Source organism: Bacillus xiamenensis, from assembly GCF_000300535.1.
In the GTDB taxonomy this organism is placed as follows: domain Bacteria; phylum Bacillota; class Bacilli; order Bacillales; family Bacillaceae; genus Bacillus; species Bacillus xiamenensis.
Genome location: NZ_AMSH01000008.1, coordinates 1 through 57,671 on the forward strand (window position 1 = coordinate 1; position 57,671 = coordinate 57,671).

At 42.1% G+C, this 57,671-nt stretch carries 55 protein-coding genes, 2 pseudogenes and 1 other annotated feature (1 of these 58 running past the window's edge); of the genes and pseudogenes, 21 read left to right on the top strand and 36 right to left on the bottom strand.

Going from position 1 to position 57,671, the window contains the following annotated elements:
* Window positions 1–113: 113 nt before the first annotated feature.
* The 6 genes and pseudogenes from BA1_RS04795 to BA1_RS19375 form a co-directional block, all read left to right on the top strand.
* A complete protein-coding gene (locus BA1_RS04795; RefSeq protein WP_008356310.1) occupies window positions 114–1,556 on the top strand; it encodes a DEAD/DEAH box helicase in 1,443 nt (480 codons plus the stop codon).
* Window positions 1,557–1,744: 188 nt separating this feature from the next.
* Window positions 1,745–2,794, top strand: coding sequence for a Delta(5) desaturase DesA (gene desA / locus BA1_RS04800; protein ID WP_008356312.1), 1,050 nt, complete (start codon window positions 1,745–1,747; stop codon window positions 2,792–2,794).
* Window positions 2,795–2,911: 117 nt separating this feature from the next.
* Entirely contained in the window at window positions 2,912–4,048 is a 1,137-nt protein-coding gene (locus tag BA1_RS04805) for a sensor histidine kinase (RefSeq protein ID WP_008356313.1), read from the top strand.
* Window positions 4,045–4,644, top strand: a complete 600-nt coding sequence (locus BA1_RS04810) for a response regulator transcription factor (protein WP_008356314.1) — start codon at window positions 4,045–4,047, stop codon at window positions 4,642–4,644. Before BA1_RS04805 ends, BA1_RS04810 begins: the two co-directional genes overlap by 4 nt.
* Before the next feature lie 204 nt (window positions 4,645–4,848).
* On the top strand, window positions 4,849–5,769 hold the full coding sequence (locus BA1_RS04815) for an iron-hydroxamate ABC transporter substrate-binding protein (protein ID WP_008356315.1): 921 nt from the start codon (window positions 4,849–4,851) through the stop codon (window positions 5,767–5,769).
* 154 nt (window positions 5,770–5,923) lie between these two features.
* Window positions 5,924–6,119: pseudogene (locus BA1_RS19375) on the top strand (bacitracin ABC transporter permease); the annotation flags it as partial.
* An 85-nt stretch (window positions 6,120–6,204) separates the two neighbouring features.
* Here BA1_RS19375 and BA1_RS04825 read toward each other — a convergent pair.
* Together BA1_RS04825 and BA1_RS04830 are read right to left on the bottom strand one after the other, a co-directional pair.
* Window positions 6,205–7,554: an amidohydrolase family protein gene (locus BA1_RS04825; protein ID WP_008356317.1), complete on the bottom strand. Its 1,350-nt coding sequence runs from the start codon at window positions 7,552–7,554 to the stop codon at window positions 6,205–6,207.
* Window positions 7,555–7,656: 102 nt separating this feature from the next.
* Complete coding sequence (locus BA1_RS04830; RefSeq protein WP_008356318.1) at window positions 7,657–8,244, bottom strand: NAD(P)H-dependent oxidoreductase; 588 nt, start codon at window positions 8,242–8,244, stop codon at window positions 7,657–7,659.
* 119 nt (window positions 8,245–8,363) lie between these two features.
* Between BA1_RS04830 and BA1_RS04835 the strand changes: the two genes are divergently transcribed.
* Window positions 8,364–8,795, top strand: a complete 432-nt coding sequence (locus tag BA1_RS04835) for a MarR family winged helix-turn-helix transcriptional regulator (RefSeq protein WP_008356319.1) — start codon at window positions 8,364–8,366, stop codon at window positions 8,793–8,795.
* Window positions 8,796–8,847: 52 nt separating this feature from the next.
* Here the strand turns inward: BA1_RS04835 and BA1_RS19265 are convergent, their stop codons facing one another.
* From BA1_RS19265 to BA1_RS04865, 7 genes are all read right to left on the bottom strand, one after another.
* Window positions 8,848–9,024 carry a hypothetical protein gene (locus BA1_RS19265; protein ID WP_008356320.1) on the bottom strand — a complete coding sequence of 59 codons (177 nt, stop codon included), beginning with the start codon at window positions 9,022–9,024 and terminating at the stop codon, window positions 8,848–8,850.
* 15 nt (window positions 9,025–9,039) lie between these two features.
* Window positions 9,040–9,375 (bottom strand): hypothetical protein, encoded by a 336-nt coding sequence (locus tag BA1_RS04840; protein ID WP_008356321.1) that lies wholly within the window; start codon window positions 9,373–9,375, stop codon window positions 9,040–9,042.
* 278 nt (window positions 9,376–9,653) lie between these two features.
* The gene (locus BA1_RS04845; protein WP_008356324.1) at window positions 9,654–10,268 is read right to left on the bottom strand and encodes a LysE/ArgO family amino acid transporter; all 615 of its coding nucleotides are present in this window, start codon (window positions 10,266–10,268) and stop codon (window positions 9,654–9,656) included.
* Between the two features lie 136 nt (window positions 10,269–10,404).
* Window positions 10,405–11,985: an acyl-CoA synthetase MbcS gene (gene mbcS, locus BA1_RS04850; RefSeq protein ID WP_008356327.1), complete on the bottom strand. Its 1,581-nt coding sequence runs from the start codon at window positions 11,983–11,985 to the stop codon at window positions 10,405–10,407.
* Window positions 11,986–12,210: 225 nt separating this feature from the next.
* Entirely contained in the window at window positions 12,211–12,423 is a 213-nt protein-coding gene (locus BA1_RS04855) for an alpha/beta-type small acid-soluble spore protein (protein WP_003216385.1), read from the bottom strand.
* Between the two features lie 88 nt (window positions 12,424–12,511).
* A complete protein-coding gene (gene thiI / locus BA1_RS04860; RefSeq protein WP_008356329.1) occupies window positions 12,512–13,717 on the bottom strand; it encodes a tRNA uracil 4-sulfurtransferase ThiI in 1,206 nt (401 codons plus the stop codon).
* Window positions 13,718–13,721: 4 nt separating this feature from the next.
* Window positions 13,722–14,864: a cysteine desulfurase family protein gene (locus BA1_RS04865; RefSeq protein ID WP_008356332.1), complete on the bottom strand. Its 1,143-nt coding sequence runs from the start codon at window positions 14,862–14,864 to the stop codon at window positions 13,722–13,724.
* 186 nt (window positions 14,865–15,050) lie between these two features.
* Here BA1_RS04865 and brnQ (BA1_RS04870) point away from each other — a divergent pair, with 186 nt between their 5' ends.
* Window positions 15,051–16,391: a branched-chain amino acid transport system II carrier protein gene (brnQ, locus tag BA1_RS04870; protein ID WP_008356333.1), complete on the top strand. Its 1,341-nt coding sequence runs from the start codon at window positions 15,051–15,053 to the stop codon at window positions 16,389–16,391.
* Window positions 16,392–16,602: 211 nt separating this feature from the next.
* Window positions 16,603–17,946: a branched-chain amino acid transport system II carrier protein gene (gene brnQ, locus BA1_RS04875; RefSeq protein WP_008356335.1), complete on the top strand. Its 1,344-nt coding sequence runs from the start codon at window positions 16,603–16,605 to the stop codon at window positions 17,944–17,946.
* Window positions 17,947–17,987: 41 nt separating this feature from the next.
* Here brnQ (BA1_RS04875) and ezrA read toward each other — a convergent pair whose 3' ends face one another.
* Entirely contained in the window at window positions 17,988–19,691 is a 1,704-nt protein-coding gene (gene ezrA / locus BA1_RS04880) for a septation ring formation regulator EzrA (RefSeq protein WP_008356337.1), read from the bottom strand.
* Window positions 19,692–20,031: 340 nt separating this feature from the next.
* Here ezrA and hisJ point away from each other — a divergent pair, with 340 nt between their 5' ends.
* Window positions 20,032–20,847, top strand: coding sequence for a histidinol-phosphatase HisJ (gene hisJ / locus BA1_RS04885; protein WP_008356339.1), 816 nt, complete (start codon window positions 20,032–20,034; stop codon window positions 20,845–20,847).
* Here the strand turns inward: hisJ and refZ are convergent.
* Window positions 20,817–21,482, bottom strand: coding sequence for a forespore capture DNA-binding protein RefZ (gene refZ / locus BA1_RS04890; RefSeq protein WP_008356341.1), 666 nt, complete (start codon window positions 21,480–21,482; stop codon window positions 20,817–20,819). The two genes, hisJ and refZ, sit on opposite strands and share 31 nt — an antisense overlap.
* Window positions 21,483–21,608: 126 nt before the next feature.
* Here refZ and BA1_RS04895 point away from each other — a divergent pair, with 126 nt between their 5' ends.
* Window positions 21,609–22,109, top strand: coding sequence for a GAF domain-containing protein (locus BA1_RS04895; RefSeq protein ID WP_008356342.1), 501 nt, complete (start codon window positions 21,609–21,611; stop codon window positions 22,107–22,109).
* Between the two features lie 310 nt (window positions 22,110–22,419).
* Entirely contained in the window at window positions 22,420–23,022 is a 603-nt protein-coding gene (gene rpsD / locus BA1_RS04900) for a 30S ribosomal protein S4 (RefSeq protein WP_008356344.1), read from the top strand.
* A 906-nt stretch (window positions 23,023–23,928) separates the two neighbouring features.
* Here the strand turns inward: rpsD and BA1_RS04910 are convergent.
* Entirely contained in the window at window positions 23,929–24,498 is a 570-nt protein-coding gene (locus BA1_RS04910; RefSeq protein WP_008356348.1) for a cysteine hydrolase family protein, read from the bottom strand.
* 252 nt (window positions 24,499–24,750) lie between these two features.
* The gene (locus BA1_RS04915) at window positions 24,751–25,329 is read right to left on the bottom strand and encodes an esterase/lipase family protein (RefSeq protein WP_420196184.1); all 579 of its coding nucleotides are present in this window, start codon (window positions 25,327–25,329) and stop codon (window positions 24,751–24,753) included.
* A 267-nt stretch (window positions 25,330–25,596) separates the two neighbouring features.
* On the opposite strand from BA1_RS04915, the pseudogene BA1_RS04920 reads away from it, so the two are divergent.
* Window positions 25,597–25,953, top strand: a pseudogene (locus tag BA1_RS04920) (antibiotic biosynthesis monooxygenase family protein).
* 134 nt (window positions 25,954–26,087) lie between these two features.
* Here the strand turns inward: BA1_RS04920 and tyrS are convergent.
* Both tyrS and acsA read right to left on the bottom strand, forming a co-directional pair.
* The gene (gene tyrS / locus BA1_RS04925; RefSeq protein WP_008356358.1) at window positions 26,088–27,356 is read right to left on the bottom strand and encodes a tyrosine--tRNA ligase; all 1,269 of its coding nucleotides are present in this window, start codon (window positions 27,354–27,356) and stop codon (window positions 26,088–26,090) included.
* 53 nt (window positions 27,357–27,409) lie between these two features.
* Window positions 27,410–27,646: a binding site (T-box leader), on the bottom strand.
* A gap of 59 nt (window positions 27,647–27,705) precedes the next feature.
* Window positions 27,706–29,430, bottom strand: coding sequence for an acetate--CoA ligase (gene acsA, locus BA1_RS04930; RefSeq protein ID WP_008356360.1), 1,725 nt, complete (start codon window positions 29,428–29,430; stop codon window positions 27,706–27,708).
* A 155-nt stretch (window positions 29,431–29,585) separates the two neighbouring features.
* Between acsA and BA1_RS04935 the strand changes: the two genes are divergently transcribed.
* The 3 genes from BA1_RS04935 to BA1_RS04945 are packed head-to-tail and all read left to right on the top strand — an operon-like array spanning window position 29,586 to window position 32,056.
* Entirely contained in the window at window positions 29,586–30,218 is a 633-nt protein-coding gene (locus BA1_RS04935) for a GNAT family N-acetyltransferase (RefSeq protein ID WP_008356362.1), read from the top strand.
* A 39-nt stretch (window positions 30,219–30,257) separates the two neighbouring features.
* The gene (locus BA1_RS04940; RefSeq protein ID WP_008356364.1) at window positions 30,258–30,899 is read left to right on the top strand and encodes a CBS and ACT domain-containing protein; all 642 of its coding nucleotides are present in this window, start codon (window positions 30,258–30,260) and stop codon (window positions 30,897–30,899) included.
* Window positions 30,896–32,056 (top strand): acetoin utilization protein AcuC, encoded by a 1,161-nt coding sequence (locus BA1_RS04945; protein WP_008356365.1) that lies wholly within the window; start codon window positions 30,896–30,898, stop codon window positions 32,054–32,056. The genes BA1_RS04940 and BA1_RS04945 overlap by 4 nt, the downstream gene beginning before the upstream one ends.
* A gap of 44 nt (window positions 32,057–32,100) precedes the next feature.
* On the opposite strand, the gene ccpA is transcribed toward BA1_RS04945, so the two are convergent.
* The 11 genes from ccpA to BA1_RS05000 form a co-directional block, all read right to left on the bottom strand.
* Entirely contained in the window at window positions 32,101–33,102 is a 1,002-nt protein-coding gene (gene ccpA / locus BA1_RS04950; protein ID WP_008356367.1) for a catabolite control protein A, read from the bottom strand.
* 451 nt (window positions 33,103–33,553) lie between these two features.
* The gene (locus BA1_RS04955) at window positions 33,554–34,630 is read right to left on the bottom strand and encodes a bifunctional 3-deoxy-7-phosphoheptulonate synthase/chorismate mutase (RefSeq protein WP_008356369.1); all 1,077 of its coding nucleotides are present in this window, start codon (window positions 34,628–34,630) and stop codon (window positions 33,554–33,556) included.
* A 534-nt stretch (window positions 34,631–35,164) separates the two neighbouring features.
* Window positions 35,165–35,488, bottom strand: a complete 324-nt coding sequence (gene ytxJ, locus BA1_RS04960; protein ID WP_008356371.1) for a bacillithiol system redox-active protein YtxJ — start codon at window positions 35,486–35,488, stop codon at window positions 35,165–35,167.
* 31 nt (window positions 35,489–35,519) lie between these two features.
* Complete coding sequence (locus tag BA1_RS04965; RefSeq protein ID WP_008356374.1) at window positions 35,520–35,990, bottom strand: YtxH domain-containing protein; 471 nt, start codon at window positions 35,988–35,990, stop codon at window positions 35,520–35,522.
* A 26-nt stretch (window positions 35,991–36,016) separates the two neighbouring features.
* Window positions 36,017–36,436: a DUF948 domain-containing protein gene (locus tag BA1_RS04970; protein ID WP_008356376.1), complete on the bottom strand. Its 420-nt coding sequence runs from the start codon at window positions 36,434–36,436 to the stop codon at window positions 36,017–36,019.
* A gap of 226 nt (window positions 36,437–36,662) precedes the next feature.
* Window positions 36,663–37,961, bottom strand: a complete 1,299-nt coding sequence (gene murC / locus BA1_RS04975) for a UDP-N-acetylmuramate--L-alanine ligase (RefSeq protein ID WP_008356378.1) — start codon at window positions 37,959–37,961, stop codon at window positions 36,663–36,665.
* Between the two features lie 301 nt (window positions 37,962–38,262).
* Window positions 38,263–41,001: a DNA translocase FtsK gene (locus BA1_RS04980; RefSeq protein WP_008356380.1), complete on the bottom strand. Its 2,739-nt coding sequence runs from the start codon at window positions 40,999–41,001 to the stop codon at window positions 38,263–38,265.
* 195 nt (window positions 41,002–41,196) lie between these two features.
* Entirely contained in the window at window positions 41,197–41,802 is a 606-nt protein-coding gene (ytpR, locus tag BA1_RS04985) for a YtpR family tRNA-binding protein (protein WP_008356382.1), read from the bottom strand.
* 16 nt (window positions 41,803–41,818) lie between these two features.
* Complete coding sequence (locus BA1_RS04990) at window positions 41,819–42,631, bottom strand: DUF1444 domain-containing protein (protein WP_034738405.1); 813 nt, start codon at window positions 42,629–42,631, stop codon at window positions 41,819–41,821.
* 18 nt (window positions 42,632–42,649) lie between these two features.
* On the bottom strand, window positions 42,650–42,970 hold the full coding sequence (locus BA1_RS04995; RefSeq protein ID WP_008356386.1) for a thioredoxin family protein: 321 nt from the start codon (window positions 42,968–42,970) through the stop codon (window positions 42,650–42,652).
* A complete protein-coding gene (locus BA1_RS05000) occupies window positions 42,957–43,985 on the bottom strand; it encodes a PTS sugar transporter subunit IIC (RefSeq protein WP_008356388.1) in 1,029 nt (342 codons plus the stop codon). The genes BA1_RS04995 and BA1_RS05000 overlap by 14 nt, the downstream gene beginning before the upstream one ends.
* A 200-nt stretch (window positions 43,986–44,185) precedes the next feature.
* Between BA1_RS05000 and BA1_RS05005 the strand changes: the two genes are divergently transcribed.
* Entirely contained in the window at window positions 44,186–44,632 is a 447-nt protein-coding gene (locus BA1_RS05005; RefSeq protein ID WP_008356391.1) for a YtoQ family protein, read from the top strand.
* Window positions 44,633–44,676: 44 nt separating this feature from the next.
* On the opposite strand, the gene BA1_RS05010 is transcribed toward BA1_RS05005, so the two are convergent.
* Complete coding sequence (locus BA1_RS05010; RefSeq protein ID WP_008356392.1) at window positions 44,677–45,750, bottom strand: M42 family metallopeptidase; 1,074 nt, start codon at window positions 45,748–45,750, stop codon at window positions 44,677–44,679.
* A 198-nt stretch (window positions 45,751–45,948) separates the two neighbouring features.
* Between BA1_RS05010 and BA1_RS05015 the strand changes: the two genes are divergently transcribed.
* On the top strand, window positions 45,949–46,263 hold the full coding sequence (locus BA1_RS05015) for a PepSY domain-containing protein (protein ID WP_008356395.1): 315 nt from the start codon (window positions 45,949–45,951) through the stop codon (window positions 46,261–46,263).
* Window positions 46,264–46,304: 41 nt separating this feature from the next.
* Here BA1_RS05015 and BA1_RS05020 read toward each other — a convergent pair whose 3' ends face one another.
* The 3 genes from BA1_RS05020 to trmB form a co-directional block, all read right to left on the bottom strand.
* The gene (locus BA1_RS05020; RefSeq protein WP_008356396.1) at window positions 46,305–48,002 is read right to left on the bottom strand and encodes an NAD-dependent malic enzyme; all 1,698 of its coding nucleotides are present in this window, start codon (window positions 48,000–48,002) and stop codon (window positions 46,305–46,307) included.
* 62 nt (window positions 48,003–48,064) lie between these two features.
* Window positions 48,065–48,913, bottom strand: a complete 849-nt coding sequence (locus BA1_RS05025; protein WP_008356398.1) for a YtnP family quorum-quenching lactonase — start codon at window positions 48,911–48,913, stop codon at window positions 48,065–48,067.
* Between the two features lie 117 nt (window positions 48,914–49,030).
* On the bottom strand, window positions 49,031–49,672 hold the full coding sequence (trmB, locus tag BA1_RS05030; RefSeq protein ID WP_008356399.1) for a tRNA (guanosine(46)-N7)-methyltransferase TrmB: 642 nt from the start codon (window positions 49,670–49,672) through the stop codon (window positions 49,031–49,033).
* A 188-nt stretch (window positions 49,673–49,860) separates the two neighbouring features.
* Between trmB and BA1_RS05035 the strand changes: the two genes are divergently transcribed.
* On the top strand, window positions 49,861–50,136 hold the full coding sequence (locus tag BA1_RS05035; protein WP_008356401.1) for a YtzH-like family protein: 276 nt from the start codon (window positions 49,861–49,863) through the stop codon (window positions 50,134–50,136).
* Here the strand turns inward: BA1_RS05035 and BA1_RS05040 are convergent.
* The 4 genes from BA1_RS05040 to thpR form a co-directional block, all read right to left on the bottom strand.
* Window positions 50,133–50,933, bottom strand: a complete 801-nt coding sequence (locus BA1_RS05040) for a phosphotransferase family protein (RefSeq protein ID WP_008356403.1) — start codon at window positions 50,931–50,933, stop codon at window positions 50,133–50,135. The two genes, BA1_RS05035 and BA1_RS05040, sit on opposite strands and share 4 nt — an antisense overlap.
* 283 nt (window positions 50,934–51,216) lie before the next feature.
* On the bottom strand, window positions 51,217–52,146 hold the full coding sequence (locus BA1_RS05045; RefSeq protein WP_008356405.1) for a YegS/Rv2252/BmrU family lipid kinase: 930 nt from the start codon (window positions 52,144–52,146) through the stop codon (window positions 51,217–51,219).
* Window positions 52,147–52,192: 46 nt separating this feature from the next.
* On the bottom strand, window positions 52,193–53,128 hold the full coding sequence (locus BA1_RS05050; protein WP_008356407.1) for a hypothetical protein: 936 nt from the start codon (window positions 53,126–53,128) through the stop codon (window positions 52,193–52,195).
* A 25-nt stretch (window positions 53,129–53,153) separates the two neighbouring features.
* Window positions 53,154–53,705, bottom strand: a complete 552-nt coding sequence (gene thpR / locus BA1_RS05055) for an RNA 2',3'-cyclic phosphodiesterase (protein WP_008356408.1) — start codon at window positions 53,703–53,705, stop codon at window positions 53,154–53,156.
* A 94-nt stretch (window positions 53,706–53,799) separates the two neighbouring features.
* Between thpR and cysK the strand changes: the two genes are divergently transcribed.
* A complete protein-coding gene (gene cysK / locus BA1_RS05060) occupies window positions 53,800–54,729 on the top strand; it encodes a cysteine synthase A (protein ID WP_008356410.1) in 930 nt (309 codons plus the stop codon).
* A gap of 67 nt (window positions 54,730–54,796) precedes the next feature.
* Here the strand turns inward: cysK and BA1_RS05065 are convergent, their stop codons facing one another.
* Window positions 54,797–55,414, bottom strand: a complete 618-nt coding sequence (locus tag BA1_RS05065; RefSeq protein WP_008356412.1) for a Type 1 glutamine amidotransferase-like domain-containing protein — start codon at window positions 55,412–55,414, stop codon at window positions 54,797–54,799.
* 29 nt (window positions 55,415–55,443) lie between these two features.
* Window positions 55,444–56,844 (bottom strand): dipeptidase PepV, encoded by a 1,401-nt coding sequence (gene pepV, locus BA1_RS05070; RefSeq protein WP_008356415.1) that lies wholly within the window; start codon window positions 56,842–56,844, stop codon window positions 55,444–55,446.
* 93 nt (window positions 56,845–56,937) lie between these two features.
* On the opposite strand from pepV, the gene BA1_RS05075 reads away from it, so the two are divergent.
* On the top strand, window positions 56,938–57,671 hold the 5' portion of the coding sequence (locus tag BA1_RS05075; RefSeq protein ID WP_008356417.1) for an NCS2 family permease. It continues 565 nt past the right edge of the window; the window shows 734 of its 1,299 coding nt (coding positions 1–734); the start codon lies at window positions 56,938–56,940; the stop codon falls past the right edge of the window.

Below are 57,671 nucleotides of genomic sequence, written 5' to 3' on the forward strand. Positions count from 1 at the left end.
GTTTGTCTACACGCTGAAAGCTCCTATATGGGGCTTTTTTTCATGTGGGCATGGTGTCTTTGAAAAGATATGGTATGATGTCACAAGTATGAATGTACGAAAAGGAGAACACGATGCCATTACAACAATTTGATCAATATCCATTAAGTGATGAATTAAAACAAGCGCTAGAAGCGCTTCACTTCCATACACCTACACCCGTTCAGCATGAGACGTTGTCCGTTGCTTTTTCCAAGCAGGATTTAATCGTCAAATCTCAGACAGGCAGCGGCAAGACAGCGGCCTATGGTCTGCCCATTTGTGAAATGGTGGATTGGGCTGAAAATAAACCTCAAGCCCTTATTCTCGTCCCAACGAGAGAACTTGCGATGCAGGTCAAACAGGACCTTACCAGCATTGGACGATTTAAACGAATCAAAGCCGCAGCCATTTATGGAAAATCTTCTTTTCAAGCACAAAAAGTAGAGCTTGCACAAAAAAATCATATTGTATGCGGAACACCAGGGCGCATATTGGATCACCTTGAAAAAGGGACACTTTCTTTAGAAAATCTCAAATTCTTCGTGTTAGATGAAGCAGATGAAATGCTGAACATGGGGTTTATTGAGCAAGTTTCTTCTATTATTCAGCATCTGCCGGCAAAGCGTATGTCGATGCTGTTTTCAGCGACAATGTCTGATGAAATGAAGGATTTGAGCGAGCAGTTTTTACAATCGCCAAAAGTGATTGAGATTGCACGGGAGGAAACGACTGTACAGCACATCACCCACACGTTGATTGAAACAGAGGAAGAAGCCAAATTTTCATTGCTTCAACGAACGATCGTCATGGAAAATCCAGATAGCTGCATCATTTTCTGCAATACGCAGGAACGAGTGAATGAACTGACGATGAAGCTGGACGAGTGGGATGTTCCTTGCGACAAAATTCACGGCGGAATGAAGCAGGAAGACCGTTTTGCCGTCATGGATGAATTTAAAAACGGGGAGTTCCGTTATTTGATCGCAACAGATATTGCAGCCCGAGGAATTGATGTAAGTGATATGACACACGTCATTCATTACGACCTGCCTTATGAAAAAGAACGCTATATTCACCGAACTGGAAGAACCGGCAGAGCGGGCAAAAGCGGGAAAACGATTGCGTTTATGACAAGGCATGCGCAGCCGCTCATTGAAGAATTAAAGCAGGATGCCGGCATTGACTTTCAGACTCAGCCTTATCCTACAAAAGAAGAAGCAGAGCAGCATGTAGAAGCCTTTGAAGAGAAGATTGAAACGCCTATTCAAAAGGAAAATAAGCAGGCCGGTGTAGAGAAGGATATCATGAAGCTTTATTTTAACGGCGGGAAGAAAAAGAAACTCAGGGCCGTCGATTTCGTTGGGACCATTGCCAAAATAGAAGGCGTTGCATTTGATGACATTGGGATTATTACCATTCAGGAAACGAAAACGTATGTAGATATTTTAAATGGCAAAGGCCCTCTTGTGCTAAATGCGATGAGGCATACTACCATTAAAGGCAAGCAGTTAAAAGTACATGAAGCACGCTCATAACAAGTGAGGGCCTGGCGCCTTCACTTTTTTTTAATCAATATCACCACTTACAAACCCTTATACCGCAAGCTTTTTTCATGACCAACATGACAAATGTCATGTTGTATACATGATGGGTACTACTATGAGCATCACACCTTTCCTTCTATACTTTGAAGTAGAAAGAAACGGAAAGGACTTGAACCTTCATGACAAATTCAACAAACACACAGCAGCAAGCCACTTTAAGAAAACAAGTAGGTCAATTTTCTGGTGCTGACTCTAAAAAAAGTATCATGCAGCTTTTCAATACATTTATCCCATTTTTCGGACTTTGGTTTCTAGCCTATTATAGTCTGAACATCTCCTATGTTCTCACCCTCTTCATTGCGGTTATTGCAGCTGGATTTTTAGTGCGCGTCTTTATCATTTTTCACGACTGCTGCCACCAATCTTTTTTTAAACAGAAGCCGCTGAATCACCTGTTTGGTTTCTTAACGGGTGTCCTCACCCTTTTCCCTTATCTTCAATGGCAAAGAGATCATTCGATTCACCATGCCACAAGCAGTAATTTAGATAAACGAGGTACTGGTGACATTTGGCTTCTGACAGTCAAAGAATATCAAGAAGCATCTGTATGGACGAAAATTCGTTACAGAATTTATCGTAATCCCTTTGTGATGTTTATTTTAGGACCGATCTTTGTGTTTCTCATTCAAAACCGTTTCAATGTGAAAAGTGCTCGTAAAAAAGAGCGCTGGAATACGTATTTGACAAACGTGACGATTGTTTTATTAGCAGCAGCCACATGTCTACTCTTTGGCTGGCAGGGCTTCCTACTTGTTCAAGGTCCGATTTTCCTCATTTCTGGATCAATCGGTGTATGGTTATTTTATGTGCAGCATACATTTGAAGATTCTTACTTTGAAGCAGATGAACATTGGAATTATGTGCAGGCAGCTGTAGAAGGCAGTTCCTTTTACAAATTGCCAAAGCTCCTTCAATGGTTAACAGGTAATATCGGGTACCACCATGTCCATCATTTAAGCCCGAGGGTACCAAATTATCATTTAGAGCATGCCCATGAGCATAGTGAGCCGCTTCAAAATGTTCCAACCATCACGTTGAAAACTAGCATTGAGTCAATGAAGTTCAGGCTATGGGATGAAGATACGAAAGCATTTGTTACCTTTAAAGAAGCACGTCAGATTAGAAACACCCCTGTGATAAAAGGAGACATACTCAAGAAGAATGCATAATTGGCGCAAGCTCTTTCTTACAATAGAAGGAGCTTGTTGTATTTGCAGGATGCGGTAACGTGTTCAATTTGATAAAGTAGTGAAAAAGACTGAAAAAATGGAAAAGGTGAATCACGGATGAAAAAACAACTAAAAATTCAAAAACTGCATGGGATTTCCCCATATATATGGGCGATTTTTTTCATCCTGCCCTTTTACTTTATCTTTAAGACCCCTTCCACTTTAGGCATTGTGATCGGCATTATTTTAAACGTCGTCTTTTTTGCTGTCTACCGTTTCGCCTTTGTCGCAAAAGGGTGGTCTTTATATGTATTCGGCCTTCTATTAATCGCCATTTCGACTGGCTATGTGATGCTTTACAGCTACATTTATTTTGCTTTTTGTATCGCCTATTTCAATGGACATATCAAAAAAAAGGTTCCTTTCTATATCCTATACTATATTCATCTAGCGAGCGCCGCCGTGGCGGTGAACTTTAGTTTGATCTTAAAAAAAGGCTGGTTTCTCACACAAATTCCGTTTGTTGTGATCACACTTATTAGCGCCATCCTCCTCCCTCTGAGTATTCGAAGCAGGAAGGAACGTGAACGGCTCGAGGAGAAATTAGAATATGCAAACGAACGGATCGCCGATCTTGTGAAGCTTGAAGAAAGACAGCGCATTGCACGCGACCTGCATGACACACTTGGACAAAAGCTCTCTCTCATCGGTTTAAAGAGTGATCTTGCCCGTAAACTTGTGTATAAAGATCCTGAACAGGCCCGTGCCGAACTAAAAAGCGTGCAGCAGACAGCTAGAACGTCTCTTAATGAAGTGCGAAAAATTGTTTCCTCCATGAAAGGTATTCGGATCAAAGATGAAATATTGAACATTCGGCAAATTCTTGAAGCGGCCGATATTGAATTGATTTATGATGAAAAGGAAGCACCAAAACAGATCACTCTCCTCAACGAAAACATTGTGAGCATGTGCATCAAAGAAGCTGTAACGAATGTCGTCAAACATAGTGATGCCACTGTCTGTAAGCTCACCATTCATCAAAAATCAAAAGAAGCCGTCATTACCGTTGAGGATAATGGAACATTTAAAGGTGATCATCCATCCTCGCAAACGAAGGGACATGGCCTTTTAGGCATTAGAGAAAGATTGGAATTTGCAAATGGACGCCTGCGCATTGAGACAAAGGACGGGACAAAGCTGATCATGAGCATTCCAAATGATTCAGCAGCAAAACATAAGGAGGCAATAAAATGATTAATATCTTTATCGCAGAAGATCAGCAAATGCTGCTTGGTGCTCTTGGGTCGCTTCTCGATTTAGAAGACGATATGACCGTTGTTGGAAAAGGGACAAACGGCCAGGACGCCATTGATTTTGCTAAAAAACACCCCGTTGATATTTGTTTAATGGATATTGAAATGCCAGGAAAATCTGGGCTAGAGGCAGCTGAAGAACTCAAAGAATCTGATGTGAAAATCATTATTTTAACGACCTTTGCCCGCTCTGGATATTTCCAAAGAGCACTGAAAGCTGGCGTTAGCGGCTACATGCTGAAAGACAGTCCAAGTGAAGATCTGGCAAGTGCCATCCGCAGCGTGATGAAAGGGAAAAAGGTGTACGCCCCTGAATTAATGGAAGACTTATACAGTGACGAAAACCCTTTAACCGAACGAGAAAGATCTGTTCTTGAACTCGTCGCAGACGGCAAAAACACAAAAGAGATCGCAAAGGAACTAAGCATTAAAAGCGGCACTGTCCGAAACTATATATCCATTATTTTAGATAAACTAGAAGTCAAAAATCGAATTGAAGCCATCACACGCTCAAAAGAAAAAGGCTGGTTTAAATAAGAAAAAAGATCAGGTCACATGCTGCCTTGATCTTTTTTTCTTTCTATGAGAAATTCTCTGTTTTTTTTTTATCACCAACTATCAAAATGTAATTGACAACAGACCGCAATTCTGTGATATGATAATTTAGTGATAATAATTATCATTATCACTAATACAACCAAATATCCGGCTCATGTGCCGATTTCAAAGGAGTCTACATTCATGAAGAAAATATTGTTCCCTCTGATGCTCATTTTCGTACTTGCGTTGAGCGCATGTGGCAATAGCAGCAACTCTTCCTCAAATAAAGGAAATCAATCAACGTCATCTGACACGATTACATATCAATCTGAAAATGGACCTGTGAAGCTACCAGCGAATCCAAAACGTGTCGTGGTTCTCGGCTCTTATTCAGGAAATGTCATGTCACTTGGTGTGAACCTTGTAGGCGTTGACTCTTGGTCAAAAAAGAATCCACGTTTCCAAAAGAAATTAAAAAATGTAGCAGAAGTTTCGGATGAAAATGTAGAAAAAATCATGAAGCTAAAGCCTGATGTCATCATCGGTTTGAGCAATGCAAAAAATGTAGAAAAACTTAAAAAAATCGCCCCGACAGTCTTGTTCACGTACAACAAAGTCGATTACCTTCAGCAGCATATTGAAATTGGAAAAGTCTTAAACAAAGAAAAAGAAGCGAGAGCTTGGGTAAAAGATTTCAAAAAACGTGCAACTGAAGCTGGAAAAGAAATCAAAGCAAAAATTGGTAAAGATGCGACAGTATCTGTCTTTGAAAGCGGCACAAAAGATCTCTATGTATTTGGAGATGCATGGGGTCGTGGAACCGAAATTCTCTATCAAGCAATGAAACTGAAAATGCCTGAAAAAGTAAAAGAAAAAGCATTAAAAGCCGGTTATTATGCGGTGTCACAAGAGGTTATCCCTGAATTTGCCGGAGACTACATGATCATTAGTAAAAACAATGAAATGGACAATTCCTATCAAAACAGTGAAATCTATAAGTCCATCCCTGCTGTGAAAAAACATCGTGTGTACGTAGCAAATGCTGAAGAATTTTACTTTAATGACCCACTCACACTTGAATATCAACTATCATTCTTTAAAAAGCATTTTTTAGGTAAATAAGCTGAAGCAAGGGATCTTCTTCCCTTGCTTTTTTTGTCTGCTTCTAGCGGGAGTACTGGCCCTATGATGTGTATGAGATCAACGATTTTCATCAGGCGATATACAGCTGTCAAAGTACGACCACTGTCATTGGTGCCGGATGATTTCACATTTATTCAAACAAATGAATGAAAGCGAAGAAAAACAAAGCTTGTACACGATCCTGCGTAGGTTTCATTTTACGGAAAAAGATCTCTTAAAAGGTGTTCGGCTAAAGCAGCTATTTAACTTTGACATTCCGTTTCTCGCCGGGCTGCTGCACAGCTGCTTTGCTGTACAATCTGGCTGTTTTTTTATTCGGCGGTGAGCTGTGAATACAAATGCGGATGGTCGTATCAATTGATACCGTTTTTGTCATGTACTTCCCATAGGCAAAGGCCTATGGGGGATTGTGCTTTATTTTGTTGATTCAAACTGATGCGATAAGATGTGATCTCTTGCTGCATAAGCTTTTTGTTTGATCTCGTCTAGGTTCACTCCAACTAGCTTCCCATTTTGCTTCACTGCCTTTCCGGCAACATAGACGGAATCAACATTTGAAGGGTGTGCCGTTTGGACAACCGCTCCAGCTGGATCTGTCATTGGAAGTAGATTCATGCTTGTCCGATCAATCAAGATGAAATCAGCTTCTTTTCCAGGTGTGAGTGATCCAATTTTGTCATCAAGCTTCAATGCACGGGCTCCATTTATCGTTGCTGCTTCCAGCATTTGATGAGCAGACAGGCCAAGCTCAGGTCCTGGCATCGTCCCCTCCATCAATAAAGCTTGATTTTGGATCGCCCGCTCTGCCTGAAGTCCGAATTTCATTTGGGTAAACAAATCCCCTCCTGTGGCTGTCACCACATCTACACCGAGCGTTGGAAGAACTCCATTCTCAATGGCGAGCCCCGTTACAGGATAACCGTGCCCCATCATCATTTCAATCTCCGGTGTAATGGATATTGAGCTTCCACTGTCGGCGAGCATTTTCATTTGTTCTGCATCAATTGCATTGATATGCACCATATTCAGATCAGGCCCCAGCAGCCCTGCTTGATGAAGCCGCTCAATCGAACGATCCGCTGCCCCCCAATTTCCAAAGCCAATGTGCATACTACATAATGCATCTAGGGATCTTGCTGCTTCAATTTCATATACCGAGGTCTCCCATGAGGAAAACTCAGGGCCACGAATGGCAAGTCCCATCGTCAGCAGCTGGTCTGACGATTGAAAATGCGTTTTTTTCACGCGGGCTGCGTCTTCCATATTCGTCAGTGTACTCTCTCTATCCCAATACTCTGCATCTCCAGAGGTACCAAAACCAAAGACAGCACGAATGCCTGCATCTTTTAATCCTTCAATGAGCTCATCTGTATGATCTATTGAATTGATCATCGTCCAATCGAAAAATGTGGTTACCCCTGCATCTAAAGCCTCTAGTGCCCCTAAGTAATTAGAAATTCGATCATCTGATGGCCGTCTCATGGCTCCATAGTTGCCATAATAGATTTTGCTCAAATACGTCTGTAAAGACCAATCTGCTCCTATGCCCCTTATGACAGACTGCCACACATGACGATGGGTATCCACAAGCCCTGGCATGATGACCATGTCAGATGCATCGACAATGTCAGCACCACTTGCTTCAATCGAAGGTCCAACTTCTACAATGTGTGCCCCTTCAATTAAGAGATCTCCCTTTTCCAGAAAACCTAAAGATGGATCAAGTGTAATGAGCGCCGCATCTTTAAACAATGTTTTCTTCATTCATATCCCCCTTTTCAAATAACGAGGATGAGTCTCACCCTCTATGCCATTTTAAAACATAATAGGATCAAATTAGAAGAAAAGTGACTCAAGGAATGTGGTTTATGAGCTAATATTCCGAAAATAGTCGTATATCCGTTTTAATTTCACGTCATGCTTCCCTTTTGGACTTTCCATCATGCCAAATTCGAAGAACTTCACCGGTTTAATCCCGACATATTGTAAAAGAGCTCGTTTCATTAAGATTTTGTGGGCATTTTGCAAAAAGAAGAAAGGGTAGTGGGTCGGTCCTTGCATTGTCGATACACATACAGCCCTCTTTCCTTTTAACAAGCCTTCTGGAAGCAGCCCGCCTGTTTGACGGTAAGCAAAATTTGCTGCAAACATTCGATCAATAAAACCAAGCAGCATGGCTGGCGGCCGCCCCCACCAAATCGGATAAACAAACACGATATTGTCTGCCCATTTGATTTTCTCTTGATATTCTTGAATCTCAGGGTCCTTATGCATATCACGTCTTTTTTTCTCTTCATTAAAAATAAGTACAGGATCAAATTTGTCTTGGTATAAATCTATGATTCTCACTTCTTGAACGTTTGGATTTTCTTCACTGCCCTTTAGGATTTCTTTAAAAAAAGCACCATTTAAACTATTGTGATGGGGGTGAGTATAAATCATGAGTACATTCATGGCTTGTCTCCTTTAGTTATCATTTGATAACAAAAAGCATACACCCCTCTTTTTTGGTTGTCAAATGATAATTGTTTTTTGATAATAATTTTGGTATGGTACGTAGGAGGTGAAAAATGATGAAAAACCCACATTTTTTCAAAGAGTTTGTCACATTTGCTTCTACTTTTTCGGAGCTGAAACACGCTATGATGAGCAAGATCAAACCATCTGATCTAACCACTCTACAATATTTGATTCTGGAGCAGTTAGCCGTCAGTGAGCCGCTAACACCTAGTGAAATCGCCGAATGTCAGCACATGTCTCTTCCGAATGTCAGCAGAGAATTGAAAAAGCTTCACGAAAAACAATTCATTGATAGACAAGAAGATAAAGATGACAAGCGAAAACATGTCATTATGCTGTCTAAAAAAGGCCGTGCGTGTATGGACAAAGCATTTCAACAAATTGAATCCATGCTCATGGACAGCCTTTCTTCCTCTGACCAAAATCAAATGGATGATATCGTACAAGCTCTCCGTCTATTAAATCAAACCATCTTCAAAAAATGATCGAATGAAAAAAGCATGAGCGTATCGCTCATGCAAATGATTTTTGAACACATTAGTAAAGAGATGCCAAAAGATACGTGATGAAACCTACTATTGGAATAATCGGGATCATCAGCTTCAATGTTTTATTCGTATTCTTATATAAATTCCACAACAAGACTGGTACACCAAACGTCAATGTATCAAAGACAGCAAGCACTGCCCCTTTACGCTGTTCTTTATGAGCCATTTGAAAACCTCCAATTCACCAAACTTTTTTCACACAATAACCTGCTATCCCAGCCGATATTCCTGCATTAATGACTGTACATGCTATACAACCAACAGGTCCTGTTAAACAAACATAATAACAAGCCCCAAGAACCATTGAACGAAGCGGAAGAGATTCATTCGGGCCACTTTTCTTTTTTAAACAACTCCAAAATTTGTTCCAATTAAAGCTCGTTTGAATTTCCGAATCTTCAGCATTCATAATTTTTCTATTTAATTCCATCATATCTTTTTTCGCACCGTTTTCACCATAGGTAAAAGATCCTTTTAAAAACTCCCCATTTGGATTGATATGAAACTCATTCTTCAACTTTCCATTTAAATCCCATAAAAATTATACCTTTTTATGGAAAATGGCATAAGAGGCTTATTTACCAAAAAAAACCACTATAAATAATGTAGCATATCTCCTACTTGATATCATTTCCTTCAGGTAATTGAATCGTCAGTATGTCTGAGATAAATGAACGGGGTGTAACTGATGCTTGCCCCGAGACAGTAGACAACAAAAAAGCGCCGGATGTTTTCCATCCAACGCTTCTTCAAATGACATGTTCAACATCACGTCTCTTTTGCTCTATGTATCCTTTATCCAATAAGCTGATAGGCGATATATAATACAACTAGCCAGATCATGATCGCAGAGGCTTTATTGATCCGGTTCATCCACTTGCCGTTTGTATCTAGCTTTCCTAACATTTTCCCGAGAAGGGCAAGACCCATAAACCATAACCACGAGACAATGATACAGGCTGCGGTAAATGCCACCTTTTCCGCCCCATGATATTGCAGAGAGTTCGTTCCTATCACTCCTATTGTATCGAGAATCGCGTGAGGATTTAAAAGTGAAACGGAACAGGCAAATATGATTTGTTTTCTCACGGGCATCAAGTCCATCTTTTCTTGATTACCTGTTGCGGAGCTCGTGTTCCAAACTGACCACCCCATATAAAGTAAAAAGAAAAATCCAATGATAAAAAGAGCTATTTGCAAGATCGGAATGGTGAGAACAACAACCGAAACCCCAATGACAGCTAAAGTGATTAAAAGTGTGTCGCAGAGGGCGGCTGTGATGACCACAGGCAGCACGCGATATAATCGAGGCTGAAGGGCTCCTTGCTGAAATACAAATACATTTTGTGCGCCCAAAGGTAAAATAAGACCAAAGGCAAGCACAATGCCATGAATTATCGCAATCGACATTTTCAGAACATTCTCCTTTTCAAGTCATCCTTACACATTTTAACATAAAACATCATGAACGAATTTTACATATTTGATTTGTCCAATAAAAAAAGCGCTGGATGATTTTCCATCCAGACGCTTATTGTTTCTACTGTCATGATGATTTTCGCGCAAGCTCTCTTTCTCTCAGCTCGACACGACGAATTTTCGCTGACGGTGTTTTTGGCAGCTCGTCAATGAATTCGATTTCTCTTGGATATTTGTAAGGTGCTGTTGTATTTTTCACGTGTGTTTGCAGCTCTGTAATAAGCTCATCACTTTGTGCTGATGCATCGCGCAATACAACGTACGCTTTCACAATTGAGCCTCTGATTTCATCTGGACTCGCTACGACAGCACATTCTTTTACTGCTGGGTGTTTGATAAGCGCATCTTCTACTTCAAACGGCCCAATCGTATAGCCTGAGCTAACAATGATGTCATCTCTGCGGCTTTCAAACCAGAAGTATCCGTCCTCGTCTTTTTTCGCACGGTCACCGGTAATAAAGTAATCCCCGCGGCGCTGCGCTTTTGTACGCTCTGGATCTTTATAGTATTCCTTAAATAAAGCCGGTGTTTCAAGATGTACCGCAATGTCACCAATTTCTCCTGGTGCGCAAATGCTGCCATTCTCATCAATGATGTCCACATCGTTGCCAGGGGTTGGTTTTCCCATACTGCCCGGCTTGATGTCCATTCCTTTTAATACGCCTACTAGCAGTGTGCTTTCTGTTTGGCCGTATCCATCTCGTACTTCTACATTGAAATGTTTTTTGAATGTATCAATGACTTCACGGTTTAGCGGCTCTCCCGCAGAAACAGCACTATGCAATTTCGGCAGCTCGTACTGACTAAGGTCATCCACTTTTGCCATAAATCGATATTCTGTTGGTGTACAGCATAGAACATTGATTTCATTTTTTTGAAGCAGCTCTAAGTACGTATTCGGATTAAATTTCCCTCCATACACAAAGCCTTCCGCTCCGCTTCCTAAAACAGATAAGAGAGGACTCCACACCCATTTTTGCCAGCCTGGTCCTGCTGTTGCCCATACTTTATCTCCTTCATTGATAGACAGCCACGCTTTAGCAGCTGTGCGTAAATGTGCATAAGCCCAGCCGTGTGTATGCACAACCCCTTTTGGGTTACCTGTTGTGCCTGATGTATAAGATAGAAACGCCATGTCTGTGCGTGTTGTTTCTGCCAATTTCAGTTCGGTTGATTGGTGTTCCTTTTGCGCCAAAATGTTTGTCCAGCCATGATCGTTCTCACCAATCGAGAATGTTTTGAAATCTTTTGGCTGATTGGTCCCGTCGAACGATTGAATGAAGGATGCGTAAACAATCGCTCCCTTTGCTTCTGCATGTTCCATTCGGTAATCTAAATCTTTCGCACGGAGCATTTCTGAGCAAGGAATCACAACCATTCCTGTTTTTAAAATCGCTAAATAAATGCTGTATGCCTCTAGCATGCGCGGCACCATTACAATGATTTTATCGCCTTTTTTAAAGCCTGCATTTAATAATACATGACCGATTTTATTGGCTTCTTCTATTAATGTTGCATACGTCACATGCGCTTCATGGCCGTTTCCATCCTGCCAGTGCAGGGCCATTTTTTCCCGGTCATGACTGAATGCTTCAATCTCACTGACTAAGTTATATTGTTCTGGTGCAATTAAGTCTTCTCTTTTCATGGTACAGCTCCTTTTAGCCTCTTTCTATGAAACGAATCATGTTTCAATTTACCTATTCTAACACTCATATCTGAAAAATGCTTGAATTAGGACCTACTCCTAGTATTATGCCATAATTTTTTCGTTTCGTCTTCCTTTTTAGAAATATTCTAACAATTTATATGTACAAAAAGAAAAGAGCGGGAATGATCCCGCTCATAAGCCATAGCTTTTTAATTGTGTGTCTTAGAAAGATCCGCCACCCATATGTTGTTGAGCGTAAGATACAAGACGCTTAGTGATTTCTCCACCAACTGATCCGTTAGCGCGAGCTGTTGTTTCTGGTCCAAGGTTTACACCAAATTCTGAAGCGATTTCATACTTCATTTGGTCGATCGCTTGTGCAGCGCCTGGAACGACTAATTGATTAGAACTGCTTTGTCTGTTTTGTTGAGCCATGTGTTCTCACCTCCTTGTGAATATAGAATGTGTAGAAACACATGACTTCATGCGATTGTTTTTATGGTAATTATTATGAAATTTTTATTTAAAATAAATCAGCGAATTCATCTGCCGCTTTCTTTTCATTCGTGACAACAATCGTTTCGATCTGCTCCACTGCTTCATCAAGCATTGGCTCGAAATCAGCAAAACTTTCATAGCGCTCTACTTTTTCAAGCTTTGGTTTCGTTTTCGGAGACGGCGGCGTAAAAATTGTACAGCAGTCCTCAAAAGGCTGAATGCTTGTATCATATGTGCCAATTCGTCTCGCTTCTTCGATAATGTCATTTTTATCAACTGCAATCAGCGGACGAATGATGGGGGTATTTGTTACATGATTAATGGCATACATGCTTTCGAGTGTCTGACTGGCCACTTGGCCAAGGCTTTCACCGGTAATGATTGCAAGCGCATCACGCTTCGCTCTTATTTTATCTGCTATTTTCAGCATCATTCTTCTCGTTGATGTCATTGTATAGTTTTCCGGCACTTGTTTGTGTATGAGCTCTTGGATTTTCGTAAAAGGAACAATGTGGAGCTTCACTTCGCCTCCATAGGCAGCCAAGCATTCTGCAAGATCAATGACCTTTTGCTTGGCACGTTCACTTGTATAAGGCGGGCTAAAGAAATGAACGGCTTCAATTTGAATGCCGCGTTTCATTGCTTGATAGCCGGCAACTGGGCTGTCAAAACCGCCTGAGAGCATAAGCATCGCTCTTCCGCTTGAACCCACAGGTAAACCGCCGGCACCCTTTACATCTTTAAATGTAATGTACGTCGCATGTTCCCTGATTTCAATTCGCAAATGAACATCTGGGTGCTTCACATTAACTGTTAAGTTTTCCGTATTCCTTAGAACATGTCCGCCAATTTCCCGGTTCATTTCATTTGAATCAAGCTCAAATTGTTTGTATGAACGTTTTGTTGTGACTTTAAATGTATTCCCCTTTTCGTACACTTCTTGCACAGCTGTCAGTGCTGCTTCTTTGATAGCATCCAAATCCGTCTCACATTTCACTGCAAGGCTAAAGCTTTGAATACCAAAAACACTTTTGAGATGCTCTGAAATTGGTTCAGGGTCTTCTCCGTTCAGCATGATTGTAATGCGGTCTCTATCAGATGCGTACTTGAGTCCTGCAAAATCTTTTAAGACAAAACGAATATGCTGTCTTAATTTTTCAATGAATTTCTTTCTATTCTTCCCTTTTGTTGAGATCTCACCAAAACGGACTAAAATATGATCATACTTCATCTTGTTATCTCATTCCTTTTAATTTTTTCACACTTTGTGCGATGGATGTGATGATACGTGGCGCCAGCTCTGGTCCTTGTCCATATGTCAAGCTGATTCTCATGCTGCTTCTAGCTGCCTCTTCTGATTTCCCCATAGCCAGAAGGACATGGCTTGGTTCTTTTTTCTTAGCAGAGCAAGCGGACGTTGTCGAAACGAAAATCCCCTCTTTTTCAAGCATGTGGAGTAAGACTTCAATTTGAATGCCTGGCACTGAAAAATTCACAATATGCGGTGCACTGTTCGTAAGCGGTGTGTTGAGGACAACACCTTCTATTTCTCCAAGCTGCTTTTGAAGCTGCGTTTTTAACGACTGCATCTCATCAATATGCTTGTTCAAATGCTCAAATGAATGTTTCATGGCTTTTGCTAAGCTGACAGCTCCAGCCGGGTTTTCTGTGCCTGAACGGAGTCCAAGCTCCTGCTCTCCTCCTGTGATGAAAGGTGCGAGCACTGTCTCTTTCTTTAAAAAGAGTGCGCCTGTTCCCTTTAAGCCGTGAATCTTGTGGCCTGACATCGTCAAAAGATCAATATCCACCTCTTTAGGCAGGGGCACCTTGCCAATCCCCTGTACGCCATCAACATGAAAAAGCGCCTCTTTTGCATGCTCTCGAATGATGCTGGCCGCTTCTTCGATTGGCTGGACAGCGCCTGTTTCATTGTTTACATGCATCATACTGACCAGCACTGTATCAGGGCGAAGCACTTCTTTTAAATGAGTCATATCGGCATGTCCATGCTCATTTACTTGAACATAGGAGATATCAAAGCCAAATAACGTCCTCAGCTGCTCACATGACTCAATGACAGAAGGGTGCTCAATTGTGGTTGTGACAATGTGTCTGCCACGGTTCATCTTGGCGATAGCCGCCCCTTTAATGGCGATGTTGTTCGCTTCTGTTGCACCTGATGTAAAAATAATTTCATATTGCTTAAAGCCTGTATAGTGAAGCATTTGTTTGCGCGTTTCATTTAGCAGACGGCTTGCATCAATGCCAAGCTGATGAAGTGAGGACGGATTTCCAAAAAAACGCTCACTCACTTGCTGATACACCTTCAAAACTTCTGGGTAAGGCTTAGTTGTTGCACTATTATCAAGATAAATCATTGCGAAACTCCTTATCTTTCTCCATTTAAAGAACGTGAATCTCATTCCTTTTTTTTCAAAATAAAGCGGTGTATTGACAACTAGATCAATACACTATAACATGCATAGTGCCATTGTCATATTTCATTCTTAATTAACAGAATTTTTAAATATGACGGAAAAATAAAATAATAAGGGGGTCCTCTTATGAACAATAAGTTAAGTCAGTCAGACACATTAGCCATCGGCTTAATGCTGTTTGCACTCTTTTTCGGCGCAGGTAATATGATCTTTCCGCCTGTACTTGGACAATACGCAGGTGAAAACGTTTGGCTTGCGATTGGCGGTTTTTTACTGACAGGGGTAGGCCTGCCGCTCTTAGGCGTCATAGCCGTTGCCTTGACAGGAACAGGTGCCAAAGGACTTGCAGATAAAGCACATCCTACATTTGGTACAATTTTCACCGTCATTTTATATTTATCCATTGGGCCGTTTTTTGCGATCCCACGTACAGGAACTGTTTCTTATGAAATCGGACTGGCCCCGTTCCTTTCAGAAGCTCAGTCTGCATCATGGCTTCCGTTATTCTTGTTTTCGATTGCCTTTTTCGGAATTACCTATGCCCTTGCGTTAAATCCATCGAAACTTGTTGATCGAATCGGTAAAATTTTAACACCAATTTTACTCGCTGTCATTGCTTTAATTGTGATAAAAGCCATTGCAACACCGATGGGCGCAATTAGCAGTCCTCATCCTTCCTATGAAACAAGCCCGCTGTTTACAGGCTTCTTGGAAGGTTATAAAACAATGGACGCTCTTGCTTCAATCGTTTTTGGAATTGTCGTTGTCACGGCTGTTAAAGAACGCGGCATTACAGAGCGTAAGTCTCTTGCTGTGGCCTGTATTAAAGCTGGACTTGTGGCAGCTGCTGGACTCGCACTTGTGTACATATCACTTGCTTACGTTGGCGCATCAAGTCCTGATGCAACGGGTATGGTAGGATCAAATGATGGCGGGAAACTTCTTTCCCTAGCCGCTAACTTTTTATTTGGGTCTGCTGGAAATATTGTGCTGGGGGCGGCAATTTTATTTGCTTGTTTAACAACAAGTATTGGGCTCGTTTCTTCCTGCGGAGAATATTTCTCCACGCTATTTCCACGCCTTTCCTATCGAACGGTCATCTTCATCGTTTCTTTGTTTAGTACATTTGTAGCAAACCTTGGTCTGGCACAAATTATTTCACTATCTGTCCCAGTTCTTGTCGCAATTTATCCGTTAGCTATTGTGATCATTCTTTTATCGTTTCTCGATCGATGGATCAATGGAAGACGGATGATTTATATCATTTCCCTTATTTTCACTGGTATCTTTGCCGTCATCGACGGACTTGTGGAAGCAAAGATTCCGCTTGGTGGTTTACATGATTTGTTAGAAGATACTGTTCCTTTATACAGTCTTGGAATCGGCTGGGCCATTCCTGCCGTTATTGGAGCCATTGCCGGTCTTCTCATCTCCATATTCAAGAGTCCGCCTAAACAGCTTGCTTAACATCAGCGTCTCACATCCCCTTCCATCCTGTGAAGGGGATGTTTTTTATTGTTCTCCATATACTAAAATAGAAAAATTCATGACTTTTGTATGAAAACACATGTTGACATCAGGCGTACATCCTTTATAATTAGTGAATGTTAATGATGTAGGTTTACCTAGCAAACAATTAACAGAATATTTCAACATAATAATGGAGGCTTTACATTCAATGAAGGCAACTTTGTCGACGAAAGATACGGTTATCATAGGTTTTATGCTATTTGCTCTATTCTTCGGCGCCGGTAATATGATTTATCCACCAGAACTTGGGCAATATGCTGGACAAAATGTGTGGAGAGCAATGGGCGGATTTTTATTAACAGGTGTCGGTTTACCCCTTCTCGGGATTATTGCGATTGCTTTAACAGGACGCGATGCGAAAGGACTAGCTGATAAGGCTCACCCAGTGTTTGGAACAGCATTTACAGTCATTTTATATTTATCCATTGGACCGCTTTTCGCTATTCCTCGAACAGGAACCGTCTCTTATGAGATTGGGGCATTACCATTTTTATCAAGTGTGCCAGCTTGGCTTTCACTTCTTTTATTTACACTTGTCTTTTTTGGTATTACGTATTACCTTGCTTTAAACCCAACAAAGATTGTCGATCGAGTGGGGAAAGTTTTAACACCAATTAAATTTACCATCATTTTGATTATTATCGTCAAAGCGCTTTTAACGCCAATGGGTGTGATTGGCACACCAGATGTATCTTATAGCAATGGATCTTTCTTCAAAGGATTTCTTGAGGGCTATAAGACAATGGATGCTCTTGCTTCGATTGTCTTTGGAATTGTGGTCATCAATGCCATTAAAGGGCGCGGCGTGACAAGTAAAAAGGCACTTGCCTCTGCTTGTATCAAAGCTGGTCTGATTGCAGCATGCGGTTTAACATTTGTGTATTTATCACTTGCTTATTTAGGCGCTTCTAGTACACACGCGATTGGATTCGTTGGAGACGGCAGCAAAATCTTGGCTCAGTCTTCCCAATTCCTATTCGGCAGTCTAGGAAATATTGTGTTAGGTGCTGCCATTACAGTCGCATGTTTAACGACAAGTATCGGTCTTGTCACATCATGCGGGGAGTATTTCTCAAAGTTACTGCCTAAACTTTCATATAAAACGGTCGTAACGCTCGTCACATTATTTAGTTTCATCATTTCAAACTTTGGATTAGCTCATATTGTCGCTTTCTCTGTTCCTGTATTAACAGCGATTTATCCGCTTGCGATTGTGATTATTGTGTTATCACTTGCTGATAAATGGCTTGGACATAGAAGACCTGTCTATGTTCTCTCTTTAATCTTAACAGGCTGCGTCAGCTTATTTGACGGTTTAGCCGCAGCGAACCTCCCAATCGGTCCAGTGAAAGACATCTTTAAAGCCGTACTGCCATTTTATGACCTTGGCATTGGCTGGATTGTTCCTGCTTTACTTGGAGTCATCGCCGGGTTCGTCATTTCTCTTTTCACTTCTTCTGCTTCAGAAGAACAACAGAAACAAGCTTCATAATTTGAAAAAAGCTGAAGTCCTAAAAATGGACTTCAGCTTTTTTATTGGTGCTGGTATTCTTTTTCTTGCTTCGCTAAAAGTTTGTGGACGGCTCCAGGTGATGCTTTTTCAACAGCCGCTGCTGCCACATCAAATGAACCGTTATAATCATAGGCATAAAATCTTCGTTCTGCTTCTTTTAATTGCTCTGACAAGATATGATTTTGACTTCTGAACCGGTTGCCGTATTGAATGATCCGTTCAATTTGATCCACTTTACTGAGCATTTCTTGCGTCTCATGAGCGACACTTCTCACTGTTTCAGAGGCTTCTTTTAATTGTTGGTTCACTGCCGGCATATTCAAAGGCAGGTTCTCAAGCTGCTCATGCACTTGCTGAATCATCTCCTGCGCTTTTTCAGCACGTTCTTTGATGTCAGCAGGTACGCCTGGAATATTGCTTTTATGCAGCTGTCGTACTGTATCTGTCAGCAGTGTTTTAAGTTCAGTCAGTGTTTCTCTCGCCTGCAGTTCTTCTTTTCGTAACGATTGAAGATGATCTTTAAACGATTCATGCAAGGCTTTTGCTTCCTCGATAAAGGTCTCGAGCTGATTGATTTCAGTCATTAATAAAGAATATGCCACATGATCACGATCGAGTTTCTCACGTATTTGCTTCATGAGCTTTTCAATTTCTTCTAAGCGTTTCTCAAAAGCTTTCTGCTGATCAAGCTCTCCTGCTGTCAGCTTGTAGCTTTCTTTCACAAGGGCTGTTTCTGCCTTTGTTTGCGTATGATCCTGTTCAAGCTTTTGGAATGCTTCCTCAAGCTCAGGCATCTTGCTTTTTATTTCCTGACCTGCTTCTACTTCTGCTTCCAGCTGATCATACAATGTCTGAATCGCATCATCGATCAATTGCAGAATGCTGGATGCTTCATCTAAATTGAGTTCATCAATGAGTAATTTTTCTGCTCGAGTCAGCTGTTTATTTAAATTATCCAGTTCTTTTGTGATTTGGATGTGCTCCAGTTTGTAGCCTTTGTCTGTCATTTCTTTATAACCGTCTTTCAGCTTCGTCAGCTGACCTGGTACAGTTTGTTTGCAGTCTGCGATGAGCTTCGGTACATCATTGATATATAATTGCAGCTGATCGAGTCTGCGGTCTTGCTCAAGCAAAATTTTTCTTGCTGTCATGTAGTTTCCGTTTTCTGTCTCTTCTTCATACTGCTTGATCCCTTCCCAGGCCTCATCTAAGTCCTGCTCCATTTTGTCATAAAGGGTGCCATATAAATGGCTGTATGCAAGCAGATTTTTTCGAACGGTTTGGTATTGCTCTTTGACCTTTTCAATGTCTTTGCGGTTTTGCTCCTCGCTTGTGACAAGGTCTGCAATCTCTTTTAAAATGTCTTCAATGTTCGAATCAGCAGCTGCCAGCAAATCCCCAATATGTGCCAGGACTTGCTTAGCTTTGGAGAATCGATATTTATCAGAATACTCCTCTGCATCGTATAATAGCTCCTCTACCTTTGGAAGATGGGCTGTGACGATATCGTCCCACTCTGCACGCCATCTTTCAAAAAACTGCTCTGTTTCTCCGGTCATTTTTAAATGTTTGATTTTTGAAATTTCTTCTACAATTGATCTGTTTAAAATTTCAATTTTCCATGCTTCCAATCGGTCAATCTCTTTATATATATTTTTTCGAAGGAAGTAACCGACTGAAAACAAAGCAAGCAAAATGACAATTAAACCGATGATTAACTCCATAATGAGCCCCCTTGTTGTGATCTAAGTGATGTCAGGGTAAAAGTGTCCCGAATAGACCTGAGAACCCTTTCGTGTCCGCTTTGCATTTGCTTTTTATAAGCAGGATCGTATGTTTTCCAAGACGATCCATTCACGGTTTTATGTATGTTTTTTCAAGAAAGTCATTCAGCGCTTTCTATCATTTGATCACACGTCTCAATGTGACCTGCTTTTATGTATGCGGAAGCTGTCGTTTTCATTGTTATTATGATACCATGTAACCAACATTTTTGGTCATGATTTTTCATTATTTTCACTGATCAACATCACGTTTTTCAAAATATCGACAAGAGGTGACGACATGCTGAAACAAGATGCACATCTACATACTCCGTTTTGCCCGCACGGGACGCTTGATCCTTTTCATTCTTATATTGAAAAAGCAATGAAAAAGGGATTTGATTCCATCACCTTTACCGAGCATGCTCCGCTGCCACCTTCGTTTCGCGATCCAACACCTGAGCAGGATAGCGCCATGAAGCTTCAAGACCTTGAAGCGTATTTGACGAAGCTGGATCAGCTGAAACAGGAATACAAAGGACAATTAATAGTAAAAACTGGGCTTGAGGTCGACTATATCAGAGAGTATGAACAGGAAACAAGTGCCTTTTTAGACTGCTACGGTCCTGAACTAGACGATAGTATTTTGTCTGTTCACTTTCTTCCTGCTGGCGATGATTATATTTGTCTTGATTTTGACGAGCATGCCTTCAAGCAGCTGATCAGCATTTATGGCAGTATCGAGCAGGTCTACGAAAGCTACTATGACCAAATTCATTCTTCTATTCTATCATCTTTAGGTCACTATAAGCCAAAGAGAATCGGTCATATCACCCTTGTCCAGAAATTCAAACAGCTTTTTCCATATGAGATGCCGCCTGAACTACGTCAAAAGGTCACCCTTTGCCTTGAAGAAACGGCAAAAAAAGGCATGTCCTTAGATTTTAATACATCAGGTCTTCGTAAGACATATGCCAGAAGTATCTATTTGGAGCAATGGATGATTGATTTCGCAAAACAGAAAAAAATTCCGCTCATATTCGGGTCTGATGCCCATCAAGCGGAAGATCTCGGGTATGCGTATGATCAGTTTGAAGACATGATCAGTTTCAGGTGAGTATCCAGTGCCGGCTCTTTCGGCTCTAGTAAATGATGGAGTGAGCGGCTTAGTTCCTTAAAGTACGTTTGATAAAAATAAGGCTCACTTGGATTGATATAGAGCACCTCCGCTAAATATTGAGGCTGTAAATACGGCATCATCAGAAGTGATTTCAGCTGAATCATAAAAGAGGAGAGTGAAAGCTGCTCACAAATCACGTGGGTTTTTTTCCCTTTTTCAATGATCAGTTGAAACAAGTATTTTTCTTTTGTTAAATAGGTCGACATGATTTCCCTAATGAGCGTCGAATCAATGGTCACTTCTCGATAAACGAAACGGGTTAATTGACGGTTTTCATGCTGATAAGATAAAATATCAAAAACCACATGAAGTAAACATTCTTTTGCGTGACGGGTTTCCATGTGATGGATGTGCGATTCAATCATGTGAATATAGCCTTCATAAAAATCGGAGACGAGCTGCTCTAGCAGTCCTCCTTTTCCTTGAAAGTAATAAGATATATGGGCAACGTTGACGTTTGCTTCTTTCGCAATCTCACGGACAGAGGTACCAGAAAATCCTTTTTGGTTAAAAAGTCTGATGGCAGCTTCAATAATACGGTCTTTTGTTTGCACGTTTGTTGATGTTTTCATCCGCTCACCCCTCTTCATGTGTACTTACTTCAAGATGAAGGCAGAAGTTCCTTTTACAATTGCTCGACAAATCCCACATGCAAAACGCAAGTTATGTATTTTTGAGATAGAAAGTAGGAGATTTTCATGTTTCATGTCGAAAAACAGTCTGGCGATCCATCGAAAGACTATCAATTACTGATTAAACAAGTAGAAGCGATCACAGACGGCGAACCAGACCTGATTGCCAACTTAGCAAATGCTGCGGCATTATTGTATCACTCACTTCCTGAAGTGAACTGGGCAGGATTTTATTTGGCAAAGGGCGGCGAACTTGTACTTGGACCGTTTAACGGACTGCCTGCTTGTGTGCGCATTCCTTCTGGAAAAGGCGTTTGCGGCACCGCATTTGCGACAGGTGATGTGCAGCGTATCGCTGATGTGCATGCATTCCCTGGTCATATTGCATGTGATGCAGCATCGCAGTCTGAAATTGTGATCCCGCTTAAAGTAAATGGACAAATCATTGGGGTACTCGATATTGACAGTCCAGTGAAAGACCGCTTTAGTGAAGTAGATGAGACCTACTTAATTCAATTTACAGAGGTTCTCCAACAGGCGTTATCCGTCTCTAAGGATGCGGAATGATGCAGGAAAAGCAGGCAGATTGTCTGCTTTTTTGTTTTGCTTTCTTCCTCGATGAATGCCGACCAGGTTTGACATTCTCCTCTTTAAATAGGTTGACTTCTCCTATCCAGCATCATATAATAGAGTTTGTGTGAAATATGGCAGCCTTTTTGTTCGGCTTTTTTGTATCATTTTGTTCCTTCTATATGGAGGTGCATCTTGTAACTCCCTGCTGCTGGAGCGAGGATGCATGAAAACATAATGACAGAAAAGACAAAGAGCAGACGGTTTTTATTTTTCACAAATAAAAACAATAAGGAGGAGTCACATTATGGCTCGCTATACAGGTCCAAGTTGGAAGATTTCCCGCCGTTTAGGCATTTCATTAAGCGGAACAGGTAAGGAACTTGAAAAACGCCCTTACGCTCCAGGCCCACATGGTCCAGGACAACGCAAAAAACTATCTGAATACGGTTTACAATTACAGGAGAAGCAAAAGCTTCGTCACATGTACGGTGTCAACGAACGTCAATTCCGTACACTATTTGACAGAGCGGCTAAACTTCCTGGTAAACAAGGTGAAAACTTCATGATCCTTCTTGAAACTCGCCTTGACAACCTAGTATACCGTCTTGGCCTTGCTCGTACGCGCCGCCAAGCTCGTCAGCTAGTAAACCATGGCCACATCCTTGTTGATGGAAGCCGTGTAGACATCCCATCTTTCTCTGTGAAACCAGGTCAAACGATTTCTCTTCGTGAAAAATCTCAAAACCTTGCAGTTGTGAAAGAATCAGTTGAAGTAAACAACTTCGTTCCTGAATACCTTTCTTTCGATGCTGAAAAACTTGAAGGAACTTTCACTCGTCTTCCAGAGCGTTCTGAATTAGCGCCTGAAATCAGCGAACAACTAATCGTTGAGTTCTACTCTCGTTAATTTCATGACTCTCTCAAAGAGTGAGCAAACAAACCCTAGAGACCTTGATTGTTCAAGGATGTCTAGGGTTTTTTGTTTGCGTTCCACCATGACCTAACACCTACAAGATGAAAGCGAATGTATGACAGTGTGTAACAACATCCTTATCCAAAACCTTTCTTCGCAGCATCACCACCATCTCCGCTTCACTATGTGATGGTCATTCCCACATACAAATATTTAGCTGCAATTTGTCTATTGGTACAATGATGATAGATGAAATAAAAAAAGCACCGACGTCTTATCATCTTCTTCTATAGCACTTAGCTGGAGGAATGCATGTTTTTTATATTAGTCATGATTCTCATTCTCTTCGCCTTGTCTATTTTCGCTTATTCTCTTTTAAGAAAAAAACAGATCATAGATGCACCACCAAATGTATTGGCTGCGATGTTGTTCATCTTACTGATCTTTATTTCTCTCTGTTTTGTGATCACAGTTCCAAGTGTCATGCTGTGCATAGTGGCTTTAGGGGGAAACTTTCTTTTTGGAGAATATATAACATATGATTCATTTTTTTCATTGATCTCGTTCTCTTTGTTAGTAGGTGTGATAGTGGTTTTTTTGTCACCTTTTCTTCTATTCATAGGCAAAGGGCTGGCCTATTTATTCAAACTCCCTGCATGGCTGACTTCTGCTTTGGAGTGAATCATTTCTTGGATCGTTTTACATCTCTCTATCAAGTATGTCCTTCACATAAAACTAGTGAATGTATCCATATGGGGACACGGCACATTAATTTTATCTTTCTTTGTCAGCTTTTTATTTATTGGAATTGATCTCATATATTCAGGGATGAAACAGCGAAAACCACCGCTGGATGAACATGCTTAATGGCTTATAACAAAAAAGCGCCTAGATATGATTCTAGGTGCTTTCGCTTGTCCACTTTGTCATCAGCTGTTCTGCTGTCAGGACTGTCGCAAATTCCTCATGCAGTGTTGCAAGTGAGAGGCGATGGATCGTTTCTGGGTCATAATATGTACCAGTTTGATCTGTGAGTCCAAAGGCAGCTACTGCATCCGAAATGAGGTATGTATCAAAGCCTAGGTTTCCACTCATTCTTGTTGTGGTAGATACGCAGTGCGGTGTTGTGAGTCCAGCGATCACGACCGTATCAATCTGGTTTGATCTTAACTGTTCCTCTAAGTTTGTACCTATAAAGCTGCTGTTGACTTTCTTACGTATGACCATTTCTTCATCTAGCGGTTTGGCGATTTCTTTGAAGAGATGCCCTTCATTTGCCGGATGAAATACGGAGTTCGGCTTGTCAGATGTATGCTGAATATGAATGACTGTCCAGCCTTTTTTTCTCCAAAACGTCAATAGACGATTGATATTCTTCTCTGCATCTAGATTATTCCGTTCTCCCCATTTTTCGTGCTCGAACGCCTTCTGTACGTCCACAATAATCAAAGCCTTTTGATTCTTTTGCACAAACGCCCACCCCCGATGATTGTTATTCACTATATGTAGTGTAAAGAATGGTGGTTGATTTGTACATGTTTTTATTCGGCTATGTACGCTGTTTTGTCTGTTTTTGCAGCAAAAAGATAAATCACACACTGGCCATGATGTCATAGATGCTAATGAGCTTCAATCTTTCACATGCCCCGCAAAGCCTATCCCATGGCTTATCTCTAACGACATGAAAAAAGACAGCACATGACGGCTGTCTTTTTTCATTTTTTAATTCGTATTTTGTCCCCCGCCATTCAATCCTTCTTTCACATAGCCTTTGACTTGGCTTGAGGTTAATAGTCCGATATGTCCGACGCCATGGATCCGGACGTTTCTTGCGCCAATTAAGTGAGAGAGGCTGTTGACGACGATGAGATCGGCTGAGCTATAGATCGATGTATATAGGATTTTTTGATTTGGATCGGTGCCTGGTAATGCTCTGAGTGAAACGAGTCCGTTCGCTCCACCTAGTGTGACGACGTTTTCAATTTTATCTCCGCCGTCTAGGTTCTTAATGTAATATAATGTGTTGGCTCCACCCATGCTATGAGCCACAATATCTACTTTTTTAGCGCCCGTTTTGGCTAGTACATCTTTCACGTATCTAGAAAGACGCGGGCCATTGTTCAGGTTATTGCCTGTTTTGTCTATGAAATCGATTGCAAAAAGTTGGTTTTGATCCCATCCCTGTGATACCAAGTACCGTTTGATCGAAGCAAAGTTATAAGATGCACCGCCCATGCCATGTACCATCACAACCGGATTATGCTCAGCCGCTTTGACCTCTTTTGGCTGGATGAAGGCCATTGAACCAATCACTAATGCAAGCGCAATGAGAATTTGCAAACTCCTTTTCTTTAAAACAATCATGTTCATTCCCCCTTATTTTTCTAATACGTCTCTATTTTAAACAAGAAAAATATGACAGAAAAGTGAACAAGGTAATATTTATAAGATCTTTTTATATCACAATAAATAATGAAAAAGCACCTTGGCCTTTTTTAAATTAAAACAAAAAGACTACGAGACTTTCTTTCCTATATAATATGAATAGACAAAAGGAGGTTCTACTAGATGCTCTTCACTCAAACACCTGCACCACCCTACTATGCAGTGATTTTCACATCAAAACGAACAAATGTTGAATAGAAAGAGTACGCTGCTGCTGCTCAAAGAATGGAACAATTAGCGAAAGACTTGGGCGGGTTTCTTGGAATTGAAAGTGTACGAGATGAACACGGGACTGGGATTACTGTGTCGTATTGGGATTCATTAGCAGCAATCAAAGAATGGAAAGAACATACAGCGCACCAGCGTGTTCAAAAAAAGGGGGAAACAGATTGGTACGAATCCTATACGACCCGAATTTACAAGGTGGAGCATGATTACACAAACAAAAATTCACTCCTTGAAAAAGAAGCAAATGAATGAGGCCCTGCAAAATAGTTGGCTCTTTTTAACAGGCGCTTGAACTTGCAGCAGCCTTCATCTTCATTCCTGCTTCTAAAAAAGAAAAGCACCCACATATTAATATTTGAGGTGCATTTCAATGATATATTTGCTATTTATTTATACGTCACAAGGAAGTATTTCTTTTTCCCTCTTCTTAAGACAGTAAATTGGTTTTCAATGCGGTCTTCTGCTGAAAGGACGTAGTCTTTATCGGTTTGTCTCTCTCCGTTGATGTAGACGGCGCCATTTGTGATATCTTCACGTGCTTGACGCTTTGATGGAGACAGCTTTGATTCGACAAGGACATCCACAAGTGTTAATTCTTCTGTGCTGCTTTTCTCCATTGATGGAACATCCTTAAAGCCTACTTTGACTTCTTCCGCTGTAAGAGATTTGATCTCACCTTTAAATAGTGCATTTGAGATGTTAACAGCCTGTTCTAATGACTCGCGGCCATGTACAAGTGTTGTCACTTCTTCTGCTAAACGGCGCTGTGCTTCGCGCTTTTCAGGAGCTGTTTGCACTTTTTCTTCGTACGATGCGATCTCTTCTTTTGATAGGAACGTAAAGTATTTTAAGTATTTCACGACATCACGGTCATCTGTGTTGATCCAGAATTGGTAGAATTCATATGGTGATGTTTTTTCTTTATCTAACCAGATCGCGCCGCCTTCTGTTTTACCAAACTTCGTGCCGTCTGCTTTTGTGACAAGCGGCATTGTCAGACCGAATGCTTTCGCACCTTCTGCTTCAGACTTACGGATTAGCTCAAGTCCAGATGTGATATTTCCCCACTGGTCACTTCCGCCGATTTGCAGCTTACAGTTTTCATTTCTGTAAAGGTTTAAGAAGTCTAACGATTGCAAAATGACGTAGCTGAATTCTGTGTACGAAATCCCTGTTTCAATACGAGAGCTAACGATATCTTTTGCCAGCATGAAGTTTACACCGAAGTTCTTTCCAATATCACGAAGGAACGTGATGACATTCATTTGGCTGATCCAGTCATAGTTATTGACGATGACGGCTGGGTTTTCGCCGACTTCAAAATCAAGAAATTGAGAGAGCTGGCCTTTGATTTTCTCTGACCATTGTTCAACGATTTCTGCCGGGTTTAGTGAACGTTCTGCTTTTTTGAAGCTAGGGTCTCCGATCAGTCCAGTGGCGCCCCCAACAAGTGCAATTGGGTGATGACCTGCTTCTTGGAATCTGCGCAATGTTAAAATCGGCAGCAAGTGACCAATGTGCAGGCTGTCAGCTGTTGGATCGAAGCCTGAGTAAAGCTTGATTTTTTCTTCTGCTAATAATTTTGTCAAACCTTCTTCATCTGTTTGCTGCTGAATTAATCCTCTGAACGCTAAATCTTCCATCAATTGACTCATATCCAAATCTCCTTTATTTACAATTCAACATAAAAAACGCCCCTTCGAATGAACGAAGGGACGATATATATCGCGGTACCACCCTGCTTAAAAGACAAATATCACGTCTTTTCACTTACACTGATAACGGACAGATCCGTTCTTTCACTAATCAGGCAGCATGTATGCCCCTTTTCGTAAAAGCGGTTCGTGAGGGTAATTCGAATATCTCTTTGTACTGACTCGCACCAGCCGTCAGCTCTCTTGAACAGGGAAAGATGATTCTACTGAATCTCAGTCAAAACCTTTGCATATTCAACTAAAGTCATTTTTAACATACTTTTGATATCAAGTCAACTGACGAAGAAACTTAGTCTTCCATTGTGGAAAGGTCACCAGCAGGTAAATTCAGCTCCCACGCCTTTAGTACACGTCTCATAATTTTTCCGCTTCGGGTTTTTGGCAGTTTGTCTTTAAACTCGATTTCTCTTGGTGCCGCATGTGCAGCGAGTCCTTTTTTCACAAATGTACGAATTTCTTCTTTCAGGTCATCCGATGGCTCATATCCGCTTCTAAGCGCAATAAATGCTTTAATGATTTCGCCGCGCACTGGATCTGGTTTTCCAATGACCCCTGCCTCTGCAATGGCCGGATGTTCCACCAGTTTACTTTCCACCTCAAATGGACCGACCCGTTCTCCTGATGTCATAATGACATCATCCACACGTCCCTGGAACCAAAAGTATCCGTCTTCGTCCATATAAGCTGAATCTCCTGAAACATACCAATCTCCTGGCATAAAGTAAGATTCATATTTTTCAGGATTGTTCCAGATCGTATGCATCATGGACGGCCAGCCCTTTTTGATGGCAAGGTTGCCCATTCGATATGGTGGGAGTTCGTTACCGGCATTATCGACAATCGCAGCTTCAACGCCTGGAATTGGTTTGCCCATTGAACCTGGTTTGATATCCATGCATGGGTAGTTACAAATCAGCTGTGCACCGGTTTCTGTCATCCACCATGTATCGTGAATTCGTTTGCCAAATACAGCATCTCCCCAGCGGATAACCTCAGGATTAAGTGGTTCTCCTACACTTAAGACATGACGAAGCGAGCTAAGGTCATATTTTTGAATGAGATCGTCCCCTGCCCCCATCAGCATTCTGAACGCTGTCGGTGCGCTATACCAAACGGTCACCCCAAGTGATTCAATGGTTTCGTACCACGTATCAGGGTTGAACCTGCCCCCTAAAATGACATTTGTTGCTCCATTTAACCAAGGCGAAAAAATCCCGTATACTGTACCTGTTACCCAGCCTGGATCAGCTGTACACCAGTAGACGTCGTCTTCTTTCAGGTCAAGCACCCATTTACCGGTCTGATCTTGCTGCACCATCGCACCATGGACATGCAGCACACCTTTTGGCGTACCGGTTGACCCTGATGTGTAATGCAGCAGATAGCCATCTTTTTCATCCATCCATTCAATGTCGAGTTCCTTTGCTGCGTTTTTAAATGCATCCTCATAGTGAATCGTCCGCACGCCATCGACGTCTTTCTTTTCACCGCCGACTATGACGACTGATTCAAGCTTTGGAAGCTCTGCAAACGGAATCCGCTCAAGCAAATCAGGCGTTGTCACAATCACTTTTGCCTCACTATTTTCTAAACGATCTTTGACGGCACCTTCCATAAATGCCTCAAATAACGGGCCGACGATTGCACCAATTTTGACAGCACCAAGCAGAAGGAAATAGAGTTCAGGCGATCTTGGCATAAAGATAAAAACACGATCTCCTTTTTGCACATGTGCCTCTTCTCTTAATAGATTCCCTGCTTTGTTTGTGTTGATTTTCATATCCCTGAACGTATACTTTTCATCCCGCTGTGAATCTTTGTAGTGAAGCGCCACCTTGTTTTTACGAAACGAGTCCGCATGTCTGTCAATCGCTTCATAGGCTGCATTTATTTTTCCTGTTTCATACCAGGAGAAGTTTTTTCTCGCTTCCTCCCATGAAAAATTTTTGTATGCCTGCTCATAATCATTTAAATGATAGTCCCCTTTTACTGATGGTAGCGTTTCCACTTTCATCAAACAGTCCCCCTTTGCATACGTTTACAATGACTATTATAGTATAGATGACTTTTTTTCTCAATTTTTAAAAAACTTATAGTGAAACCGTTTTAATTCCTGCAAGATTTAAGATAAAATAGAGACGACTCACTAGAATTTGAGGCGGTGGATACGTGGAGCATCCTAAAACTTATTATTCAAAAACAATTGAGCACGAAACAGGCACCATCCTGATTGAAGGCCCGGTACCTGCATCAGAGCTTGCGAACTATACGTTTCATGAAGGACTAACGGCATTTCGCACGCCTGAGGAGCAGAAACAAGCACTTGTGGAAATAGCAGACCTTCCCGAAGGACGTATTATTATTGCAAGAGTGGATGAGCTTGTCATAGGCTATGTCACGTATTTGTACCCTGATCCGCTTGAGCGCTGGTCAGAGGGCAACATGGAGAATTTAATTGAGCTTGGTGCCATTGAAGTCGCTCCTCCATTCAGAGGCTGCTCACTTGGCAAGCATTTACTCGATGTGAGCATGATGGATGAGCAAATGGAGAATTACATCATCATTACAACTGAATATTACTGGCATTGGGATTTAAAGGGGACTAAGAAAAACGTTTGGGAGTACCGCAAAATGATGGAGAAAATGATGAACGCCGGCGGTCTTGTCTGGTTTGCAACAGACGAGCCAGAGATCAGCTCACATCCAGCCAATTGTTTGATGGCACGAATCGGAAAAAATGTGAGTCCTGATTCGATTGAGCGTTTTGATCGTCTTCGCTTCCATCAGCGCTTTATGTATTAGCATTCCATTCGTTTTTTTCGGCAAAGGGGATTGGTAAACATGATGATTGAACAAATTATGGAGCGTGATGTGATCACGCTGCGAAAAACCGATACGATTGAAGAAGCCATTCAAAAAATGAATGCGCATCACATTCGGCATATTCCCATCGTATCTAATCAAGGCTCTGTCATTGGGATGGTGACAGATCGGGATATTAAAAATGCCAGTCCAAGTATTTTCGAAACAGAAAAAAGGCAGCTTTTTATTCAGAGGCCAGTTGAAGAGATTATGGTGTTAGAGACGATTACCGCTCATCCGCTTGATTTCGTTGAGGAGATTTCGAGCGTCTTCTTTGAGCACGGCATTGGCTGTCTACCAGTTGTCAGACGCGGTAAGCTTGTAGGCATTATCACGAAAACAGATTTACTTCGTACGTTTGTCAGACTGACAGGTGCAGACCAGCCGGGGTCACATTTAGAGGTTGAAGTGGAGCAAGTGACAGAAGGTCTTGCAGACATTACGGCCATTTTAAAGGAGCAGCATATTCAATTGCTGAGTGTACTCGTGTACCCGCATGCCAATGAAGCCTCTAAAGTGCTCGTCTTTCGCCTTCAGACCATTCATGCAGATCATGTGACGAAGCTGATTCGTGCAAAAGGCTATCAGGTACTCTGGCCTATGGAGCAGACGATCAAATGAAGGAAGCGGCCTTTGTTTTTTCACCATCTTTTCAAACGTACCAGTTTCATCAAGACCATCCATTCAATCAGCTTCGTGTCTACTTAACATACGACCTTCTTCAAAAAATGAAGGCGTTATCGGATGATGAGATTGTCGCCCCTCGTATGGCGACGCTGGAGGAATTAAAGCTCGTCCATACAGCAGACTATATTCAAGCAGTACAGCGGGCAAGTGAAGGCAAACTGTCTACAAGAGACGGTGAACGATACGGTCTTGGCACTGAGGATACACCGATGTTTGAAGGGATGCATGAGGCGGCTTCTCTCCTTGTTGGCGGAACATTAACCGCGGTTGATCAAGTGATGCTTGGGCATTCACAGCACGCACTCAATCTTGGCGGCGGGCTTCACCACGGATTTAAAGGGCGTGCATCTGGATTTTGTATTTATAATGACAGCTCTGTGGCCATTCAATATATTCAAAAGAATTATGGCGCAAGGATTTTATATATTGATACGGATGCTCATCACGGTGATGGTGTACAGTTTAGCTTCTATGATGATCCAGAGGTATGTACTGTATCCATTCATGAAACGGGACGCTACTTATTCCCTGGAACTGGACAAGTACAGGAAAGAGGCCATGATAAAGGCTATGGCTATGCGTATAATATTCCGCTAGATGCATTTACAGAAGATGAATCGTTTCTAGAAGCATATCGAACAGCAGTGACTGAGATTGCTGCTTTTTTTAAACCAGATGTGATTTTGACGCAAAATGGAGCGGATGCTCACTATTATGATCCTTTAACTCATTTATCTGCCACGATGAAAATATATGAGGAAATTCCTAAACTTGCCCATGAGCTTGCACATCAATATTGTGATGGCAAATGGATTGCTGTGGGTGGAGGTGGATATGATATTTGGCGTGTTGTTCCAAGAGCGTGGAGTCGCATTTGGCTTGAGATGAAAGGCATCACACCGCCGGCTGAACTTCCTCAGGAGTGGATTCAGGCATGGAATAAGCAATCGCCTGTCCCCCTACCATCAACATGGGGAGATCCTGATGATTTGTATCCACCGATTCCAAGAAGAGCAGAAATCACAGAAAAAAATACACAAACGGTAGAAAAAGCACTCATGCCTGTTAGAAGAGAGAGGAAAAATGCATAAAAAAGAAGCAGGCTGTCACTGATGAGGTGAGCCTGCTTTCTTGTTTATTTCGTTGATTGTCTTTCTTCGATTCTGTGTGGCAGTTCGACAATTTGGTCTTCCACTTGTTCTTTGTTCATCAGCTTTGTCAACAGTCTCATTGCGACAGCACCAATATCATATGTCGGCTGAACAACCGTTGTCAGCTGAGGGCGCACCATGAGAGAAAGTCTGGTGTTATCAAAACCAATCACTTCTAAATCTTCAGGGATGGATACGCCTCTGTCCTGCGCCCCGTGAATCACACCTAGAGCCATCTCGTCAGTAGCTGCAATAACAGCTGTCGGCTTGTCAGATTGGTCAAGCAGATTATCCAAAGCGTCAATTCCAGAATCATAAGAGTAATCACCTTCAGCGACAAGCGCTTCGTCAAACGCAATGCCCGCTTCTTCAAGCGCACGCTTATAACCAGCAAGCTTTCTTACAGAGTTAATTGGTTCTGACAGTGGGCCAGATACGAAGGCAATTCGTTTATGTCCTTTTTCAACTAATAGCTGAACGGAATCATAAACGGCCTGTTCATAGTTAATGTTGACAGATGGTGTTTGTGCCTGCTCTTCAACAGATGCTGCAAGAACAATTGGTACAGGAGAGCGCTTAAATTCTTCCACATGCACATCTGTGATGTTTCCACCCATAAAGACAATTCCATCCACTTGTTTGCCAAGCATTGTATTTAACAAATGAAGCTCTTTATCAGTATTTTGGTCTGAGTTGCTCAAAATGATGTTGTACTTGTACATTGTCGCGATATCTTCAATTCCTCGTGCAAGCTCAGAATAGAAGATACTAGAAATATCAGGGATGATGACCCCAACAGTCGTTGTCTTTTTACTTGCGAGACCTCGCGCGACTGCATTCGGACGGTAGCCAAGACGATCAATCGCTTCAAGCACCTTTTTTCTTGTTGTTGGTTTTACGTTCGGATTACCATTCACAACGCGTGATACCGTTGCCATACTTACATTTGCTTCTCTTGCTACATCATATATTGTAACATTATTCACATAAATCACTCCTTCAAATACACTTCATATCTATAGCATTCACCAATTGGGTAGAGACATATCAGATACGAGGAAAATAATATCCTATTTGTCATTAAAACGATGAAAAGAGACACATAATTTTTCAATCTACATCAAAATGACATTCTTTTATGAAATTATACACGTTTTTTCATCATATGAAAACGTTCCCTTTCTTTTTATAACTAAATTAAACAAACTTTCATGCGTTTGTTATCTGTAAATTGAATCATATTTCATCAAAAGTCATCGTGAATGTCAGCTATGACAATGATCTTAGCAGATTTTGCCGAATTTTAAAAATGAAAACATTGTGAACAAGCGATGTTTAAGCTTGCAATGTGCTTTCTTCCTTTCATTCCCAATCTCCACCGTATTTTCTCCATAAAAAAACCGCCGGGCTGTCATCCGGCGGTATTTCTACCTATGATTATGCGTGAATGTTGACAAGTGGTCTTAACGCATCTAACCATTTTTCGAATTGAGGGATATCCATTTGCTGCGCTGAATCAGATAGGGCAACAGATGGATCAGGATGTACTTCTGCCATCACACCGTCTGCTCCAATTGCAAGCGCTGCTTTAGCTGTTGGAAGAAGTAGATCTCTACGTCCAGTTGAGTGCGTCACATCAACAAAGACTGGTAAATGTGTCTCTTGTTTCAAGATTGGCACAGCAGAGATATCTAGTGTATTTCTTGTCGCAGTTTCGTATGTGCGGATTCCGCGCTCGCAAAGGATGATTTGGTCATTTCCTTGTGCGATGATGTATTCAGCTGCATTGATGAATTCTGAAATTGTTGCTGCTAGACCGCGCTTTAAAAGAACTGGCTTTTTCACAGATCCGGCTTCTTTTAATAGCTCGAAGTTTTGCATATTACGGGCACCAATTTGAATCACATCAATATGCTCGATGGCTTCTTCAATATGAGCTGGGTTGACGATTTCACTAATCACAGCAAGACCGTATTCATCCGCTACACGCTTTAGAATCTTTAGACCGTCTACGCCAAGCCCTTGGAAGTCGTATGGACTTGTGCGAGGCTTAAATGCGCCGCCGCGAAGAAGTTTTAGTCCCTGTTGTTTAGCTGCTGCCGCTACTTCTGCGACTTGTTCGTAGCTTTCAACAGCACATGGGCCAACGATGAAGCGTTGTTTTCCATCACCGATCGCTTCTCCATTGATGTTCACGATTGTATTTTCTGGTTTTTTCTTACGAGAAACAAGAAGTGCTTTGCTGTGGTCATCTTCTTGAAGCTCTAGACCTGCTTTGAAAATTTCTTTGAAAATATGCTGGATGGTTGAATTTTCAAATGGGCCATCATTTTCTTCAATAATTTGGTTCAGCATTGTGCGCTCTCTGACAGGATCATAACGGTTGACACCTTGCGCTTCTTTTGCCTTTCCAATTTCTTTTACAATATTTCCTCTTTCATTGATCAATTTTAAGATTTGAAGATTCAGTTTATCTGCTTGCTGTCTCAATTGTTCCAATTCATTGTTGCTCATTTTTGTCATCCTTTCCTCTGCCCGCTCTCGCTTTTTATTTTTGATCTCTTATAATAGGGTTTATTATAAACAAAGATTTCGGAATTGTCACGAAAAAATTCTTTATTACCCAAACGCTTTTAAGTGATAAAGTATTATGTGTAAGATTATAGCATACTTTTGATGCAAGTAAACCTTTTTTATAAAAAAAACGTCAGCGGTTGCTGACGTTTTAGCGTGTAGACAAACCCTCGCATTCGGTGTCAGTCCTGCGTACCGGTAATCAAGAATGTAAAATTTGATAAGAGCAGGTAATAATCTTTATTTTATTCGTCAGCGGTTGCTGACGTTTTAGCGTGTAGACAAACCCTCGCATTCGGTGTCAGTCCTGCGTGCCGGTGCTCACGAATGTCACATTTGCTCCGCGCCGGTACTCCTCCTTCCTAGACTGCAAAGGTTTTCTATCACACTAAAAAGAAGACAAAGGGCTAAAATAAAGATCATTTTAGCCCTTTGTCAACAATCTGAAACGTCAGCGGTTGCTGACGTTTTTCTTTACATATTATGTTCAAGCGCTTCTTGTGTAATGCTTGAGTGAGATGCATGCCATTTTACTTTTCCACCGCTAAAGATAAGTGCCTGCGGGCTTTCGTGCTTAACGCCTGACTTTTCAGCCACATAAGACGAAAGCTCTCTTGTGTTTTGAATTTGCAAGTAATACGTCGGCACGTCTTCATGAGCAGACGCAAATGCTTCAAACTCTTGAAAAGCAGCTTGGCTGATTGGGCATGTCAAACTGTGCTTAAAAAAGACAAAGGTTCCGTCTTGATTCGTTAGTTGATCAAATTGTTCTTCTGTTTCGATAAGTTGCTTTGACATGATGTGCTCCTTCCTCACTTCAAACAGCGAGTTAGCTTTTAGTCGATTGTTCTACTTTTTCTTTGACATCTTTGATGCCTTCTTCAATGTCTGATTTTGCTTCTTGTGCTTTTTCTTTTGCTTCGTCTGCTGCTTCTGACGCTTCACTTGCAATTTGAGCTGCAGCATCTTCTGTTTCACTTTTCACTTGATTAGCTTTTCCAGCTGCACGCTCTTTTATGTCTTTCACTTTGTCTAAAATCTGGTTCGACTGCTCCGCCACCAGCTGAGAGAATTCAGATGTTTTATCTTTCGCAATCGTCACATATTCCGTGCCTTTTTCCTTCGCATCTGTTGTGAGTCGATCTGTTTTTTCTTTTAAAGCATTCGCTTGGGTGTTCAAATCATCGCGAAGCTCTTTCCCTGACTTCGGTGCTAAAAATAATGCGGTTGTTGCACCAATAATGCCACCGATAAGTGTTCCGATCAAAAAGTCTTTGCTATTGATTCCGTCTTTGCTCATGATTATTCCTCCTATGCGAATATGATTTATTTTTGGTGTTTACGCTGTTTCCATTTTTTATAAATTTCAAGTGCTGCGTTACTCCAGTTTACCACATCCGTGACTTTCTCTTGATTCCTTTCAACGGACGAAGAAACCGCTCCAGCTGCCTGCTTTATGCTTGTATTAAATTGGTTGATCGAGCCGCCAATTCCCTGCACCGCATCCACAACTGTGCTTAGTTTTGCTGATTTGTCTTGAATATCTTCTGCGAGCTGATTCGTCTTATGTAGCAGCTGTGTTGTCTCTGTGGTGATGCCTTGCATCTGTCCTTCAAGACCTTCTAAAGTTGATGCGACATTCTTTAATGTCAGCTGTAAGGATTTCAATGTTTTGGACAAGTAGATGACAAGAATGAAGAACGCAATTGCAATGAGTGCAACGCTTAAATAAAGAATAATAATCATCTGATACCTCCTTTGCTGCGGGCATATTCAGTTCAATACCCTCTCGTTGTATCATTCAAACATCGCCTAGAATGACCGATTGAATAATAATTCTACACTTATTCGCCGATTCCTGTCCACAGCGATCGAAAAAAAGCGGCACATCTTGACACATTTAGCCCCTTTGTCACATTTTATTCAAAATAAAAAAAGTGCCGATTGAAACGGCACTTTGATGTCGATACATTTATACAGCAACTTTCTCATAAGCACGCAGATATTTTTGAATATCTCCTGCTCCCATAAAAATCAAAATCGCATTTTCATGCGCTTTCAGCACAGTTGTATCGTCTTCTTCGATCAATTGAGCTTGCGGAATTTTTTCTCTTAAATCTTCAATGCTGAGTTTCCCAATGTTTTCACGAGCTGAACCGAAAATATCACACAGATATACATAGTCCGCTTTCTTTAGGCTGTCAGCGAATTCAGTTAAGAATTGCTGTGTACGTGTGAACGTATGCGGCTGGAAGACAGCGACAATATCACGGTCTGGATATTTCTGACGAGCTGCTTCAATCGTGACCTCAATTTCAGTTGGGTGATGCGCATAATCGTCAATTAAGACCTGCTCACCGACTACTTTTTCATTAAAGCGTCGTTTCACACCGCCAAATGTCGTTAAAGCACCTTTAATGAGTTCTGCATCAATGGCTTCATAGTGACATAATGCAATCACAGCTAACGAGTTGAGAACGTTATGATTTCCATAGGCAGGAATGTAGAAGGTATCGTAAAACGTATTACGTACAAATACATCAAATGTGGTGCCTTCTGTATTTTTCACAACATTACGTGCTTGGAAATCATTTTCTTCATTGAATCCGTAGTACACAACAGGTACTTTTGCTTGAATCTTGAGCAGATGCTCATCGTCTCCGCAAGCGATAATGGCTTTTTTCACTTGAAGCGCCATGTTTTGAAACGCATCAAACACATCATCGATATCCGAGAAATAATCAGGATGATCAAAATCAATATTTGTCATGATTGCATAGTCTGGGTGGTAGCTGAGGAAATGTCTGCGGTATTCGCATGCTTCAAATACAAAATACTCGCTGTTTTCTTTCCCCATTCCAGATCCATCACCGATTAAGTACGAGGTTGGCTTTGCCGATTGCATCACATGTGCCAGCAGGCCTGTTGTCGATGTTTTACCATGAGCACCTGTAATCGCAACGTTTGTGAATGAATCCATGTATTCTCCAAGAAATTTATGATAACGAATGACAGGTATCCCTTTAGAAAGGGCACGCTCGATTTCAGGGTGTGTATCTGGGAATGCATTACCTGCAATCACCGTCATCCCCGGCTGGATATTATCTGGGTTAAATGGAAGAATTTTGATATTTCGTTCTTCTAATGCTTTTTGAGTAAAGATGTATTTTTCGATATCCGATCCTTGGACAGTATATCCAGTATCATGAAGAATTTGGGCCAGCGGACTCATACCTGTCCCTTTTATTCCAACAAAATGATAAACAGTCATAATTGTACCTCCAACAAACGTCTATCTGACTTACAGTATATGACGCTCATTTCAATTTGCAACTTGTGATTTTTGTCTCTAGCTGATCACAGATCGCAGCTCCAAATAAAGATTTTTTCCGATCTTCCTATTCTAATCAATATTAACTATGATTAGTATCCGACAACTTTCCCATTTCTAACACCTGTTTTCGCTTATTTCACTTGAAAAGCGGTTAGACAGGCATGCAAAAAGCGTCCAATTCCAAAATTGCACCTATGTGCTATCATACCATGTTTATCAAAAAAATGAAGTGGTTTGTTTAGATCAATTGTTCTAAGTCACTTAGTGTCATGAGGACTTCTCTTGGCTTACTGCCTTTTGCGCCAGAGATCATTCCTTCACGTTCCATCATGTCAATCAATCTCGCTGCACGATTGTAGCCAATTCTAAATCTTCTTTGCAAACTGGATGTACTGGCACTATTTTGCTCGATGGCAAACCGGCACGCATCCATAAACAATTCGTCTTCGTCTGTAATGGCAGAGCCTTGGAGCATTAATTCCTCCTGTTCAAAAAGGAACACGGGCTTGCGCTGTTTTCTTACATGCGCTACAACTTCATCAATCTCTCGGTCTGATACAAAGTTCCCTTGCAGCCTCGTCGGCTTGCCTGAGCCATTTTCTAAGAAGAGCATGTCTCCTTTGCCGAGAAGCTTTTCTGCACCTGCCATGTCAATAATGGTTCTTGAATCGACTTGACTAGAAACAGAAAACGCAATTCTTGTTGGGATGTTCGCTTTAATGAGTCCAGTGATGACATCAACTGACGGTCTTTGGGTCGCAATGAGTAAATGGATGCCGCAGGCTCTTGCTTTTTGTGCAATCCGGCAAATGCTTTCTTCGACTTCATTTGGTGCAACCATCATTAAATCAGCCAGCTCATCAATGACAACGACGAGATACGGCAGCTTTTCACCCATTTGTTTTTCTTTTACCAGTTCATTAAATCGTTTGATTTCTCTCACACCGGAGTGTGCAAACAGTTCGTAGCGTCTTTCCATTTCATCTACTACCCATTTCAGAGCAGCTGTCGCTGTCTTGGCATCGGTAATGACTGGGCTCACAAGATGCGGAATGTGATTATAAGGCGCTAGTTCAACCATTTTAGGGTCGATTAAGAGCATTTTCACTTCATCTGGTGAGGCTTTAAACATTAAGCTCACTAAAATGGTATTTATACAGACACTTTTTCCAGAACCTGTTGCTCCCGCAATTAAGCCGTGCGGCATTTTTTGCAAATCAACGACAACTGGCTGACCTGAAATATCTAATCCGAGCGCTGCTGTTAATGGAGATGGATTGTCTCTAAATGCACTGCTTCTGATCATTTCTCTTAGGAAGACCATTTTGCTGTGCAGGTTCGGCACTTCGATACCGATCGTGTTCTTTCCTGGAATCGGTGCTTCGATTCGAATATCCTTTGCAGACAAACTAAGTTTAATATCATCTGACAGGTTTGTAATTTTGTTTACTTTCACACCTGGTTCAGGATGCACTTCAAATCTTGTGACAGACGGGCCTTGTGTGACATGAACCACACTTGCTCTGACATTGAAATTTTTCAGCGTTGCATTGAGCAGTTCTGCCCGTTCTTTTACCCATGTTCCGTCCTCTTCTTTTTGAGCTGGCGGTACGTCTAGAAGGGCTAGGCTTGGAAAAACATATCCATGTGCATCTGCGGTTTTCTTCTGCCCTTGCACGCGCTGGTCACTTTTTAGCATCATGACGTTAAAAGGAACAGTGGAGGTTTGACCGCTTGAGCGCCTTGGTTCTGGTGATGATTGCTTTGGTACTTCACGCTTATCTTCATGCGTTTGTTCCTGCTGCTCTCTTTGATTTATGGCGATGCCAGCCTGTTCAGAGGCAGTCAGTTCATCTGTTACTTGTTCTGCCGGCAGGATTTCATCCTCATCTGCGATCTCATCTTCTGCCATAGCATGACCTTCTTGCACATCCTGTATGATCATTGGCTCAGCTTCTTCAAATTCTGCTGCTATAGCGTCTTCTTGTTTATCTTCTAGTGAAGATGTCTCTGCATCCTCCATAGCTATATCTTCTACTACCGCAGTTTCTTCTACTGGGCTGTCTATTTCCATTTCAATCGCTGACGGTGTGTTTTCAGCTGTTTCAAATGTGAATGTTTCTTTTCCCTCCGCATCACCTTCAAGCGGATTCAGCTCGTCTTTTTCTTCTTGTTTGACGGTGACGAACTGTTCTTGCCCCATCTCTACCGACTCTTCGTATGCTTCAGCTTGCTCCATATGTAAGAATGCTTCCTGATCGTCTTCGGCCTGTGACAAAGCTTGCTCTTGATCCTCTGTCTCACTAAAAGGCTCGTCATATAAACGTTCCATCGTTGATTGAACGTGATCTTGATAAGCGAGTTCCTCTTGCAAAGTATGCGGCGTCGTGACAGATTGTTTCTCTACTTTTTCTTCTGTTGGAGCTGACACCAAGTCTTCCATACGTTGTTCTTTTCGTATAGACGGGATGTTCATTTGCTGTCTCACATTCCGCTCACGCTCTGCCTCTTCTGACAGCAGTGTGACACGCTGTGACGTTTCTTCTGCTGACTTCATTTGAACAGAGGCAGCTTCTCCTTTGGCTTCTGTGCGTTTTGGACGCATATCCTGATGGTAGCCATAGATGGGTGAAGGGATTTGCTCTGGTTTAAATGGCTTTTTGTTGAGATCAGGCTGCACCGTTTGTTTTGGCTGATTGGTCGTCTGCTTTGCCTTTGGCCGGCTCTGACGCGGGCGCCTTCTTTCCTGCTGCTTCGCTCCCTCACGCGCAGGTTCATCTGGAACAAGAGGAAAGCGGAAGTTCCCTTTTGGATATTCATAATACACTTTTGTATCTTCAATTTTTTTATATTCTTTATTTTGTTCAAAAGCTGACTGCTTTGGCGCAGCCGGACCTGCTTCCGGTCTCTCAGCTTTTTCTTCTTTTTTTTCTTCTCCTAAAAACACACTGAAAAATTTATCTAACCAACTCATCATTTATCACTCACTTTAACTCCCCTTACGTTTTCTTGGGCGATTTTTAGTATACCATTGCTTTTTCATGCAGAAAAGCAAGAAAAGTGCCACTCCTTGCTGTTCGTGCTGTATGGAGATGAAAAAAAGTCACTAAGTACGTACTTAGTGACTTTTGGTATAACACATTCTTCGCTCATATGTGCCCGTTTATGGGAGTTAAACTTCAAAGGGTTCGCCGGCTTGGCGGCTGCCTTCTAGTACAAGAATTCCTTTTTCAGCAGGCGCATTTGGAATGTCTAATTCTTTTGCTGAACAAATCATTCCGCTTGAAGGGACACCTCTTAGTTCAGCATCTTTGATGACCAAACCGCTAGGCATCACTGCGCCGACCTTTGCAACCACGACATATTGACCTTGGTCGACGTTTGGTGCACCGCAAACGATTTGTAATGTTTCATCGCCAACATCGACTTGGCAAATATTTAATTTATCTGCATTCGGATGTTTTTCCTTTTCCTTCACATAGCCCACAACAAACTTTGGTGATAGATCGACAGTTAATGTTTCACTGACACCGTTGCGGTTTAAAATTTCATTGATATCTTGAACAAGTGTTTCAGAAAGCGGAACAGATCCGTTTTCTTCAATTTTCATGTAAGTAGATGCGTTGAAGATATTAAAGCCTGTTGTTTCTTTTGTTTCTTGATTGAAAATTCTTACGACATCTCCAAACGTCTCATGACCTACTTCTTCTCTTGTGACATCTTTCAATGAAATAAGGAGTGTGTCGCCTACACCTTCTGCATTATAAAAAACATTCATTCGTCAAAATTCCCTTCTACTGCTGTTTTGGTCTGCTTTTTGCAAGAATAAAGATCGGTTCAAGCTTGCCCTCGTCATATAAAAATGACAATGCGGTAATTGGGACTGTGCCGCTAGCGAAGAAGCTCATCGACATTTGTCCTAAAATATCATAGCCTGATTCGTTGCGAACATCTGCAATGATGAACACATCCTGATGGGGAACAGAAATGGCCATCTGCCCCTCTATTTTTTGCGCATATTCTTGTAAAATTGATTCATTTAGTATTCTGCTTGCATCGTACCCGTCATTTGCACGGAAGAAATAAAAACGGTTGCCAGCAACTTCATCCATTTTCACTACCGTTTCAAGCGAGCGGACGTTGAAGCTTGCGGTTTCCCTGATTCGCTCTTTTGTCCAGTTTTCCTTTTGAAGCATCTTCTCGTCAATTAATCTGTAGGTGCTCCCAAGGTCAAGTGCATAGTAGATTCTTGTTTCAGCTGTATGCTCATCAAAAACGAGCGGCGTCTCATCACTTGATGTCTCTGGAAAGGAGGTTGAACGAATGACCGGATAAATCTGCTTCTCTTTGCCTGTTATGTGCTGCGCTTCGCCTTTCATTGCACTTAGTGCCTCTTTCACATAATAGACGATCTCATCCAGGGTTTCATCAGGCTTTACTTCCCACTTCGCAATAATCGGCGGAAGCTCAAGTGTGATGCCTTTCCCTGTTTGTTTATCTTCAATACGAAGCGTATCTTTTTCCCGGTCAAACTGGTGTGTCCAGCTGTCACTCGTCAGACGGCTTTTCAATTGATTGGCAAGCTGTCTGGATGTCATTTTTGCCATAATAAGACTCTCCTTTTGTTATTTAGAAAGAGAATCTGTTAAAAATGCTTCAATCTCTTCCTTTGTCTTACGATCTTTGCTGACAAAACGGTTGATCTCTTTTCCGTTTTTAAAAACTAAAAAGCTTGGAATGCCGTAAATGTCCCACTCTGCACAAGTGTCGATGAACTGATCTCTATCCACATAGAAGTATTCAAATTCTGGATAGTTTGCTTCAAGCTCTGGCAAAAACGGCTCAATAAATGTGCAGTCCGGGCACCAGTCAGCTGAAAATAGTAATACGGTTAAGTCTTCTTGAATCACTTTTTGTAATTCTTCGTTTGATTCAATTTTTTTCATGTTTGATTCCTCCAGTTTGTATGGTTAAATCTCCAAATTGTATATAGCCTTTCTTTCTCATCCATTCTGATACTACCAAACTAATCACTGCCGGGCCAACGATATGCAAGAGTGCAATCGCGAGGAAAACGGATGGATGAAACCCCATGACTGTCAGTGTCATGAGCTGACCGACAAGACCGCTCGTTCCCATCCCCGCTCCTGCCGCATTATTGACCATCCCAAAGCCAATAATACCAATTGGCGCAAGAATCAGGCCCGCAATGGTCGGCGGAATGAGAATGAGGGGATTTTTCACAATGTTCGGCAGCTGTAGTTTTGACGTCCCAATACCAACAGCAACAAGACCGCCAAAGCGATTTTCTCTAAAACCTGCAGCGGCAAAACCGACCATCTGCGCGCAGCAGCCAATCGTTGCAGCACCGGCCGCTGTCCCGGTCAAATCAAGCATCAGCGCAAGCGCAGCACTTGAAATCGGTGAGCTGAGCGCAAGTCCAACAATGGTTGCGACCAGCATGCCCATCATCAGTGGACTTTGGTCAGTCCCCCATACGATGAGCCTGCCTAGCCCTGTCATCACCGCCTGAATCCCAGGGCCGATGAAAGCAGCGGTGAGAAAGCCTGTCATAATGGTCACAAGCGGCGTTAAAATAATATCAATTCTCGTCTCACCACTAACAAGTTTGCCTAATTCTACACCAATGAGAGCAGCCACAAAACTTCCAGCAGGTCCCCCAAGCTCTGCTCCAGCGGCACCTGAGACAACACTTGCAAAAATGATCAAAGGAGACGCATTTAAGCGATAGGCAACGGCTACACCGATTGCCGGTCCCATGAGCCCCATGGCAAGCGTTCCCATTTTGATGATAAGCGGCAGTGATAACAGACCGCCTGCTGTTTTTAAGATCAGCCCTACCACTAATGTAGCAAATAGACCTAAAGCCATATAAGAGAGTGCATCAATAAAATACACCTTTGGCGAAAGGGAAAGACCCTTTCTTTTCAAATAAGTCATCAATGTCGTCTTCCTGCCTTCTCATAGGAAAGACGAAGATGCCTGTCCTTCCTATTATATGTAGTATTCTTACGATGAAAAATAGTCTCTACCATGAATATCATAATCATATTTTTTTTGCTTTATCAAGCACTTCTTGTGTAACATGAAAAGAAACAGGGCAAACCTTTACTAAGTTTGTGCACAAGGAGGAGATCGTTATGCAATTAACGGTTTATTTAGCTGGAGAAATACATAGCCAGTGGCGTGATGAAATCAAGGAGAAAAGCCAATCGTTAAAGTTACCAGTGACATTTGTGGGCCCAATGGAGAATCATGACCGCTCGGATCACATCGGGGAAGATATTTTAGGTGAGCAGCCAGATGCCATTTTTAAAGACGATGCGGCTTCTGATTTGAACAATTTCCGGACCGAAATTTTATTGAATAAAGCGGACGTCGTCATTGCGCGGTTTGGTGAGAAATATAAACAGTGGAACACTGCAATGGATGCTTCTTCCGCCATCGCTAAAGGAAAACCTCTTATTTTGATTCGCCCTAAGGAATTACACCATCCATTAAAAGAACTATCCAACAAAGCAAATGTTACTGTGGAAACAGTCAATCAAGCCATTAAGGCGTTATCATACGTGTTTGAACAGGAATAGGAAAAAAGGCCGCTCTCATGAAAAGGGCAGCCTTTTCTTATTTTTTACACCTGTTGATAAATCGAATCCACCGTGCTTTGATCACAGTTTTTGACAAGTTGGACAATTAATTCTTTTGCGGCAGCATAATCATCTACATGCAAGACAGAATGACTTGTATGAATGTAACGCGCGCACACACCAATCACAGCAGACGGTACACCTTGGTTCGAAATGTGAACACGTCCAGCATCCGTTCCGCCCGGCGATACAAAGTATTGATATGGGATATTGTTTGTTTCAGCTGTATCGAGAACAAAGTCTTTCATGCCCCGGTGCGTAATCATCGTTCGATCAACAATACGAAGAAGTGCACCTTTTCCAAGCTGGCCGAATTGTGTGTGATCACCCGTCACATCATTTGCAGGGCTTGCATCTAAAGCAAAAAATAGATCAGGCTGAATCATATTCGCTGCTACCGCTGCCCCTCTTAGCCCTACTTCCTCTTGAACTGTTGCACCTGAATACAGCTGACATGAAAGGGTTTCGTCTTTTAATTCTTTTAATAATTCAATGGCAAGTCCGCACCCGTAGCGGTTATCCCAAGCCTTGGCTAAAATCTTTTTAGGATTGGCCATTGGGGTAAAGACCGTCGCAGGAACGATTTGCTGTCCTGGGCGAACGCCAAGCTCTTTCGCCTCTTCCTCACTATCTGCACCAATATCAATCAGCATATCTGACGGCTTCACTGGTCTATTTTTTTGTTCTGGTGTCAGAAGGTGGGGAGGTGTGCTTGACACGACACCAGGGATTGGTCCGTGATCGGTATGTACATCCACACGCTGCGCGAGCATCACTTGACTCCACCAGCCGCCAAGTGTTTGAAAACGAATCATCCCGTTTTTCGTAATTGATGAGACCATGAAGCCGACTTCATCCATATGACCAGCCACCATGATTTTCGGTCCCTTTTCCGAACCCTTACGTACGCCAAACACCCCGCCAAGGCGGTCCTGTATGAGCTCATCGGAATATTTCTCAAGTTCTTTTTTCATAAAAGCACGCACATGGTGCTCATTACCTGGAGTTCCCTGTAATTCTGTTAAATTTCGGAAAAGCGACAATGTTTCGTTGTTCATTCGACAGTTACCCTCGTTTCTATGTAATGACCATATAAATTCCTATAAACATACACTCCCTTTATACTATAAGAATTCTTTCGGTTTTCCAAGTATCTCTCCAGAAATTTTGAATATGCTTTCAAGTATTCGGATTTCTTAACATCACAGGACAAGTTTTGTATAATGGAAAAAACAGCAATACGGAGGTGCAGCACGTTGAAGTTAAAACATGTTCTGATTGGTGCAAGTATTGGCGTAGCCGCTGCAATTGTTGCCAAAAAAATCTTTTTCCCTGCGTACATCTCGTCTGAAAAAGCATTGAAAATTGTAAAATCTGCTTTTAAACAACGCGGCCCGATTGATGGCTCTTGGATTTACACTGTACCAGAACCTTATACCGTAAACGGTGAAACAATTGATGTGTACAAATCTGGCATTACACGCTCTGCCTTTGGCGAGCTTGAACAGTACGAAGTCATGATTGATGCAAAAACAGGTATGATTGTTGATGTCATTGATTCTGTTGCTTAAATAAGAAAGCTTCGCAAAGACGTGTCCTTGCGAAGCCTTTTTTATACGGCTTTGATTTTTTTGTACACAGGGTGCCACATGGCATCTTGCACGGCCTGTATGAGATCATCAGGCGTTTCTTCAGCAACCCCTTCGTCAATCGCCGCTTGTGCCACGCGGACAGCCACTGTCGCTGAAACCGTTCGGAGCTGATCGACACTTGGAAGCATCGCCGCACCCGGTTTTCCGACATTGACCATGCTCGCAATGGCTTCAGCACTTGCTACAAACATGCTGTCTGTCATCAGCCGGGCTTTAGACACAATCGTTCCAAGACCAAGACCAGGAAAGACGAGGGCGTTATTTGCCTGCCCAATTTCATAGGTCACCCCATTGTATTCCACAGGATCAAATGGGCTTCCTGTTGTCACAAGCGCACGTCCTTCTGTCCACTCGATCAGATCCTCCGGTTTTGCCTCTGAAAGAGGTGTTGGGTTAGACATCGGTAAAATCGCTGGGCGCTCTACATGTGACGCCATTTCTTTGACAATTTCCTCAGTAAATGCGCCTCCTACGGTCGACGTACCAATTAAAATTGTTGGTTTGGCCTGCTTCACGACCTCTAATAAATCAATGGAGTGCTTTGGGCCATTACGAGCATAATCCTTTACTTCATCAGAACGTCTTTCATATGGCTTTTGAAATGGCTGAATGTCTGGTGAATCATCTGTAAGCAATCCCGTTTTATCAATACACCAGAACTGGTCATATGATGCTTCTTCTTTGACTCCATCTCTTACAATGGCATCACGAATTTGCTCAGCTATTCCAATACCTGCTGTACCTGCTCCAAAGATGACGATTCGGTGGTCTTTCAGCGGAACCTTTGATGCTTTTGCACATGCCAAAACCGCAGCAAGTGAAACCGCTCCTGTTCCTTGAATATCATCATTGAACGTACAAATACGGTCCTTATACTTTTCCAAAATGGCGCGGGCATTTTTTGTACCAAAGTCTTCCCAGTGAAGGAGTGCATTTGGAAAGGTGGCGCGGGCAAGCTCAACATATTGATCAATGAACTGATCATACCGCTCTCCTCGAACGCGGGAGTGCTGATTGCCGACATAAAGCGGATCATTTAAGAGGCTTTCTTGGTTCGTCCCGGCATCAAGCACCACTGCCAGCACACGGCTAGGGTCAATACCTGCCGCCGCTGTATAAACAGCCAGCTTCCCGACTGAAATGGCAATTCCGCCAACGCCCCAGTCTCCGATGCCTAAAATACCTTCTGCATCCGTCGCAACGATTAAATCAATTGATTCATCGACACCGTAAGAGGCAAAAATCTCTTCCATGCCTTCTAAGTCATCAATGGATAAATAAAGTCCTCTTGGTTTTCTATACTCGTGGCTGTAACGTTGAATCGCCGTTCCTACGGTCGGGGTGTATACAATCGGCAGCATTTCCGCCAAATGCTCATTTAATAATTTGTAAAAGAGCACTTCGTTTCTGTCATGAAGCGCTGTTAAATACACATTTTTTCCAAGGGCGTCCGGCTGTGCTTGAAACTGCTCATATGCACGCTTTGCCTGATCTTCTAATGTTAAGACCTTAGGTGGGAGAAATCCCTTTAAACCAAGCTCTTCCCGCTCTTCCTTCGTAAATGCAACCCCTTTGTTTAAATAAGGGATAGACATGACTTCTATCCCTCTTAATGGTGTCTCGATGACATCACCGTGTACACGATAAAATTGGTTCACCTGCACTCTTCCTTTCACAAGTTCATTTTGTCGTTATTTTGTGTGAAAGGCGAAAAAACATACTATCTTCCGGTTTCTCTTTTGACTTCATGCGTGATTGTCCCGTCTGGGTCCCACTTCACAGCTCGGTAAATGGCATCATGATAAAACAAGTACCATGCATTTTTTTCTTCTGCGAATGCCTGCCATTTTTGCTTAGCTGGGATCGAGGTCATTGGATAATCATCATATGCCAGAACCCAAAGTGGATTTTTATGAGCGTGTGTCGGCATGATATCAGCTAAATGAATTGCTGTTTCGCCCTGACTTGTGAGTGTTAAGATGCTGTGCCCTTCGCTATGGCCGCCTGTATGATGCAGCTGAATGCCCTCTGTGACTTCAATGCTTTCTTCAAATGTGACCACTTGATCAACTACTGGCTCCCAGTTTTCTTGCCAATATGTATTTCGTGAGCGAATGTTCGGATGTCTCATTTCGTCCCATTCAATTTTGGACGTGATGATTTTTGCCTGTTGAAAAACAGACACGAGCTCATCGCCTTCACGTTTTGTCAGCCCGCTTGCATGATCAAAGTGCAGATGAGTCATTAATACGTAATCTATATCGGCTGGGCGTAGACCGAGAGCGGCAAGTGATTCTTCTATTTTCGTTTCCTCAGTGACGCCATAATTGCGTTTTTGTTTCTCTGTCAGCTTCCCTGAACCGATACCGGAATCTACTAACAGATGAAGACCGTTCCACCGTATGAGAATTGGATCACACCGTAATTCAATTTGATTGCGATCATTCACAGGGTATTTTTTTGACCATAATGGCTTTGGCACCACTCCAAACATTGCACCGCCGTCCATGTGGGTATCTCCCCCGTTTAACCAAAATAGTTCCATGTCACCTATTTTCATTGTCTCCATGCTGTCATCCCTCCTTTTTCTATCGTAGCAAATACAGCCGAAAATCGCATGTGCTAATCTTTTCATCAAAAAAAGCTGTCCGCAATCGTTCGTTGCAGCCAGCTTTTTCTTCACTTGTTATTCTGGGAATTTCACTTCTGATCGATAGATGGGCTGTCCCATAGAAGAGAATTTCTCTTCATATTCTGTCATCACATTTCCTTCTAGACCATCCTCATGTAAATCAAGGCTCACATACGTTAAAAGGAGTCCGTAGGCAGAAAAGCTCTTTAAAGAATATTCAAATAACCCGCGGTTATCTGTTTTAAAATGTAATTCACCGCCTGGGCGGAGGATTTGTTCATATCGCTCTAAAAAAGCTTTAAATGTCAATCTGCGTTTTTCATGCCTTGATTTTGGCCACGGATCAGAGAAATTCAAATACACCCGGTCAATCTCATTTTCCTCAAACACATCTGTCAATGTCTCAGCGTTGATGTTCAAAAGCTTTACGTTCTCAACATCTGTTTCTTTGATTTTATCAACTGCCGTCACAATGACACTTTTAAATAATTCAATACCAATATAGTTGATATCAGGATGAAGCTTGCCCATTCCAGCAATAAAGCTCCCTTTTCCTGTACCGACTTCAATATGGATTGGATGATCATTTCCAAACAGCTCATGCCATTTCCCTTTATACTGCTCGGGGTTTGCTAAAGCAATATGAGCATTTTCAGCTAAGTAATCATCCGCCCACGGTTTATGTCGCATTCTCAATTTGATACACCTCTATTTTCTTTACATTTTATCAAGATACCACGAAACATAAAGACCCGCAAGACAGCATCTCATATGCCCATATGAAAAAGACCAGTTCCTATTTGGGCTGGTCTTTTTCATGTATAAAATCAATGCTGAATGCACAGTTTAACCACATAAATGACATGCTTGAAAGGAGCATTCACATGGGATTAAACAGCCAACATCAGCTTCAATTAATCAAAGATATTTTAACTGATCACCAGCTGGATTGCTGCGGGACTATTGCAGAATATGAACAGGTGGGACGCGTGATTCAATTAATGCTGGCAAAAGAAGATCTTGATCCTGATATTCGCCAGCTGCTGACAGATATTTATGATTACAGCCAAAAGGGCACTTCTGTCAGTTCAATTGATGCACATATCGAGGAGCATCAATCTCATCTGTCGGAGTGGGTCGAGAACATTCCACTGTCTTAATGGATGTTTAACCGTTTTAACAATGCGCTTAGCTCCGCTTGCACTTCTTTTTGCGCCTTTTCATTGCCTTTTCTTTTATGCCAAACGACAAACGATACGGTTTCTGCGAGCACATACCATGCCATGCGTTTTCGCAGGTTGTCTGTCAGCGGGGCACCATACATCGAGAGCCAGCTTTCCCAGTTCTCTTCTTCAACATAATGATAGAGGAGCGGTCCAAGATCAATCGCTGGATCCGCAATCATCGCCCCATCCCAATCAATCAAATAGAGCTGATTTTCATCTGTGAGCAGCCAATTATTATGATTGAGGTCACAATGACATACGACCTTGTCCTCGAATTGGACTGCCTCCACATGCTGCTCTAAATACTGGATAGCACGCGCGATATCATGTGATTCAATCTGCTCTTTTAAGATGGACTGCTTGAGATGCATCAGAATGGATTCAGGGTCAAGCGAGTGCTTTTCTAATCGTTTCAGCATATCAAGCAGCTCTTTCGATGTATGAATTTTTCTAAGCTGCTCCGCAACAGGACGGTCATTCATGTCCTTTGGCTTCAGCTCTCGGCCGCTCAGCCAGTGCTGCGCAGTGATCACATCCCCATTTTCCATCCGTTTTGTCCAGACAAGCTTCGGCACAATGCCTTCAGCTGACAAAACCGCAAGAAACGGTGACGTATTGCGTTTTAAAAATAGCTTTTGGTCATTGTGTGTTGCGAAGTACGCATCTCCCGTAGCGCCTCCAGCAGGAGAGATGTGCCATTCGCTACCTAATATTTGTCCCAACCAGTTCATATCAATTTTCAACCCATCATTTCTTAAAATATTTTAAATCGTGCTTTTTTAGTCGACAAAATTCAGCCGATTGAGATCAATTGGCTGTTTTTTTTTATTTATATGATCATAAAAACAAAAAGGACAGCTATTGAGAATGAGATGCTAAACAATAGCCGTCCCTATAGATTTTATCGCTACCTTCTTATACTCGTCAAGCAAAACTAAAAAATCAGGACAAGAACCTGATGAAAAAGAAGGCTTTTTTCATGGTCTATTTGCCTGCGCATACAGCGGCAGTAGTTTAAGCACGTAATTTTAAGGAGTGTTCACTCGTCTTGACAAAAACAGGCGTTGCGCCTATCACTTCTCCATCTGCATGAAATAAGATTTTTTCATCTGCCTCCAAATAGGCTTCCTCATGCTGAAAAAGGGTGACTCCCTCCATTCCAAGGTGCTTTCGAAAAACCATTGCACTTAAAAACAAGAGGACCTTGAATGGATTCAAATCCGTCACAACAATTGTTTGAAAGCCGGGCTGCCTTGCGCTCGCTTCTGGCGCTGCTTCCAGCCCTCCGCCATAATACGGATGATTGCAGACCATCACAAACCACACTTGGTGAAAAACCTTTCTCTCATTTTCAATAAAAAGAGCAAGGTCAAACGGTTTGAATGACCATAAAGAATGAAGGAATGACAGCGGGTACATGATAAACCCCAGCTTGAGCCGCTTCAGCCACTTTCTCCCTCTGAAATGCACCGTTTTCCTCAAAACATGCGCGTCAAACCCAACACCAATATGATTGAGAAAAAGAACGGATTGCGGACTTTCTGCATGCTCTTGAAAGGAACCGAGAGCAAATGTTTTTGTGAGCATTCTCTTTTGCTTTCTCACTTCTTTGATCACATCGTGACGCTGGATACCAAGCCCCTTCGCAGCGTCATTCCAATGACCCGCCGGGACAAAGCTCAGCTGCACATGTTCGATTTCTTTTAAGCCATTCAGCACTTCATGAATGGTGCCGTCACCGCCAATAACGATTAGACGTTTCAATCTATCGTCTTGCATGGCGCTGATCTGTCTTGCCAAAACTTCAGCATGTCCTTCATGCTGGGTGAGAAACGATCGGTATGAGATCTCCATCTTTTGTAATTCTTTCTCTATGCTCCTCCATGTGCGGAGTCCTTTTCCATGTCCTGCTTCTGGATTGACGATAAAGTACCATTCATTCATATATTAGCTCCACTCAGGTCTCGTTTTTGGTGACCTTCATCTGCCTTTAATCGAGCCATTCCTGCCTTCTTTTGCTGTCTGATTCACCATAGGCGAGCAATGCCTTTGTCGCCTTAAATTGCTGGTGTTTTGTCGGCGCCGTGTTTTTCCGCTGCTTGTCAAACCATTCCTCAGCCTTCTTCTTATCGACAACCTCCATCCCATATGGAACTTCAGGTAAGTCAATATAAGAGGTACGGCTGATGAGGATTTTTTTCACAGGAAGCTCTACACCGCTTTGCTGTAAAATTTTTGACACGACGGTTCCAGAACGAAGAAGGCTTGCGCAAGGGTTCAAGACGGACTGAACAGCTTTTCCAGTCGCGCGCTTTTCCCAAAAACGTTCCTTCGATCCGATATATACGCTGTCTGGCTCTGCCTCTAGAAAAGATAAACAGATCACTTCAAGCGGCGTAATGATCACTGGACATAATTCCATCTCTGCTTTTTGAATGAGCAGCACCGGCTTGTACATGACAAAATAAGAATCGGGCAGCTGCCTTGCAAGCATTCGCAGTTTTTCATCATATCGAATGTGATGGGAGACAGTTGAAATGTGAGAGATCGTCGAGCTGGCCCACTTTAATTGTACATCGTAAAGATGATCCTTAAAAAAGTGAATCAGCTTCGTTTCATCGGTCGGAACGTTTGTAAAGACACCTTGCTCTATATCTGTCGGCTCGTTAAAGAGACTCAGGTCCTGTTCCTTTTTCATATCGGCTTCTTTTTGCTTTCTCTTTAAGGAGAATTTCTTTCTCTTTTCTTCCTCTTGTTCAGGTGCTTGTTTAAGGAACTGGTCAACTTGCTGCTGCGCCTCTTCTTTTGAAGCTCTTTTTAACTCGTCCCATCTTTGCTTTTTCAATCGAATAAACTGATTGATGTAATGATGCGGGTCTTGTTCATATCGTGATATATAATCTTGGATTTTAATGATTTGCGCCATCTGCTGATCACTCCAACTTCTAGAATCATTTATGTAGGGTAAATTGTTTAATTACGTGATAACGCGGGGTTTCTTTGAGACGAATTTCAAATAAAGCGATACTAGAAACCTCCATCGAATATGGCTCTTTACGTAAGGGCGCTTGTTCTATATAGGGCTGATCCGCATTCCATTTTCGCGCAATCGTCATATGCGGATGAAATGGTCTTTTTTCTACAGGGTGATCTGCTGACAATACGGCTTCTTTCACCTTTTCTCTTACATCCATCAAAGGTTTACTTTCACTAGGCTTTGCAAAAAAGACTCTCGGTCGCTCAATTTGACCAAATACCCCTATCTCATTCAGCTTCAGCGGGAAAGCAGACATCTCATGAGACAGCTGTTCAAGCAGCTCAGATATCTTGTTTAAACGGTCCTCTGGAATTGCGCCTAAAAACACAAGGGTGACATGATAATCAATGGGTGCTGTCCATTTTTGAAAAGACAGTTCGCTCCTCTTGTCTATATCCGCTTTTATTTGATGCGCAAGTTGTTCAGGGATTTGAATCCCGATAAAATAATGACGGCTTTCTGCCATATCATCACCTGTCCTTTTTTAACAAACTTTACGAATCCCCATTGATGATAGTATAACTAAAGTAATGCGTAATGAGAAGAAAGGGTGTCATATAATGAAGGTTGCACACAATATCGCTGAGCTGATCGGCGACACTCCGCTTGTAAAATTACAGCGGCTTCAGCCAGACAATGCGGCGGCTGTTTATTTAAAGCTGGAATCATTTAATCCGAGTGGAAGTGTAAAAGATCGTGCTGCTTACAATATGATCGTTGAGGCAGAGAAGCAAGGGAAGCTCACAAAAGGGGCTACAATTATTGAACCAACAAGCGGGAATACAGGAATTGGTTTAGCGATGAACGCTGCTGCAAGAGGCTACAAAGCCATTCTTGTTATGCCTGATACGATGACACAGGAAAGAATCAATATTTTAAAGGCATATGGTGCACAGGTCGTCTTAACCCCAGGGGAGGAAAAAATGCCGGGCTGTATTCAGAAGGCAGAGGAACTAGCTGCTCAAATTCCTCACAGCTTTATTCCCATGCAATTTGACAACGGAGCGAACCCTGATGCTCACAGAAGGACGACCGCTCTAGAAATAATGGATGCGGTGAAACAGCTCGGTCAACCGCTAGGCGCTTTTGTCGCAACTGCTGGAACTGGCGGTACCATTACAGGCACTGGAGAGGAATTAAAGAAAGCATTTCCTGAATTGACCATACGTGTGGCAGAGCCGAAGGGATCGCCTGTTTTATCAGGCGGGAAACCTGGCAAGCATAAGCTCGTTGGCACAAGTCCAGGATTTATCCCAAATATTTTAAACGAACAGGTCTATGATGACATTGTGCAAGTAAGCGATGAAGATGCGTATCACATCACGCGGCAGCTTGCCCGCCTTGAAGGCATTTTAGTCGGTCCATCGTCTGGGGCGGCGTGCTATGCAGCCATTGAAACAGCCAAACAGCTCCCAAAGGATCACATGGTCGTCTGTATGACAGCAGATACGGGTGAACGCTATTTATCAAGTGATGTTTTTCAGGATTAGGATTAAAAAAGGAACAGGGGGATGAGCCCCTGTTCCTTTTTCTTTATTTCACATTGAGTGAACCCTATCAAACCGACTTCACCTCAGCCTGCTCCCCTGTAATGAGTAAAACCTGTTCATCTGTCAGCGGGAACAAAGAGAGCGTTTCTTGATATTTCTTAATGATTTGCTGTGCGGCTTCACCTAAATAGGCATGATGCATGTGCGGAACAGGATAGCTGCTCATGTCATTGAATCCTTCAAACGAAAGTAATTCTGGCGCTTTCTCCTGATCATCCATCAGTGATATATATTCAATGTTTGGCGCCATGATGATACTCCCTGCGGATTCTCCGATGTACAGCTTGCCTTTGCTCATTTCTTCCTTCAACACGTGATCAAGTCCATGCTTTCTTAATTCCTGTAACAAATAAAAGCTATTGCCGCCCGACACATAGATGACATCATTTTTTTCGATCATACGTGTCATTTCTTCAGCCGTATGCTCAGCCATCTGCACAGTCTCTATGTGCATGTCTAATTGATGAAAGGCCTCTTTTGCTGCCTCCACATAGTGCGTGACCTCCTCCACCTCACTGGCTGTTGGAATGAATGTCACGCTTTTTCCTTTTAATGATTCACCCGCAAAGTCAGACAAGAGAGAATAGGTATCTTTAAACGAAGAGCATAAGAACATTTTTTTCACTGCGAAATCCCCTCTTCTCTTTCCTTTTTCTATTTTGCCAATTCATACATGGCTTGTGCATATAGAGCTGTTGCTCTTAGTAAGTCATCAATTTCGATATATTCATCTTTTTGGTGTGCACAATCTGGTCTTCCTGGGAATAGCGGGCCAAAGGCAACTCCTGCCTCTAATGACCTCGCATACGTTCCTCCCCCAATCGCAATGAGGGTCGCAGGATCTCCAGTTTGTTCTTCATATACCCGCTGCAATGTTTTCACAAGTGGATGATCTTTTGAGACGTGATGCGGAGGGCTGTCGTCAAATTTCTCAATGACTGCTCCTTTGATACGTTCCATTCCTTTTCTGACTTCCTTCCCGTCCGCTGTCACTGGATACCGGACATTTAGCCCAAGCTTTGCTTCCTCGTTTTGCGTATAGCGGATCGTCCCCACATTCAAGGTCAAGTCGCCGCTAATGTCATCCTTACAAGCAATGCCCAGCTTTTGTCCTCGTGTGTCTTGATCAAATAACGCATTTATTTGTGATGTAAAAGCAAGCCCTTGTTCATCTAATTCATGCTCACATAAGAAATTTGCCATATGAATGCCCGCATTTGTACCATGCGCCGGCTCCATTGCATGAACCGATACACCTTTTAATGTGAAGGTCAGTCCATCCGCTGTCATCTTTACCTCACCGGTTAATTGATTTTCTGCGAGATAGGCTTCAAAAGCTGTTTTCAATGCTTCAGCATCGTGTTCGTTTGTTGCTGCCACAATCGCTTTGGCTTCATCTGGCACCATATTGAGTCTCATGCCTGATGTGAATTGCTTGAGGGTATAACGCTTATTTTCTTCTGATTGTTCGTATGTAAAGGAGACGATGGCATCAATGATCCCTTTTTCAGCATGAATGATGGGGAAATCTGCATCTGGCGCAAAGCCAATTTGCGGCATTGCCTCATGCTTGAAATAGTGATCCACACAGCGCCAATCGCTTTCTTCATCTGTTCCGATGATCATTCGAATTTTTTTAGACAGCTTCAGCCCTGCGTCTTTTAATATCTTCAGTGCGTAAAAAGCCGCCATGGTTGGCCCTTTATCATCAATGGCCCCTCTTGCAAATAGTTTATTTTCTCTTATGTCGGCTGAAAATGGCGGGGTTGTCCAGCCTTCACCAGCAGGCACGACATCCACATGACATAACACACCGACGATGTCTTCGCCTTCTCCATATTCAATATGACCGGCATAGCCATCAACATTTTTCACTGTAAAGCCTTCGTCTTGCCCTTTTTTCAGCATATACTGAAGGGCCTGATCTACTTTTTCTCCAAATGGCTTCCCTTCTGTTCCACCTTCTTCATCAAGAACACTTTCAATTTGTAAAAAAGATTGTGTGTCCTTTATCAAGTCTTCCTTCTTTCGTATGACTTCAGCTTCCCAATTCATTTTCCATTCCTCCTTGAAAAAAGGTTGCAATCCACCCTTAAAACGAATATTATATTAAGTGTTTTGTAATAATGTTCGTAAATGGAGGATTTTATGTTTCACTTAAAAGAAAATCAAACCAACATAAAGAAAGAATTGCTCGCGGGTATGACGACATTCTTTACTATGGTATATATTGTTGCCGTCAATCCAGGAATTCTTTCAGATACAGGCATTCCTTTTGACCAAGTCTTTACTGCAACAATTATCGCTGCTGTTGTCGGCACGCTCTGGATGGCACTCTTTGCCAACTATCCGATTGCCATTGCACCGGGTATGGGGCTGAATGTCTATTTCACCGTCACTGTTGTCGGCGGCGGCGGTCTCAGCTATCAAACAGCGTTCAGTGCGGTATTTGTTGCTGGTATACTCTTTATTATTTTATCGTTAACATCCCTTAGAAAACAACTGATTGAAGCCATTCCAGATAATTTAAAGTACGGCATTACAGCAGGAATCGGCCTTTTCATTGCATTCATTGGTCTAAGACAGTCTGGCATCATTGCCGCTGATCCGCAAAATCTTGTGAAACTCGGTCATTTAAGCTCACCAGTTGTGATTTTGACACTCGTTGGCTTAATGATTTCGGTTATTTTAATGGTTCTTCAAGTCAATGGAGCGCTGTTTATCGGCATGTTAGCGACCACTTTAATTGCACTTGCAACTGGTCAGCTTCACTTGCCTAAAGTGCCGGTAGACATTCCTGCATTGCCTGAAGGGATGCTAATTACAAATCCATTCGCTGCGTTTGGTGATGTATTCACACATCATTTGTATGCCGTCGTATT

Coding starts and splice junctions, on each gene's coding strand:
- BA1_RS04795 (WP_008356310.1), top strand. CDS start 114: ATGCCATTACAACAATTTGATCAATATCCATTAAGTGATGAATTAAAA.
- desA (WP_008356312.1), top strand. CDS start 1,745: ATGACAAATTCAACAAACACACAGCAGCAAGCCACTTTAAGAAAACAA.
- BA1_RS04805 (WP_008356313.1), top strand. CDS start 2,912: ATGAAAAAACAACTAAAAATTCAAAAACTGCATGGGATTTCCCCATAT.
- BA1_RS04810 (WP_008356314.1), top strand. CDS start 4,045: ATGATTAATATCTTTATCGCAGAAGATCAGCAAATGCTGCTTGGTGCT.
- BA1_RS04815 (WP_008356315.1), top strand. CDS start 4,849: ATGAAGAAAATATTGTTCCCTCTGATGCTCATTTTCGTACTTGCGTTG.
- BA1_RS04825 (WP_008356317.1), bottom strand. CDS start 7,554: ATGAAGAAAACATTGTTTAAAGATGCGGCGCTCATTACACTTGATCCA.
- BA1_RS04830 (WP_008356318.1), bottom strand. CDS start 8,244: ATGAATGTACTCATGATTTATACTCACCCCCATCACAATAGTTTAAAT.
- BA1_RS04835 (WP_008356319.1), top strand. CDS start 8,364: ATGAAAAACCCACATTTTTTCAAAGAGTTTGTCACATTTGCTTCTACT.
- BA1_RS19265 (WP_008356320.1), bottom strand. CDS start 9,024: ATGGCTCATAAAGAACAGCGTAAAGGGGCAGTGCTTGCTGTCTTTGAT.
- BA1_RS04845 (WP_008356324.1), bottom strand. CDS start 10,268: ATGTCGATTGCGATAATTCATGGCATTGTGCTTGCCTTTGGTCTTATT.
- mbcS (WP_008356327.1), bottom strand. CDS start 11,985: ATGAAAAGAGAAGACTTAATTGCACCAGAACAATATAACTTAGTCAGT.
- BA1_RS04855 (WP_003216385.1), bottom strand. CDS start 12,423: ATGGCTCAACAAAACAGACAAAGCAGTTCTAATCAATTAGTCGTTCCA.
- thiI (WP_008356329.1), bottom strand. CDS start 13,717: ATGAAGTATGATCATATTTTAGTCCGTTTTGGTGAGATCTCAACAAAA.
- BA1_RS04865 (WP_008356332.1), bottom strand. CDS start 14,864: ATGATTTATCTTGATAATAGTGCAACAACTAAGCCTTACCCAGAAGTT.
- brnQ (WP_008356333.1), top strand. CDS start 15,051: ATGAACAATAAGTTAAGTCAGTCAGACACATTAGCCATCGGCTTAATG.
- brnQ (WP_008356335.1), top strand. CDS start 16,603: ATGAAGGCAACTTTGTCGACGAAAGATACGGTTATCATAGGTTTTATG.
- ezrA (WP_008356337.1), bottom strand. CDS start 19,691: ATGGAGTTAATCATCGGTTTAATTGTCATTTTGCTTGCTTTGTTTTCA.
- hisJ (WP_008356339.1), top strand. CDS start 20,032: ATGCTGAAACAAGATGCACATCTACATACTCCGTTTTGCCCGCACGGG.
- refZ (WP_008356341.1), bottom strand. CDS start 21,482: ATGAAAACATCAACAAACGTGCAAACAAAAGACCGTATTATTGAAGCT.
- BA1_RS04895 (WP_008356342.1), top strand. CDS start 21,609: ATGTTTCATGTCGAAAAACAGTCTGGCGATCCATCGAAAGACTATCAA.
- rpsD (WP_008356344.1), top strand. CDS start 22,420: ATGGCTCGCTATACAGGTCCAAGTTGGAAGATTTCCCGCCGTTTAGGC.
- BA1_RS04915 (WP_420196184.1), bottom strand. CDS start 25,329: ATGGCCTTCATCCAGCCAAAAGAGGTCAAAGCGGCTGAGCATAATCCG.
- tyrS (WP_008356358.1), bottom strand. CDS start 27,356: ATGAGTCAATTGATGGAAGATTTAGCGTTCAGAGGATTAATTCAGCAG.
- acsA (WP_008356360.1), bottom strand. CDS start 29,430: ATGAAAGTGGAAACGCTACCATCAGTAAAAGGGGACTATCATTTAAAT.
- BA1_RS04940 (WP_008356364.1), top strand. CDS start 30,258: ATGATGATTGAACAAATTATGGAGCGTGATGTGATCACGCTGCGAAAA.
- BA1_RS04945 (WP_008356365.1), top strand. CDS start 30,896: ATGAAGGAAGCGGCCTTTGTTTTTTCACCATCTTTTCAAACGTACCAG.
- BA1_RS04955 (WP_008356369.1), bottom strand. CDS start 34,630: ATGAGCAACAATGAATTGGAACAATTGAGACAGCAAGCAGATAAACTG.
- ytxJ (WP_008356371.1), bottom strand. CDS start 35,488: ATGTCAAAGCAACTTATCGAAACAGAAGAACAATTTGATCAACTAACG.
- BA1_RS04965 (WP_008356374.1), bottom strand. CDS start 35,990: ATGAGCAAAGACGGAATCAATAGCAAAGACTTTTTGATCGGAACACTT.
- BA1_RS04970 (WP_008356376.1), bottom strand. CDS start 36,436: ATGATTATTATTCTTTATTTAAGCGTTGCACTCATTGCAATTGCGTTC.
- murC (WP_008356378.1), bottom strand. CDS start 37,961: ATGACTGTTTATCATTTTGTTGGAATAAAAGGGACAGGTATGAGTCCG.
- BA1_RS04980 (WP_008356380.1), bottom strand. CDS start 41,001: ATGATGAGTTGGTTAGATAAATTTTTCAGTGTGTTTTTAGGAGAAGAA.
- ytpR (WP_008356382.1), bottom strand. CDS start 41,802: ATGAATGTTTTTTATAATGCAGAAGGTGTAGGCGACACACTCCTTATT.
- BA1_RS04990 (WP_034738405.1), bottom strand. CDS start 42,631: ATGGCAAAAATGACATCCAGACAGCTTGCCAATCAATTGAAAAGCCGT.
- BA1_RS04995 (WP_008356386.1), bottom strand. CDS start 42,970: ATGAAAAAAATTGAATCAAACGAAGAATTACAAAAAGTGATTCAAGAA.
- BA1_RS05000 (WP_008356388.1), bottom strand. CDS start 43,985: ATGACTTATTTGAAAAGAAAGGGTCTTTCCCTTTCGCCAAAGGTGTAT.
- BA1_RS05005 (WP_008356391.1), top strand. CDS start 44,186: ATGCAATTAACGGTTTATTTAGCTGGAGAAATACATAGCCAGTGGCGT.
- BA1_RS05010 (WP_008356392.1), bottom strand. CDS start 45,750: ATGAACAACGAAACATTGTCGCTTTTCCGAAATTTAACAGAATTACAG.
- BA1_RS05025 (WP_008356398.1), bottom strand. CDS start 48,913: ATGGAGACAATGAAAATAGGTGACATGGAACTATTTTGGTTAAACGGG.
- BA1_RS05035 (WP_008356401.1), top strand. CDS start 49,861: ATGGGATTAAACAGCCAACATCAGCTTCAATTAATCAAAGATATTTTA.
- BA1_RS05040 (WP_008356403.1), bottom strand. CDS start 50,933: ATGAACTGGTTGGGACAAATATTAGGTAGCGAATGGCACATCTCTCCT.
- BA1_RS05045 (WP_008356405.1), bottom strand. CDS start 52,146: ATGAATGAATGGTACTTTATCGTCAATCCAGAAGCAGGACATGGAAAA.
- BA1_RS05050 (WP_008356407.1), bottom strand. CDS start 53,128: ATGGCGCAAATCATTAAAATCCAAGATTATATATCACGATATGAACAA.
- thpR (WP_008356408.1), bottom strand. CDS start 53,705: ATGGCAGAAAGCCGTCATTATTTTATCGGGATTCAAATCCCTGAACAA.
- cysK (WP_008356410.1), top strand. CDS start 53,800: ATGAAGGTTGCACACAATATCGCTGAGCTGATCGGCGACACTCCGCTT.
- pepV (WP_008356415.1), bottom strand. CDS start 56,844: ATGAATTGGGAAGCTGAAGTCATACGAAAGAAGGAAGACTTGATAAAG.